The sequence below is a fragment of the Variovorax sp. 01N429 genome (assembly GCF_056399425.1).
Window position 1 is genome coordinate 336,640 of record NZ_JBFTRG010000001.1, and the last position, 56,168, is coordinate 392,807.

Annotated in this window: 52 protein-coding genes (2 of these 52 only partly in view); 32 read left to right on the top strand and 20 right to left on the bottom strand. The window is 63.3% G+C overall.

What is annotated here, in order from left to right:
• The 5 genes in view from AC1DSF_RS01620 to rfbB are tightly spaced (at most 26 nt apart) and all read right to left on the bottom strand, a layout consistent with a single transcriptional unit that may run on beyond the window.
• Positions 1-408 carry the 5' portion of a WbqC family protein gene (locus tag AC1DSF_RS01620; RefSeq protein WP_478124968.1) on the bottom strand. It extends 300 nt beyond the left edge of the window, so 408 of the gene's 708 nt are visible here — the first part of the coding sequence; the start codon lies at positions 406-408; the stop codon falls past the left edge of the window.
• Complete coding sequence (gene rfbC, locus AC1DSF_RS01625) at positions 405-953, bottom strand: dTDP-4-dehydrorhamnose 3,5-epimerase (RefSeq protein WP_478124969.1); 549 nt, start codon at positions 951-953, stop codon at positions 405-407. The genes AC1DSF_RS01620 and rfbC overlap by 4 nt, the downstream gene beginning before the upstream one ends.
• The gene (gene rfbA, locus AC1DSF_RS01630) at positions 950-1,837 is read right to left on the bottom strand and encodes a glucose-1-phosphate thymidylyltransferase RfbA (protein ID WP_478124970.1); all 888 of its coding nucleotides are present in this window, start codon (positions 1,835-1,837) and stop codon (positions 950-952) included. The genes rfbC and rfbA overlap by 4 nt, the downstream gene beginning before the upstream one ends.
• Before the next feature lie 26 nt (positions 1,838-1,863).
• Positions 1,864-2,754 (bottom strand): dTDP-4-dehydrorhamnose reductase, encoded by an 891-nt coding sequence (rfbD, locus tag AC1DSF_RS01635; protein WP_478124971.1) that lies wholly within the window; start codon positions 2,752-2,754, stop codon positions 1,864-1,866.
• The gene (rfbB, locus tag AC1DSF_RS01640; RefSeq protein ID WP_478124972.1) at positions 2,751-3,830 is read right to left on the bottom strand and encodes a dTDP-glucose 4,6-dehydratase; all 1,080 of its coding nucleotides are present in this window, start codon (positions 3,828-3,830) and stop codon (positions 2,751-2,753) included. The genes rfbD and rfbB overlap by 4 nt, the downstream gene beginning before the upstream one ends.
• 254 nt (positions 3,831-4,084) lie before the next feature.
• Here rfbB and AC1DSF_RS01645 point away from each other — a divergent pair, with 254 nt between their 5' ends.
• From AC1DSF_RS01645 to AC1DSF_RS01715, 15 genes are all read left to right on the top strand, one after another.
• Positions 4,085-5,038 (top strand): glycosyltransferase, encoded by a 954-nt coding sequence (locus tag AC1DSF_RS01645; RefSeq protein ID WP_478124973.1) that lies wholly within the window; start codon positions 4,085-4,087, stop codon positions 5,036-5,038.
• Positions 5,035-5,445: a GtrA family protein gene (locus AC1DSF_RS01650; protein ID WP_478124974.1), complete on the top strand. Its 411-nt coding sequence runs from the start codon at positions 5,035-5,037 to the stop codon at positions 5,443-5,445. Before AC1DSF_RS01645 ends, AC1DSF_RS01650 begins: the two co-directional genes overlap by 4 nt.
• Positions 5,442-6,038, top strand: coding sequence for a hypothetical protein (locus AC1DSF_RS01655; RefSeq protein WP_478124975.1), 597 nt, complete (start codon positions 5,442-5,444; stop codon positions 6,036-6,038). Before AC1DSF_RS01650 ends, AC1DSF_RS01655 begins: the two co-directional genes overlap by 4 nt.
• Before the next feature lie 437 nt (positions 6,039-6,475).
• Entirely contained in the window at positions 6,476-8,101 is a 1,626-nt protein-coding gene (locus AC1DSF_RS01660) for a hypothetical protein (RefSeq protein WP_478182227.1), read from the top strand.
• Positions 8,102-8,746: 645 nt separating this feature from the next.
• Positions 8,747-9,994 carry a hypothetical protein gene (locus AC1DSF_RS01665; RefSeq protein ID WP_478182228.1) on the top strand — a complete coding sequence of 416 codons (1,248 nt, stop codon included), beginning with the start codon at positions 8,747-8,749 and terminating at the stop codon, positions 9,992-9,994.
• Between the two features lie 75 nt (positions 9,995-10,069).
• Positions 10,070-10,570, top strand: a complete 501-nt coding sequence (locus AC1DSF_RS01670; RefSeq protein WP_478182229.1) for a phasin family protein — start codon at positions 10,070-10,072, stop codon at positions 10,568-10,570.
• Between the two features lie 100 nt (positions 10,571-10,670).
• Complete coding sequence (locus AC1DSF_RS01675; RefSeq protein ID WP_478124978.1) at positions 10,671-11,345, top strand: TetR/AcrR family transcriptional regulator; 675 nt, start codon at positions 10,671-10,673, stop codon at positions 11,343-11,345.
• 32 nt (positions 11,346-11,377) lie between these two features.
• Positions 11,378-12,205: a hypothetical protein gene (locus AC1DSF_RS01680; protein WP_478124979.1), complete on the top strand. Its 828-nt coding sequence runs from the start codon at positions 11,378-11,380 to the stop codon at positions 12,203-12,205.
• Positions 12,206-12,340: 135 nt separating this feature from the next.
• Entirely contained in the window at positions 12,341-14,074 is a 1,734-nt protein-coding gene (locus AC1DSF_RS01685) for a glycosyltransferase family 39 protein (protein ID WP_478182230.1), read from the top strand.
• The gene (locus tag AC1DSF_RS01690) at positions 14,075-14,464 is read left to right on the top strand and encodes an SMR family transporter (RefSeq protein WP_478124981.1); all 390 of its coding nucleotides are present in this window, start codon (positions 14,075-14,077) and stop codon (positions 14,462-14,464) included.
• The gene (locus AC1DSF_RS01695; protein WP_478124982.1) at positions 14,461-15,591 is read left to right on the top strand and encodes a DegT/DnrJ/EryC1/StrS family aminotransferase; all 1,131 of its coding nucleotides are present in this window, start codon (positions 14,461-14,463) and stop codon (positions 15,589-15,591) included. The genes AC1DSF_RS01690 and AC1DSF_RS01695 overlap by 4 nt, the downstream gene beginning before the upstream one ends.
• A 16-nt stretch (positions 15,592-15,607) precedes the next feature.
• Positions 15,608-16,591, top strand: coding sequence for a glycosyltransferase (locus AC1DSF_RS01700; RefSeq protein ID WP_478125281.1), 984 nt, complete (start codon positions 15,608-15,610; stop codon positions 16,589-16,591).
• Entirely contained in the window at positions 16,588-17,550 is a 963-nt protein-coding gene (locus AC1DSF_RS01705; protein WP_478124983.1) for a formyltransferase, read from the top strand. Before AC1DSF_RS01700 ends, AC1DSF_RS01705 begins: the two co-directional genes overlap by 4 nt.
• 33 nt (positions 17,551-17,583) lie before the next feature.
• On the top strand, positions 17,584-18,630 hold the full coding sequence (locus AC1DSF_RS01710; RefSeq protein WP_478124984.1) for a bifunctional UDP-4-keto-pentose/UDP-xylose synthase: 1,047 nt from the start codon (positions 17,584-17,586) through the stop codon (positions 18,628-18,630).
• 5 nt (positions 18,631-18,635) lie between these two features.
• The gene (locus tag AC1DSF_RS01715; RefSeq protein ID WP_478124985.1) at positions 18,636-19,547 is read left to right on the top strand and encodes a polysaccharide deacetylase family protein; all 912 of its coding nucleotides are present in this window, start codon (positions 18,636-18,638) and stop codon (positions 19,545-19,547) included.
• A gap of 4 nt (positions 19,548-19,551) precedes the next feature.
• Here AC1DSF_RS01715 and AC1DSF_RS01720 read toward each other — a convergent pair whose 3' ends face one another.
• Positions 19,552-20,847 (bottom strand): O-antigen ligase family protein, encoded by a 1,296-nt coding sequence (locus AC1DSF_RS01720; RefSeq protein WP_478124986.1) that lies wholly within the window; start codon positions 20,845-20,847, stop codon positions 19,552-19,554.
• A 72-nt stretch (positions 20,848-20,919) separates the two neighbouring features.
• Here AC1DSF_RS01720 and AC1DSF_RS01725 point away from each other — a divergent pair, with 72 nt between their 5' ends.
• Complete coding sequence (locus tag AC1DSF_RS01725) at positions 20,920-21,174, top strand: acyl-CoA-binding protein (RefSeq protein ID WP_478144128.1); 255 nt, start codon at positions 20,920-20,922, stop codon at positions 21,172-21,174.
• Positions 21,175-21,184: 10 nt separating this feature from the next.
• On the opposite strand, the gene AC1DSF_RS01730 is transcribed toward AC1DSF_RS01725, so the two are convergent.
• The 3 genes from AC1DSF_RS01730 to AC1DSF_RS01740 are packed head-to-tail and all read right to left on the bottom strand — an operon-like array spanning position 21,185 to position 24,733.
• Positions 21,185-21,517, bottom strand: coding sequence for a polyhydroxyalkanoic acid system family protein (locus tag AC1DSF_RS01730; protein ID WP_478124988.1), 333 nt, complete (start codon positions 21,515-21,517; stop codon positions 21,185-21,187).
• Complete coding sequence (locus tag AC1DSF_RS01735) at positions 21,510-22,664, bottom strand: aminopeptidase (protein ID WP_478124989.1); 1,155 nt, start codon at positions 22,662-22,664, stop codon at positions 21,510-21,512. The genes AC1DSF_RS01730 and AC1DSF_RS01735 overlap by 8 nt, the downstream gene beginning before the upstream one ends.
• Complete coding sequence (locus AC1DSF_RS01740; protein ID WP_478124990.1) at positions 22,661-24,733, bottom strand: molybdopterin-containing oxidoreductase family protein; 2,073 nt, start codon at positions 24,731-24,733, stop codon at positions 22,661-22,663. Before AC1DSF_RS01740 ends, AC1DSF_RS01735 begins: the two co-directional genes overlap by 4 nt.
• Before the next feature lie 71 nt (positions 24,734-24,804).
• Here AC1DSF_RS01740 and AC1DSF_RS01745 point away from each other — a divergent pair, with 71 nt between their 5' ends.
• Positions 24,805-25,926, top strand: a complete 1,122-nt coding sequence (locus AC1DSF_RS01745; protein WP_478124991.1) for an ABC transporter substrate-binding protein — start codon at positions 24,805-24,807, stop codon at positions 25,924-25,926.
• 22 nt (positions 25,927-25,948) lie between these two features.
• Here AC1DSF_RS01745 and AC1DSF_RS01750 read toward each other — a convergent pair whose 3' ends face one another.
• Complete coding sequence (locus AC1DSF_RS01750; RefSeq protein ID WP_478124992.1) at positions 25,949-27,172, bottom strand: DUF445 domain-containing protein; 1,224 nt, start codon at positions 27,170-27,172, stop codon at positions 25,949-25,951.
• 79 nt (positions 27,173-27,251) lie between these two features.
• Entirely contained in the window at positions 27,252-28,460 is a 1,209-nt protein-coding gene (argE, locus tag AC1DSF_RS01755; RefSeq protein WP_478125282.1) for an acetylornithine deacetylase, read from the bottom strand.
• A 92-nt stretch (positions 28,461-28,552) separates the two neighbouring features.
• On the opposite strand from argE, the gene AC1DSF_RS01760 reads away from it, so the two are divergent.
• Together AC1DSF_RS01760 and AC1DSF_RS01765 are read left to right on the top strand one after the other, a co-directional pair.
• On the top strand, positions 28,553-29,764 hold the full coding sequence (locus tag AC1DSF_RS01760; RefSeq protein ID WP_478124993.1) for a M20 aminoacylase family protein: 1,212 nt from the start codon (positions 28,553-28,555) through the stop codon (positions 29,762-29,764).
• Complete coding sequence (locus tag AC1DSF_RS01765) at positions 29,761-30,855, top strand: M14 family metallopeptidase (protein WP_478124994.1); 1,095 nt, start codon at positions 29,761-29,763, stop codon at positions 30,853-30,855. The genes AC1DSF_RS01760 and AC1DSF_RS01765 overlap by 4 nt, the downstream gene beginning before the upstream one ends.
• A gap of 32 nt (positions 30,856-30,887) precedes the next feature.
• Here the strand turns inward: AC1DSF_RS01765 and AC1DSF_RS01770 are convergent, their stop codons facing one another.
• Entirely contained in the window at positions 30,888-31,661 is a 774-nt protein-coding gene (locus AC1DSF_RS01770; RefSeq protein ID WP_478124995.1) for a type III pantothenate kinase, read from the bottom strand.
• Between the two features lie 121 nt (positions 31,662-31,782).
• Here AC1DSF_RS01770 and lysM point away from each other — a divergent pair, with 121 nt between their 5' ends.
• Positions 31,783-32,271 carry a peptidoglycan-binding protein LysM gene (lysM, locus tag AC1DSF_RS01775; protein WP_478124996.1) on the top strand — a complete coding sequence of 163 codons (489 nt, stop codon included), beginning with the start codon at positions 31,783-31,785 and terminating at the stop codon, positions 32,269-32,271.
• A 363-nt stretch (positions 32,272-32,634) separates the two neighbouring features.
• Here the strand turns inward: lysM and AC1DSF_RS01780 are convergent, their stop codons facing one another.
• The 4 genes from AC1DSF_RS01780 to AC1DSF_RS01795 form a co-directional block, all read right to left on the bottom strand.
• Positions 32,635-33,705 carry an alpha/beta hydrolase family protein gene (locus tag AC1DSF_RS01780; RefSeq protein WP_478124997.1) on the bottom strand — a complete coding sequence of 357 codons (1,071 nt, stop codon included), beginning with the start codon at positions 33,703-33,705 and terminating at the stop codon, positions 32,635-32,637.
• A gap of 88 nt (positions 33,706-33,793) precedes the next feature.
• On the bottom strand, positions 33,794-35,434 hold the full coding sequence (locus AC1DSF_RS01785; protein WP_478124998.1) for a Mur ligase: 1,641 nt from the start codon (positions 35,432-35,434) through the stop codon (positions 33,794-33,796).
• A 163-nt stretch (positions 35,435-35,597) separates the two neighbouring features.
• A complete protein-coding gene (locus AC1DSF_RS01790; RefSeq protein ID WP_478124999.1) occupies positions 35,598-37,052 on the bottom strand; it encodes a UDP-N-acetylmuramoyl-tripeptide--D-alanyl-D-alanine ligase in 1,455 nt (484 codons plus the stop codon).
• Between the two features lie 2 nt (positions 37,053-37,054).
• Positions 37,055-37,741 (bottom strand): aspartyl/asparaginyl beta-hydroxylase domain-containing protein, encoded by a 687-nt coding sequence (locus tag AC1DSF_RS01795; protein WP_478125000.1) that lies wholly within the window; start codon positions 37,739-37,741, stop codon positions 37,055-37,057.
• Between the two features lie 393 nt (positions 37,742-38,134).
• On the opposite strand from AC1DSF_RS01795, the gene AC1DSF_RS01800 reads away from it, so the two are divergent.
• Positions 38,135-39,160, top strand: coding sequence for a hypothetical protein (locus AC1DSF_RS01800; RefSeq protein ID WP_478182231.1), 1,026 nt, complete (start codon positions 38,135-38,137; stop codon positions 39,158-39,160).
• A gap of 382 nt (positions 39,161-39,542) precedes the next feature.
• On the opposite strand, the gene AC1DSF_RS01805 is transcribed toward AC1DSF_RS01800, so the two are convergent.
• Positions 39,543-40,004: a rhodanese-like domain-containing protein gene (locus AC1DSF_RS01805; RefSeq protein ID WP_478125002.1), complete on the bottom strand. Its 462-nt coding sequence runs from the start codon at positions 40,002-40,004 to the stop codon at positions 39,543-39,545.
• A 288-nt stretch (positions 40,005-40,292) separates the two neighbouring features.
• On the opposite strand from AC1DSF_RS01805, the gene AC1DSF_RS01810 reads away from it, so the two are divergent.
• Both AC1DSF_RS01810 and AC1DSF_RS01815 read left to right on the top strand, forming a co-directional pair.
• Positions 40,293-40,718, top strand: a complete 426-nt coding sequence (locus AC1DSF_RS01810; RefSeq protein WP_478125003.1) for a CopG family transcriptional regulator — start codon at positions 40,293-40,295, stop codon at positions 40,716-40,718.
• 8 nt (positions 40,719-40,726) lie between these two features.
• Positions 40,727-41,857: an extracellular catalytic domain type 1 short-chain-length polyhydroxyalkanoate depolymerase gene (locus AC1DSF_RS01815; protein ID WP_478125004.1), complete on the top strand. Its 1,131-nt coding sequence runs from the start codon at positions 40,727-40,729 to the stop codon at positions 41,855-41,857.
• A gap of 78 nt (positions 41,858-41,935) precedes the next feature.
• Here the strand turns inward: AC1DSF_RS01815 and AC1DSF_RS01820 are convergent, their stop codons facing one another.
• Positions 41,936-43,270 (bottom strand): Fic family protein, encoded by a 1,335-nt coding sequence (locus AC1DSF_RS01820; protein ID WP_478125005.1) that lies wholly within the window; start codon positions 43,268-43,270, stop codon positions 41,936-41,938.
• Positions 43,271-43,408: 138 nt separating this feature from the next.
• Between AC1DSF_RS01820 and AC1DSF_RS01825 the strand changes: the two genes are divergently transcribed.
• The 3 genes from AC1DSF_RS01825 (at position 43,409) to AC1DSF_RS01835 (ending at position 48,575) form a co-directional block, all read left to right on the top strand.
• Complete coding sequence (locus tag AC1DSF_RS01825) at positions 43,409-45,472, top strand: DUF6600 domain-containing protein (RefSeq protein WP_478125006.1); 2,064 nt, start codon at positions 43,409-43,411, stop codon at positions 45,470-45,472.
• Between the two features lie 61 nt (positions 45,473-45,533).
• Positions 45,534-46,886: a glutathione-disulfide reductase gene (gene gorA, locus AC1DSF_RS01830; RefSeq protein WP_478125007.1), complete on the top strand. Its 1,353-nt coding sequence runs from the start codon at positions 45,534-45,536 to the stop codon at positions 46,884-46,886.
• A gap of 171 nt (positions 46,887-47,057) precedes the next feature.
• On the top strand, positions 47,058-48,575 hold the full coding sequence (locus AC1DSF_RS01835; protein WP_478125008.1) for an AMP nucleosidase: 1,518 nt from the start codon (positions 47,058-47,060) through the stop codon (positions 48,573-48,575).
• On the opposite strand, the gene AC1DSF_RS01840 is transcribed toward AC1DSF_RS01835, so the two are convergent.
• Positions 48,569-49,285 (bottom strand): ArsR/SmtB family transcription factor, encoded by a 717-nt coding sequence (locus AC1DSF_RS01840; protein WP_478125009.1) that lies wholly within the window; start codon positions 49,283-49,285, stop codon positions 48,569-48,571. The two genes, AC1DSF_RS01835 and AC1DSF_RS01840, sit on opposite strands and share 7 nt — an antisense overlap.
• Positions 49,286-49,336: 51 nt before the next feature.
• Between AC1DSF_RS01840 and AC1DSF_RS01845 the strand changes: the two genes are divergently transcribed.
• Positions 49,337-50,488, top strand: coding sequence for a cytochrome P450 (locus AC1DSF_RS01845; protein WP_478125010.1), 1,152 nt, complete (start codon positions 49,337-49,339; stop codon positions 50,486-50,488).
• A gap of 9 nt (positions 50,489-50,497) precedes the next feature.
• Here AC1DSF_RS01845 and AC1DSF_RS01850 read toward each other — a convergent pair whose 3' ends face one another.
• On the bottom strand, positions 50,498-51,466 hold the full coding sequence (locus AC1DSF_RS01850) for a pyridoxamine 5'-phosphate oxidase family protein (protein ID WP_478125011.1): 969 nt from the start codon (positions 51,464-51,466) through the stop codon (positions 50,498-50,500).
• Positions 51,467-51,669: 203 nt separating this feature from the next.
• Here AC1DSF_RS01850 and AC1DSF_RS01855 point away from each other — a divergent pair, with 203 nt between their 5' ends.
• From AC1DSF_RS01855 to AC1DSF_RS01875, 5 genes are all read left to right on the top strand, one after another.
• Positions 51,670-52,560 carry a LysR family transcriptional regulator gene (locus tag AC1DSF_RS01855; RefSeq protein ID WP_478125012.1) on the top strand — a complete coding sequence of 297 codons (891 nt, stop codon included), beginning with the start codon at positions 51,670-51,672 and terminating at the stop codon, positions 52,558-52,560.
• A gap of 24 nt (positions 52,561-52,584) precedes the next feature.
• On the top strand, positions 52,585-53,538 hold the full coding sequence (locus AC1DSF_RS01860) for an ATP-binding cassette domain-containing protein (RefSeq protein ID WP_478125013.1): 954 nt from the start codon (positions 52,585-52,587) through the stop codon (positions 53,536-53,538).
• A gap of 29 nt (positions 53,539-53,567) precedes the next feature.
• A complete protein-coding gene (locus tag AC1DSF_RS01865; protein ID WP_478125283.1) occupies positions 53,568-54,401 on the top strand; it encodes an ABC transporter permease in 834 nt (277 codons plus the stop codon).
• A 9-nt stretch (positions 54,402-54,410) separates the two neighbouring features.
• The gene (locus AC1DSF_RS01870; RefSeq protein ID WP_478125014.1) at positions 54,411-56,087 is read left to right on the top strand and encodes a Vgb family protein; all 1,677 of its coding nucleotides are present in this window, start codon (positions 54,411-54,413) and stop codon (positions 56,085-56,087) included.
• 77 nt (positions 56,088-56,164) lie between these two features.
• On the top strand, positions 56,165-56,168 hold the 5' end (the start) of the coding sequence (locus AC1DSF_RS01875) for an acyl-CoA dehydrogenase family protein (protein WP_478125015.1). It continues 1,157 nt past the right edge of the window; the window shows 4 of its 1,161 coding nt (coding positions 1-4); its start codon is at positions 56,165-56,167; the stop codon falls past the right edge of the window.

Consider the following 56,168-nt stretch of genomic DNA (forward strand, 5'->3'; position numbering starts at 1 on the left):
ACCGAGATAAGCACACACGGCTTCGATCAATTTTCGATTCAAAACTGACAAGTGCGTTGGCACGTTTGAGAGATAGATCGGCGCGAGCCAATCGGACACCTCGTCGAAATATGGCGCGCGGCGGTAATTCTGTTCGAAGGCCTTCCAATGCAATGCAGCCCAATCAACACCATCGATCTGGGTGTCTCTGATCTTCTGCGTGTATTTGCCTTTGACAGCGACTGGCACCGTCAACCACTTCACACCCTGGGGGGTCTTGATCTGATTGCGATTTCGCCAATCCCTGCGCGTGTACTGCATATCGTCGAAAAGCACGAACTCATCAACAGATGCTATAAGGTCGAAATACCCCTTCCAGGGAATGTAGTTGGATTGGACAATAGCAATTTTCTTCACGCGGCTGCTCAATCAAACACTTCGGCGGCTGTGAATGCGACAGCTGCAGCATCCTTTGCCGAGAGTTGAGGTTGGCCGCCGATGTCAGGCCAGTCGATGTTCAGCACGGGATCGTTCCACGCGATTGCGCGCTCGTGGGCCGGTGCGTAGTAGCTCGTCGTCTTGTATAGAAAGTCCGTGGACTCGCTAAGTACAAGAAAGCCGTGTGCGAGTCCCGCCGGCACCCATACCTGCTTCTGATTTTCCTCGCTGAGCTCGACCCCCACCCAGGCCCCGAAAGTAGGCGAGGACTTGCGAATATCCACCGCGACATCGAACACCGCTCCGCGCGCAACCCGCACCAGCTTTCCCTGGGGCTGCTGAATCTGGTAGTGCAGTCCGCGCAACACGCCTTTCGTTGACCGCGAATGGTTGTCCTGCACAAACTCGACGTGCTCTCCAACGGCTTCATCAAAAGCCTTTTGATTGAAGCTTTCAAGGAAGAATCCGCGCGTGTCACCGAAGACCTTCGGCTCGATGATCAGTACATCCGGAATTGACGTTGCGGTCACTTTCATGAACGGACCTCTTCGGCCAGCAGGTGGCTGAGGTACTTGCCATAGCCACTCTTTTCCAGGGGTGCGGCCAACTTGGCAAGTTGATCCCGGTCGATGAACCCATGCCGCCAGGCCACCTCTTCCGGGCACGCAATCTTCAACCCCTGCCGATGCTCCAGTGTCGCAATGAACTGCCCGGCTTCCATCAAGCTGTCGTGAGTTCCCGTATCAAGCCACGCATACCCACGCTGCATGATCTGCACATTCAGAGTTCCACGGTCAAGATACGCCTGGTTCACAGCCGTAATCTCAAGCTCGCCCCGCGCGCTCGGCTTCACCGCCTTGGCGATTTCTACAACGTTGTTGTCGTAGAAATAGAGTCCGGTCACTGCATAGCTGCTCTTCGGCTTGACCGGCTTTTCCTCGATGCTGCTTGCCTTGCCGCTGCCATCGAACGCCACCACACCATAGCGCTCCGGGTCTTGCACGTGATAGGCGAACACGGTCGCACCCTCGTGCTTGGCATCGGCGTCGGCAAGAAGAGTTCCGAAGTCGTGGCCGTAGAAGATGTTGTCGCCCAACACCAGCGCGCTCGGCGAATTGCCGACGAACTTGTCGCCAATGATGAAGGCCTGGGCGAGTCCGTCCGGACTGGGCTGCACCGCGTACTGCAGATTGATGCCCCACTGGCTGCCGTCGCCCAGCAACTGCTGAAAGCGCGGCGTGTCCTGCGGCGTGCTGATGATAAGAATGTCGCGCATGCCGCCGAGCATCAACGTGCTCAGCGGGTAATAGATCATCGGCTTGTCATAGACCGGCAGCAGCTGCTTGCTGATGGCCAGCGTGGCGGGATGCAGCCGGGTGCCCGATCCGCCGGCGAGGATGATGCCTTTGCGTTGCGTCATGTGTGTTCGTTCTTCTCTGTTCGCGGTCAAAGCGTTTCGCGCAGCATGCGCGCAACGCCGGCTTGCCAATCTGGCAGCTTGAGACCAAAGGTCGACTGGAGCTTTCGCGTGTCCAGGCGTGAATTGTGCGGACGCCTCGCCGGTGTCGGAAATGCACTGGTGGGCACTGGGTCGACGGCGTCCGGCGAAGCCTTGAGTTCGACGCCTGCGGCCAATGCCTGCTCGAGCACAAAGCGCGCATAGCCGTGCCATGTCGTCTCGCCGCCAGCCACCAAGTGATAAAGCCCGGCCTTGCCAGGATCACGCAAGGTATCTCGGATCGCGTGGGCGGTCACGTCGGCGAGCAATTCGGCGCCGGTCGGGGCGCCGAACTGGTCGTCGATCAAGGTCAAACGATCGCGCTCCTTGGCCAAGCGCAGCATGGTTTTGGCAAAGTTGCCGCCGCGTGCCGCATAGACCCAGCTTGTCCGAAAGATCAGGTGACGCGCGCAATTGGCGGCCACCAGTTGCTCTCCCTCGAGCTTGGTGCGCCCATACACGCTGAGTGGGCCGGTCGCGTCAGTTTCCTTCCACGGGGTGCTTCCGCTCCCGTCGAAGACGTAGTCGGTGGAGTAGTGGACCATCAGCGCGCCGATCTGCTGCGCTGCTTCGGCGACGATCCCGGGCGAAGTCGCGTTGAGCTTGCGCGCGAATTCGACTTCGGTTTCCGCCTTGTCGACGGCCGTGTGAGCCGCCGCATTGACGATGACGTCCGGCCTCACGGTCAAGACTGTCTCGGCGAGCTCTTCGGGCCTGCTGAAATCCGCGCGCAATTCCGTGCTGTCGAAGTCGAGCGCCACCAGCTCACCGAGGGGCGCAAGGCTGCGCTGCAGCTCCCATCCGACCTGCCCGCCTTTGCCGAGCAGCAGCAGTTTCATGCTGCCGCCTTCGCAGGCGCGCCGGCATATTGCTTTTGCACCCACTCGCGGTATGCCCCGCTTTGCACGTTGCGCACCCACTCGCCGTTGTCCAGGTACCACTCGACGGTCTTGCGGATGCCGGTGTCGAAGGTTTCGGCGGGCTTCCAGCCCAATTCACGTTCGAGCTTGCGCGCATCGATGGCGTAGCGGCGGTCGTGACCCGGACGGTCGGTGACGTAGGTGATCTGCTCCCGATAGCTCCTGCCGTCGGCACGTGGACGCAGTTCGTCGAGTAACGCGCAGATGGTATTGACGATCTCGATGTTCGGCTTCTCGTTCCAGCCGCCGACGTTGTAGGTTTCAGCGAGCCTGCCGGCTTCGAGCACGCGCCGGATCGCGCTGCAATGATCCTTGACGTAAAGCCAGTCGCGCACCTGCATGCCGTCCCCATAGACAGGCAGCGGCTTGCCGGCCAACGCGTTCACGATCATCAGGGGGATGAGCTTCTCGGGGAAATGGAAAGGCCCGTAGTTGTTCGAGCAGTTGGTCGTCAACACCGGCAAGCCGTAAGTGTGATGCCAGGCCCGCACGAGATGATCGCTGGCCGCCTTGCTCGCCGAATAGGGGCTGTTGGGCTCGTACTTGTTCTCTTCGGTGAAGGCCGGGTCTGTCGCCGAAAGCGAGCCGTAGACCTCGTCAGTCGATACGTGCAGAAAGCGGAAAGCCGATTTCTGATCTGTAGGGAGCGCATTCCAATAGCCCCGAACCGATTCGAGCAACCGAAAAGTGCCGAGAACGTTGGTCTGCACGAAGTCTTCGGGGCCGTGGATCGAGCGGTCCACATGCGACTCCGCCGCGAAATTGATCACCGCGCGCGGCTTGTGTTCGGTCAGCAGCCGATCGACCAGCGCGCTATCGCCGATGTCGCCTTGCACGAAAACGTGGTTCGGATTGCCTTTTAGCGACGCCAGCGTCTCGAGATTGCCGGCATAGGTGAGCTTGTCGAGATTCAGGACCGCTTCGTTGCCCTGGGCAATCCAGTCGAGCACGAAATTGGCGCCAATGAAACCGGCGCCGCCGGTAACCAGGATCATGAGGTCCCCCGATAGTGACAAACTTGAAAAAAGGCCGCTGGGGCCGGCAACCGCGGATTATCCCATCGGGAAACGCCCCCGTCGCGGCTCCCTCTCCAGCCAAAGGCGTGTTGCCGTTGCGGCACAATGGCGACCTTCTTTCGCCAGTGTCGGCACGTGCCGATCGGCGGCCTTTCCGAGGGCATCGTCAGCGCCTCCCGAGCATCGGATCACGGGCAGCGGCTTTCGATCGATGTCTCTGTCTTCTAAAAACAATGAGCGCCATTCCTTCCGCATTTGCAGTGGTTACGCCTGTCTTCGAGGACGCCGAGGCTTCAACCCGCTTGTTCCAGGAGCTGTCTTCCATCTTCGGCAACAAGGTGCACGTCGTGGCCGTGGATGACGGATCAGTGCGCCAGCCGGTCGACATTGCTTGGATGAATGCGGCCGGCCTCCAGGGAACAGTGATTCGCCTGCGCCGCAACGTAGGGCACCAGCGCGCCATCGCAGTCGGACTGAGCTACGTCGCGGACCACATGGCCGCGGTCCCAGTGGTCGTCATGGACTCGGACGGTGAGGACGTCCCCGCCTCCATATCCGAACTGCTTCGGAATCTCGACGCATCCGAAGTGGACGTGGTCGTTGCCCAACGCAAGAACCGCGTCGAAAGCCTGCGGTTCAAGGCTTTTTATGTGGTCTACAAGGGGTTGTTCAAGCTGTTGACCGGGCGTCAGATCAGCTTCGGCAACTTCATGGCGCTCAAACCCGCCGCCGTCAAACGGCTCGCGGCAATGCAAGAGCTTTGGACCCATGTGGCGAGCTGCGTGCTGAGTTCACGCCTTCGGGTGGTTACCTGCGCGCTGGATCGCGGCGCGCGATACGCCGGCAAGAGCAAGATGAATTTCGTCGGACTGGCGTTGCATGGCTTTCGAGGCGTCATGGTGTTTGCCGAAGATGTGCTCGTGAGGGTCGGCATCGCTTCCGCGCTGATGGGCACGTTTGCGGTCATCGCCGGCGTGGCCTCGGTCGTGCTGAAACTGTCGGGTTTTGCGACGCCGGGCTGGTTTTCCGTTGCGCTGGGAATTTTGCTGTTGGTTTTTCTGCAGACCGGCTCTCTTGCACTGATCAGTCTGATGCTCACAGGCGTCAGCAAGTCGGGCGCACCAGCGCAAGCCGCGTATGAATTGTTCGTAGAGTCCGTCGAACATACGGATAGCGTGCCGGCATGATCCTGAGGCAAAAGCCCATCGCTCCCCAAGTCGCGGAACTCGGCCGCTTCGTGGTGAACGGCGTGCTCGCCACGGCCATTCACTATGGCGTCCTGACGTTCAATCTCAAGGTGCTCGGCGTTCCGTCGGCGGGCGTGGCGAACTTCATCGCCGCCTGGTTTGGCATCACAGCTTCTTTCATCGGAAGCCGCTTTTTTGTCTTTCGGCGAAAAGAGGCGCCGCTCCTGCAGCAGGCGGCGAAGTTCCTTGCGCTCTATGCGTCCATTGCATGCCTGCATGGATTGCTGCTTTTCGTTTGGACCGACACCTTCCACCTCGACTACACCGCAGGTTTCGCCATTGCGACAGTCCTGCAGACCGCATTGAGTTACCTCGGCAACAAGTTGCTGGTTTTTTCCGCTTCATGAAGACAATCAGATTTCTCGCGGCCTCCACGCTCTTCGTCGTGCTCGCATGCCTCATTTATTGGGCGCATATCGCATTCTTTCGCGTCAATGTGGTTTTCTATAGCGCCATCATGGATGGCGTTCTGGCGGCCTTCATCACGGCCGTTCTGGTCTGGCGGCTTCGCACTTTCGACATCTTCAATGGATTCGAAAAGGGTCAGATGCTGATCATCTGGCTGTTGACGGCGTATGCGCTCGCCATCTCAGTGCCCGCCGTGCTCGACCGTTCTTTGTCTTTCTACATTCTGGAAAAGCTTCAGCAGCGCGGCGGCGGCATTCAGCAAGCTCGGTTCGCAGAGGTGTTCACGCAGGAATACGTCAAGGAGCATCGTCTCGTCGATGTGCGCCTGACGGAGCAGATGGAGTCGGGCACCATCGAAATAGACAATGGATGCGTCCACCTTACGGCCAAAGGAAACCGGCTCGCGACATTCAGCCGGTTCTTCCGGACCCACCTGCTGCCCAAGCAACGGCTATTGATGGGTAAGTACAGCGATGACCTGACGGACCCGTTCCGTCATAGTGCGGCTCAGGTCGACTACCTGTGCAAATGAGTCGGCTGCACAAGGAGGCCCCGGCTGCGAGCACTCATCGGGCCTTCCCCTTTGTCTTGTTGCTTGTCGGCATCTTCTGCTACATCGTCCGCGCAACAGATTGGTTCAGGGCCGTACCGGGAGACTTGGGGGACGCGCGATTCAATAGCGTGATCCTCGAACACCTGTTCCAGTGGATTCGCGGCGACGCTCCATCGCTCTGGACGCCAAGCTTTTTCTTTCCGGCACGAGGCACGCTGGCCTTCAGCGACAACCATTTCGGATCGGGCCCGGTCTACGTTCTATTTCGCAGCATAGGCATGAGCAGAGAACTGGCGTTCGACGCCTGGTTCGCGACCGGATGCTTGCTGAATTTCGCCGCGATGTACGCTGCAATGAGGCGGCTGCAATTCAACGCCTTTGCGGCTTCGGTAGCGGCATTCATCTTCACGTTCTCGTTGCCTGCACTGGCGCAGGAGGGCCATGCGCAACTGACGTACCGCTTTGCGCTGCCGATGGCCTACGTGGCCTTTCTCCAGTTTGCCGAGACGCGGCGTCTGCAAGAACTAGCCCGAGTGGCAGCATGGGGCGCGCTTCAGTTTTTCTGTTCCATTTATCTCGGCGTATTCACGGTTTATCTTATCGCGGCCACTGCCGTGGCGATGACGGTGCCCGGCCTGCGTCCTGTTCGAACCACGACGGCGAACGAAACCACGGGCAAAAGGGGTTGGGTTGTCCCGACGTTCGTCATCCTTGCCTGCGGAGTCGCAACCGCCGCGCTCTTGCTCAAGTACCACTCGATCAGCCGCTCCTATGGATTTGCTCGAGCTGCTTCGGAAATTCTGGTGATGCTGCCGCGGCCGCAGAGCTACCTTCTTGCCGACGGTTCCACCGCATATCCTTGGCTGCGAGCGCTGGGATCGCAGATCCCGGTCAGACATGAGCACCAGATGTTCCCGGGCTTGGTTCCTGTCATCCTGAGTCTGTGTGCATTGCTGGCGGCAGGCTTTTCAAGCAATGCGCACAGGCGACAACTTCTCGGTCGCTCGTTGGTGGCCTTGGCTCTCTTGGTTGCAATGACGCTGTACGTGGGCGACAGGTCCATTTACCAGCTATTGATGAACCTGCCCGGCGTCTCTTCGATCCGGGCAGTCAGTCGCGTAATCCTCATCATGATGCTGCCGGTGGCGATCATGGCCGCCATAGGCGTCGAGAGTTTGCAGCGGGTTCGGCCCGCGAAGTGGATTGCACCCATTGCGATCGCTGTTGCGCTGGCGTTGGAGTTGCTGGCATATCAAACCGGCAGCACCCCTTTCGCGGCCTGGCGAAGCCGTCTTGAACCACTGTCAGCGGCCCTGGAGAGAGCGCCACGATCAGCTGACCCAGTCTTGTATGTCACGGGTCGCACGCAGGAGCCCTTTTTCCTGACCGAACTGGACGGCATGGTCTTCGCACAGGACCAGAAGCTTCCGACCCTGAACGGCTATTCCGGGAATGCGCCTCCAAACTACATTCCGCCCTTTCCATGCACGCCTCCTGCTGCTCGCATCTATGCATTGGCGGGATCCGTCCTTGCAAGAGCCGGGCACACACAGGAGGAAGTCCTTTCGCGTGCGCAATGGATTCAGCTCGAACCATGTCCAAGCCAGCACGTCGCGACCGATGCAGCGCCAGAGCCGCCCAGTGAAGATCAAGCGAAAAACATCAAGCTCGATGCAACGGTGACCAGGTCCGGCCCGAATGAACTGCGCGTCTTGCTCCGAATTCGCAACAACGGTTCGTCGACGCTGCACACCCTTTCTCGAGTGGGCCACCCGCTGCGCCTAAGTTGGCGTTTCGTGCGTGCGCCCGCCACGGCCACCCTTGCGGACCCGCCCTGGGATGGTCGTCACGATGCATATCTTTCGATCCCGCCGGGCGGTGAAGAAGAGATTCCAGTCCTGCTTCAGGAGCCCGCCAGTCCAGGCTCCTACGAACTCCAGTTTTCAATCGTCGCCGAAGGCTACGAGTGGCTGCACAACCTCAAGATGCCCATCGCACGCGTATCGAGTGAAAGTCTGGCGTCTCACGAGACGGCGAAGTGAAGTCCCGGTAAAGATCGAAACTCCCTGAACCCTTGCGGGTCCRATTCGCCAAAACAGGCATTCGGAGATCCAATGACGGGCGTCGCGCGCTTTGACGAGATCGTGTTCACGGACGATTTTTTTCGGTCCTCCGCCAACGCACTGCAATCCCATCCTTCAAATCGCCGGTTTTTGCTTCGCGCACTGAGCATCCCGGCTGCCCGTCTAGGCATGCGCTGCCGCGAGATGGCCGCACTGAGCGATGGCGGGACGCTCGATGTCGCGGCCATGATGAAAAAGCTGACGCTTCCGCAAGATCGGAACGGCTGGGCCAGGTCGGGAGTAGCGGATCTCGAAGTCCTCGGCCAGGCCAACCTGGGCCTGCGATTCGATCCAAGCATGCTCGTGATCGGTTGGGGCATGCCAGCCTCACTCAGTCGCGTCATCGACAAAAGCGGTGCATCTTTCATCGATTTCGAAGTCGCGCCCATCCGCTTTGGCTCACATCTGGCGTTCTGCGCGAGAACCAACGACCGCCAGATCGAACAAGCGCTGGAGGGCTGGCGCATCAGCGAAGAAGTCTTCTGGAATGACGCCGGCGTACTCAAAGGATTCTTCGCCCGCCGCGGCTCAGCGACCATCTTTAGCGCTTCCATGACTGTGGGCTTGTTCTGCGGCCAGACCCAAATCGATCTGGCGCTGGTGCAGGACGGCAAGATCATGCGACCCGTGGATGTGATCGAGCACGTCGAAAGCCTGACAGAGGCAGTGGATGTCCTGCTGATCAAGTCACACCCCTACGAAAAAGACGCAAGCCATCTCCAGCAGCTCGCCGCGCGCATACCGAAGGCCACTTGGACGAACGCGAACATTTATGGGCTTCTGTGCGCGGACAACCTCGCTTTCATTTCCGGGTTGTCGTCGGGCGCACTGCACGAGGCCGGCTACTTCATGAAGCGGTCAGTGCCGTTGATCACGGCCGACCGAAACAATCGAGAAAGGATTCCGTCTGGCTGCTCGGCTTGGATCCCCGTCGGCCCGGACTTCATGTCTCTCGAAGGCATGGCAAAGATCTGCTGCAGCTCCGGCCACATTGCGCCACCTTCCTCTCCCGTTGCCGCAGATGCGTTGGATCGCGCTTTGTCGCTTCGCTGGGGGTTTGACACGGACAACCCCGGCCTGAGCGCCTTTGCTGGACTGACGCTCGGCCGTGGCTATGAAACTCGCGCGGGCCAGGCCGAGACGACCTGGCTGAGCTTTGGCTGGAGTGCGCCGGAACATACCGGCGTCTGGACGGTCGGCGAGCGCGCCTGCCTCGTCATTCCCATGGAAGATGGCGCGCCTATCGAAGCATCGGCGGTTTTCATCCTGATGGAGGGCCATGTCTTCACGGGAGCCGCAGCGCGTGCTCCTACCATTCGCGCGCGCATCAATGGACAGCGAGCGAATATGAAGACAGTACGAGCGGGAATCGGAAAGCCCCAAGTCCGCTTTGAACTGTCCGCGATTGGCGAAGACATCAAGGGCGCCCGGGTGCTACTGGTCGAGCTGGACATTGCCAATTCACAGCGCCCCAGCGACGGGGGCATCAGCGCGGACGGCCGGCTTCTTGGTTTTCACCTCCGACGACTTACGGTCAATGCAGATGATGCCGTGCTCGAATCCCACGGCTCCGCCACTCAACCGCGTGGCACGCCAGCCCCCGGCCACGAGCAGACACCTGGCAAAGGACGTACTGCCGCCGTGGCAGTCCTCTGCCTGTTTGCTGCCGCGGTTCTTTACATAGGTCGCGACAACTCCCCTGAATCGGCGCCCAGCTCATTTCATTGGAGCGACATCAAGCACTCTGTTGCCGGCAGAATTGACACGCTTCGCGATGATCTCCACGCCATGTTCCGACCCCACCACGCCTAGCCCCATGGGCATCCGGCCCTAAAAACCCACCGCGGAGTGACCTACAGTCACCCCACCAACCCCGGAGATCAGCCCATGGACAAGCCACCGCCGCACAACGAAGAAGCAGCATCCGCAGCCACCGACCGCATCAAGGACTCCGCCCAGCAAATCTGGCTCGCCGGCCTCGGTGCCTTCGCCAAGATGCAGCAGGAAGGCAGCAAGGCCTTCGAGGCGCTGGTCAAGGACGGCGCCGGCGTGCAGAAGAAAACCCAGCAAGCCGCCGAAGAAACCCTCGCCCAGGCCCAAGCCCGAATGGCAGGTTTCGCCAGCGAGTTCGGCACGCGAGCCGCAGGCGGATGGGGCAAGCTCGAGAACATCTTCGAAGACCGCGTAGCGCGCGCCCTCGAGAAGCTCGGCGTTCCATCGGCCCAGCAAGTAGCAGCCCTCCAGGCCCGCATTGAAGCCCTCGAAGCCGAATTGCGTCGCAAGGAAAGCACCAGCGCCCCCGCGCATGCTGCACTGCGGAAAACCGCCGCACGCAGAACACCCGAAGCCACCAAGCCTTTGCATCGACGCAAGCCGAGCGGCGACTGACAAGCTTCCTTCCTGTCGCGCGTCAGACAGCACTCGAAGTCCTCCGCCGCCAAAACTTGCGCTAGAGTGTCCCCAAGAGACAAACCCCGGGGGCTACGACATGGCCAAGAAGGCGCCACGCCGCACTGCGCAACGCATCCTGGAAGCCGCACTTGACCTGTTCAATCGGTTCGGGGAGCCGAACGTCTCGACAACGCTCGTTGCCGGCGAGCTCAACATCAGCCCGGGCAATCTCTACTACCACTACCCCGCAAAGGATGAGCTGATCAACCGGCTCTACGAGGGCTACGAGACGGAGCTCACTGAGCTGCTGCACGCGAGCCAGGGCGTTCACGACGTCGAAGATGCGTGGTTCTTCATGCACAGCCTGTTCGAACTGATCTGGCGCTATCGCTTTCTCTACCGCGATCTGAACGACCTGCTGAGCAAGAACCGCCACTTGGAAACGCAGTTCCAGCTGGTGCTCAAGAACAAGGCGCGCGCCATTCGCAGCCTTCTCGCCGGGCTCAGCGATGCCGGGCATCTCGACATCGATCCGCGCGAGGTCGATACGCTCGCGCAGAGCATGGTGGTGGTGCTGACCTACTGGCTCAGCTATGAATACGTGCGCAATCCTCGCCAGGCGCTGGAGCCGGCTCATGCGCAGGGCGCGCTTCTGCGCGGCGCGCACCACACGCTGCACCTGCTGGCGCCCTATCTGGCCCCGGAGCAACGGAGGCATTTGCTGACACTTAGCAGTGCCTATTCGGGCGAAGATCAACCTGCAACGGTCTGAACCCCAACGGTCTGAACTCGATTTCTTTCCGAATGACCCAGCCAGACCTCCAACCCCTCCCGCGGCTGTCGACTGGCAACGCGCCGACCATAGGGCCATGGACGCGCATACCGTACGGGGACACGCCTCGCTTCGACGCGTCGAATCTGGCAGAGCACTGGGAGCGTCTGCATATCGGACAGGGTCTGCAGCCACCCACGGGGGCGCTGGCGGAGGCTTGGGCGCTCTATCACAGCGGGGAGTTCGAGCGGGCAGTCGAAGCGGCCCTGAAGCTCGGGCGCGAAGGTTCGTGCCTCGCCAATCAAGCCACGGCGGTCTATGCCAACTACCTGGAGCCGCGCGAAGCCGTTCGCCTGGCCTTGTTCAGGCAGGTTACGGAACGCGCCACCGCACAGGTTTCCACGGAGCCGAACAATTGCCAGGCACTCTTCTGGCAAGCCTATTCGCTGGGCCGCTACAGCCAGGGCATCAGCGTGGCGCGAGCCTTGGCGCAGGGTCTCGGGTCGAAGGTCAAAGGCGCTCTCGAGCGGGTGATCGAGCTGCAGCCGAGCTACCCGGAAGCCTATGTCGCGCTGGCCGCATTCCATGCCGAGGTCATCGACAAGGTCGGCGCGCTGGTCGGCCGGATGACCTATGGGGTGCGTGCGGAAACGGCGATCCAACTGTTCGAGCGCGGATTGCAGATCAACCCACATTCCGCCAGCGCGCTGATGGAATACGCGCGCGGACTGCTGATGCTGTACGGCGATACGCGCATGGCCGAAGCGACGCGGCTCTATGAAAAGGCCGCCGGCCTGGAGCCCGCGGACGCCCGCGAAAGACTTGATATCGAACTCGCGCGGGCGGGCCTTGCAGACTGACGGATAAGGTCAGACTGGGACGGCTGTTCACCTAGAATTCATCCCCCTGAGGCACCTTCGGGGGTTGACTTCGGCCGCCCCGTCGAGGACCGCCGCTACCCACTTGCTCCTGGACTTTTCCGCCCGCCAAGTTTGATGAAGATGACTGCCAATCAGCGTTACGGCGCGCCCGACGCCGACGCTGACGCCCGGCTCACCCCTTCCGCCAGCACGCCTTCCCGCAGCGCCACGTCATGGACCGTCATGAGCGTGATGTTGTTGCTTGCGGCGCTGTTTCTCATCTGGTTCATCAGCCTCGGAACACGTTCCCTCATCACCCCCGACGAAGGCCGCTACGCCACGCTGGCGCTCGAGATGGCGCGCACCGGCGACTGGGTGACGCCACGGCTGAACGGCCTTCTGTATTTCGAGAAGCCGGTATTTCAATACTGGGTGGGCGCGCTGGCGTTCCTGGCTTTGGGTGTCTCCGATTTCACAGCGCGCCTGTGGCCGGGGGTCGCCGGCTTCCTCACGGTGTCGGCCGTCGGCTTCACGGCCGGCCGGCTGTGGGGCCGCGAAACCGGCATCCGCACGCTCGCCATTGCCGCATCGATGACCTGGATCGCGGGTAACAGCCACTTCCTCACGCTGGACGCCGGACTGACGCTGTTTCTCACGCTGGCGCTCTGCGGCGTGCTGCTGGCCAACGACAGCGCCACTACGGATGCACGCGCACGCCGCGGCTGGATCTGGCTCGCATGGGCGGCGATGGCCGGGGCGGTGTTGAGCAAGGGCCTCGTGGGCATTGCCATCCCTGGGGCCGTGCTGGTCTTCGTCAGCATCTGGCGACGCACCACCCGCTTGTGGCGCGGCATGCATTGGGTGTCAGGGCTGTTGATCCTCTTCGCGCTTGCGGCGCCGTGGTTCGTGCTGGTGTCGGCGCGCAATCCTGTCTTCGCGCAGTTCTTCTTCATCCACGAACACTTGCAGCGCTATCTGTCCAACGTGCACCAACGGGAGGGTGCATGGTGGTATTACGTTCCGATCCTCCTGGGGGGAATGCTTCCCTGGACCGGGGCACTGCCGTGGCTGTTCCGCAAGGGCACTGCGGACGGCGGTCGGCCGCCGATTGCCGCCCGCGACATCCTGCTGGTCTGGTGCGTCTTCATCTTCCTGTTCTTCTCGGCTTCGGGCTCCAAGCTTCCGTCGTACATCCTTCCGATGTTCCCGGCGCTGGCGATGCTGGTCGCTTTGCAACTGCGCAATGCCTCGGCTTCCGTCCTGCGCTGGCATCTGCTCCTGCCGGTTCTTGCCTGGGTGCTGGTGTTCGTCCTTTCGACCCAGGTGGACCGCTTCGCCTCGCTCACCACGCCGGCCGAGATGCTCGCGCCGATCGCCGTGGCCATCCGGGTCGGCGGCGCCGTTTTCCTGGTGGGCGCCGCCTTCGCATGGTGGTTGCTGGGCCGGCGCAAGGTCACGGCGGCCGTGCTGAGCCTCGCGTTCTGCCATCTGATCGGGACCCTGGTGGTCCTGCAATCGCACAACACCTATGGGCAGCTCAAGAGCGCCGCGACATTCGCGCCCATCCTGCAGCGCGAGATCACGGCCGATACGCCGGTCTTCTCCGTTCGCACCTATGACCAGACGCTGCCCTTCTATCTCGGCCGCCCGGTAACCCTGGTCGAATACATTGACGAATTCGCGCTCGGCGAAATCGAAGAACCGAATCGCTGGATCAAGACCCTGGATGAATTCGTGACGCGCTGGCAATCGCTGCCCCAGGCGGCGGCCTACATGGGCCGCGATACGTGGATGGAACTCCAGCAGCGGGGGCTGCCAATGCGCATCGTGTATGAAGACCAGCGACGCGTGGTCGTTACCAGGAAGTAAATGAAAGCACTCGATTTCCTGTGGGTCCTGTCGGGCGTGCTGCTCAACGCTGTCGCGCAGCTTCTGCTCAAGGCCGGCGCCAACAGTGCAGGCGAGATATCGATGTCGGCCGGCGCACCCGCGCTTTTCCGCACGGCGCTCGGCCTGGCCCATCATCCCGGCATCCTCGGCGGTCTGGCCTGCTATGCCGTCAGCGTGGTCGTCTGGATCATCGCGCTGTCGCGCGTCGAGGTGAGCATCGCGTACCCTATGCTTTCCATCGGCTATGTCGTGAATGCCATGCTTGCCTGGTGGCTTTTCGGCGAAGACGTCAATCTGCAGCGCTGGCTGGGCATCGGTGTGATCATCGTTGGCGTGATCCTGGTGGCCCGCAGCGGGAGTACCGCATGAGTTCCCTACCGTTTCTCCCTTTCACGCGTCCGTCGATCGACGAACGCACTATCGCCGAAGTCGGCGACGTGCTGCGCTCGGGCTGGATCACGACCGGCCCCAAGTGCCAGGCGCTCGAAGCAGCGCTGTCGCAGCGCATGGGCGGCCGCCCCGTCCGGCTGGTCAGTTCGGCCACGGCCTCTCTGGAGCTCGGCCTGCGGCTGTGCGACATCGGCCCTGGCGACGAGGTCATCACCACACCGATGAGCTGGGTCGCGACGGCCAACGTGATCCTGGCCGTCGGTGCCACGCCGGTCTTCGTGGATGCCGATGCGAACACCCGCAACATCGATCTCGACCTGATGGAGCGCGCCATCACGCCGCGCACCCGGGCACTGATGCCGGTCGACCTCGCCGGCTTGCCGGTCGACCGCGACCGGCTCAACGCGATCGCGCAAAAGCACAAGCTGCGCGTGGTCGAAGACGCGGCGCAATCCTTCGGCTCGCACTGGGGCGACCGCGAAATCGGCAGCTTCGGCGATCTGGTGTCGTTCAGCTTTCACGCCAACAAGAACCTGACGACCACCGAAGGCGGCTGCCTGGTCGTCAACAACGAAGACGAGGCACGTCGCTTCGAAAAACTCCGCCTTCAGGGCGTGACGCGTCTCCCGGACGGCGGTATGGACGTCGAGGCCTGGGGCAGCAAGGCCAATCTCACTGACGTGGCCGCCGCCATCGGGCTCGGGCAGCTTCGACAGGTGGACGAATTCAACGTCCGCCGGCGGCAACTGGCCGAGCGCTATCTCGCGCGCTGGGACACCACGCTCGGCTTCGAACTGCCCCCCGCCGACCTGACGCGGCAAGGCAACTGGCACATGTTCCAGCCGCTGCTTCCGCGGGAGCTCGCGCCGCGCCGGGGCGATTTCATCGCCGCGATGCGGGAGCAAGGCATTGGTGTCGGCGTGCACTACCCTGCCATGCACCTCTTCACCATGTTCCGCAAGCGCGGCCATGCGCCGGGCGACTTCCCCGTGTCCGAGGACATCGGCGCGCGCACGATCACGCTCCCGTTGTTCCCGGCCATGGCCGACGCCGACGTGGACCGCGTCTGTGATGCCGTCGCCAGGGTGATGGCCAAGTTGCGCTGACATGGACGCCACGCAAATGAACGACGCCGCCACGTCCACCATCACGCAACCGCCGTTTCTGGCTGAGCGGCCGACGGTGAGCGTCGTGATCCCGGTCTACAACGAAGAGGCCGGCCTTGCCGCGCTGTTCGAGCGGCTCTATCCCGCGCTCGACGCACTGGCGATCGCCTATGAGATCGTTTTCATCGACGACGGCAGCCGCGATCGCTCGGCCTCCTTGCTTGCGGCGCAGTTCGAGTTGCGGCCGGACGTCACGCGTGTGATCCTGCTGAACGGCAACTTCGGGCAGCACCGCGCGATCCTCGCGGGCTTCGAGCATTGCCGCGGCGAGCGCATCGTCACGCTCGATGCCGACCTGCAGAACCCGCCCGAGGACATCCGGCTTCTGCTCGATGCGATGGATGAGGGCTCCGACTACGTTGGCTCGATCCGGCAAGACCGTCAGGACGTCGCATGGCGCCGCTGGGCCTCGCGCGCAATGAACCGGCTGCGCCACCGTCTCACCGGCATCGCGATGACCGACCACGGGTCGATGATGCGGTCGTACAGCCGCGACGTCGTCCAACTCATCAACCAGTGCAACGAGATGAACACCTTCATCCCGGCGCTGGCCTACCAGTTCGCCAAGAATCCAACCGAAGTAGTGGTCGGCCACGAAGCGCGGCATGCGGGCGAATCCAAGTATTCGCTGTACAGCCTCATCCGGTTGAACTTCGATCTGGTCACCGGCTTCTCGCTGGTGCCGCTGCAGGCCTTCTCGTTGCTGGGCCTTGCGGTCTCGCTGCTTTCGGGATTGCTGTTCGTGATCCTGGCGGCGCGGCGTCTCATCCTCGGCCCTGAAGTGGGCGGCGTGTTCACGCTGTTTGCGCTGGTGTTCCTCTTGATCGGGCTCGCGCTCTTCGGTATCGGGCTGCTTGGCGAATACATCGGGCGCATCTACCAGGAAGTCCGCGCACGGCCGCGCTACCTGGTCAGCGCAATCCTGGAGCGCAAGGAATGACGGCCGCCCTGCGCGCGCCGCGCGCGATCGTGTTCGCCTATCACGACGTCGGCGTGCGCTGCCTGCAGGTGCTGCTCGATGCAGGGGTCGACGTGGGGCTGGTCGTGACGCACACCGACTCGCCCAGCGAGACGATCTGGTTCGGCAGCGTGGCCTCTGTCGCCGCCGAACACGGCCTGCGAGTCGTCACACCCACCGATCCACACGATCCGGCGCTGCTTGAAAGCGCACGCGCGCTTGAACCCGATTTCCTGTTCTCGTTCTATTACCGGCAGATGCTCAAGCGCGAGTGGCTCGATATGCCGCGCCGCGGCGCCTTCAACATGCATGGTTCGCTGCTGCCGCAATACCGCGGACGCGCGCCTGTGAACTGGGCGGTGCTCCACGGCGCGCGCGAAACAGGCGCGACCTTGCATCGCATGAACGAAAAGCCGGACAACGGCGCCATCGTCGATCAGTTCGCGGTGCCCATCCTTTCAAACGACACGGCCCGCGACGTGTTCGGCAAAGTGACGCTCGCGGCGGAGATCGTGCTGGCGCGAAGCCTGCCGGCACTGCTCGATGGCACGGCAATCGAGCGTCCGCAGGATCTCTCGCAAGGCGGCTATTTCGGAGGGCGCCGTCCCGAAGACGGGCGCATTCCGAACGATGCGAATGCGCGCCAAGCCCATGATCTCGTACGCGCACTCGCCCCGCCTTATCCATGCGCATTCCTGACGGTCAACGGCCAGCGCATCCTCATCGAACGCACCTTGCATGCTGCGCCTGTTGAAACGCCTGTCGAAGCACGCGGCCAAGGCTTGCGTTTGGGCACCGATGGGCAGACGCTTTGGCTGGTCGCCGCCGACGGCAGTGCGCTGCGTGTGCTGTCCGCGCGCCGCGAAGGCGACGCCAAACCGTTCGGCGCGCAAGATTTCGAAACCCTCTTCTCCACCCGCTGGCTCGAAGCCGACGCCTGAGAAGCCCCCTTTCCTCCAGAAAAGCAGAACCACATGCTCAAAGTCCTGATCCTCGGCGTCAACGGTTTCATCGGTCACCACCTGACCCGCCACATCATGGAAACCACCGACTGGGAAGTCCACGGCATGGACATGATGTCCGACCGCGTCGCTCCCTGGCTCGACAACCCGCGCTTCCACTTCTTCGAAGGTGACATCACCATCAACAAGGAGTGGATCGAATACCACGTGAAGAAGTGCGACGTGGTGCTGCCGCTGGTGGCAATCGCCACGCCGGCGACCTACGTGCGCGAGCCGCTGCGCGTGTTCGAGCTCGACTTCGAGGCCAATCTGCCCATCATCCGGCAATGCGTGCGCTACGGAAAACGCGTGGTCTTCCCCTCGACCAGCGAGGTCTACGGCATGTCCACCGACGCAGCCTTCGATCCCGAAGCATCGAACCTCGTGTACGGCCCAATCAACAAGCCGCGCTGGATCTACGCCTGCGCCAAGCAGTTGATGGACCGGGTGATTCATGCCTACGGCCAGGAACAGGGCCTGCGCTACACCCTCTTCCGTCCGTTCAACTGGATCGGCCCCGGGCTCGACAGCCTGCATGCGCCGAAGGAAGGTTCGAGCCGCGTCATCACCCAGTTCCTTGGTCACATCGTGCGCGGCGAACCGATCCGCCTGGTCGATGGGGGCAGCCAGCAACGCGCGTTCACCTATGTGGACGACGGCATTTCAGCGCTCGTGAAGATCATCGCCAATGAAGGCGGCGTGGCCGACAGCAAGATCTACAACATCGGCAACCCGAACAACAACCACTCGATCCGCGCACTTGCCAACATGATGTTGAGCCTGGCGGCCACCTTGCCCGAGTACCGCGACGCCGCGGCGAAGGTCAAGCTGATCGACGTTGCCGCCGAAGACTATTACGGCAGCGGCTATCAGGACGTGCTGCAGCGCGTGCCCGACATCCGCCGGACCATTTCGGACCTCGACTGGAAGCCCACCGTCGGCATGGAAGACGCGCTGCGCGCCCTTTTCGCGTATTACAGCGACCACGCCGCTGCTGCCGCCGCCGATCTGGAAGCCTGAGCGCGATGGCGCGCATCGCACTCAAGATCGACGTCGATACCCTGCGAGGCACGCGCGAAGGGGTTCCGCCCCTGGTCAAGGTCCTGACGGATGCGGGCGCGGGCGCGAGCTTTCTTTTCAGTCTCGGCCCCGATCACACGGGCCGCGCGATTCTTCGAGTGTTTCGGCCCGGGTTTCTCAGCAAGGTATCTCGCACGTCGGTGGTCGAGCACTACGGTGTGAAGACCTTGCTCTACGGCGTCTTGCTGCCGGGCCCTGACATTGGCCGGAAAGAGGCGGCCACCTTGCGTGCCGTTCGCGATGCCGGATTCGAGGTCGGCGTGCATTGCTGGGACCACGTGCGCTGGCAGGACGGGCTCATGACGCACGACGCGGCCTGGGCAGAGCACCAGATGCGCCTCGCGACCGATCGCCACACTGAAGTGTTCGGCTCGCCGCCGGTGCTGCACGGCGCAGCGGGTTGGCAATTCAACCCGGCTGCGGCCAAGGCCGAGACCATGCTCGGCATCACCTTTGCCTCCGATTCGCGTGGCACCCATCCTTTTGTGCCCGTTGGCCAGGACGGCGCGGTGCTTGGGCCGCCGCAGTACCCGACCACGCTGCCGACGCTCGATGAACTCATCGGCGTGGGCGACATCACCGTCGACAACGTGCATGAGCAACTGCTCGCACTGACCGAGGGCACCACGCAAGACCAGGTCTACACGCTGCACGCCGAACTCGAAGGCATGAAGCTGCGGCCCGTGTTCGAGCGGCTGCTCGCCGGGTGGCGTGCGCAAGGTCACTCGCTGGTCGCGATGCGGGATCTGCACGACGAATCCGCCAGCGCCGCACTGCCCCGGCATCTGCTGGAACAGGGCACCGTGCAGGGCCGATCCGGCCTGCTTGCCGTGCAGGGCGCGGCCTGGGCGAATTGAAGATCTAGCCGCGCAGCACCGCGCCCCAGCGCCCCGGCACCACGCCGACCCATGGGTTGCCGGGCGCGCGAACGAGGTGCAGGTACAAGAAGGCGATCCACGGCAGGCTCAGTCCGATCGCGGCGTCGCGCATGGCCGAGTTGACGCAGGTCGCCACCAACAGGATCAGCATCGCCACAAAGGCCAGCCTTCCGGTGATGTCGCGGCGACGCCATGCGACGACGAGCCCCGTCACGAATATCGCGGCGAGCGCGAGCAGGCCCGGCACACCTGTTTCGGCACCCATCCAAAGAAAGTCGTTGTGCGGCATGCTGTAGTCGTACAGCAGCTTGGGGCCGCGCCGATGCCATTCCGGCGTCCAGCTGCCGAGCCCCAGGCCGGCCAGCGGGGCGTCGAGCATCATGCGCGTGGTCTCGCGGTACATGTGATAGCGCACGACCCAGCTTCCCTCCGAAACCGCACCGGCCTTGGCGGCTTCGAGTTCCTGGATGCCCAACGTGAACTTCTCCTGCACCGACGGCGCCTGCGAGACGAGACAGCCCGCCACCACGACRCCCACGGCCAACGACACGGCCAGCACGCGCAACCGGCCGCGCCATTGATGTACGCACGCGGCGAAGACGCCCAGGAGAAGTCCTAGCAGTGAGGTGCGCGAGGGCAGCGTCACAGTCACGATCACGGCCATCCCGATGGTCACTGCAAAGGCCGGACCGGCCCAATGCCAACGGTCGCGCGTGTCGTTGAGATGCGCCAGCCCCCACACCGCAGCCGACGCGCCAATCACCGTGAACAGCAGCGCATCGTTGATGGACTTGTTGCCCTTCATCACGACGACGTTGTGCCAGATCGGCAGCAAGGGCACGCCGACCGTGTGCGCGAGGATGATCACGATCAACGCGAATGCGGCCGCGGCGAGGAAGCCACGCAATGCCCACACCGTTTCCTCGACCGACAAGACGAGGGTGATTGCCAGCGTGGCCGCAATGCGCCCGTCGTGCCACAGGCTCAAGCCTGTCTCGGGATGATGCGGCCGGAACGCCAGCACGACCAGCGTCCAGACGACGAACGCCAGGATGGGCCAGCGCAGCGGGTCGCTGCGCAGTCGCGCAGCGCGCTCGCGCAGTCCGCCCGAAACCAGAACGGCGAGGATCAGCAGACCCGCACCAACGTAGTTGAGCCCGACCGGCATGAAAACCACGAAACCCCAAAGTAGCGCGGCCGCGCATACCAGTCGCGGGCTTCGGGCGACAGGAGCGAAAGTTGCGGCGATGTCGGGCGAGTCGGTGCTCAGCTTCGTCATGTCTTGGCGTTTGAAGTTATTGATGCGAAACCGTCACTTAAGATCGCGGGTCATTATTTGCCGAGTGCCGCAATGTCTGATCTCAACGCCCTGTTCGAAGCCGCCCAGGCCAACTCCAAACTGCTCGCCGAGCGCCCGGACAATCCGACGCTGCTCAAGATCTACGGCCTCTTCAAGCAGGCGACGGGGGGCGACAACACGGAGAAAAAGCCGAGCTTCAGCGACATCGTCGCGCGCGCCAAATGGGACGCCTGGACGTCGCGCAAGGGTTTGAGCGCAGACGAGGCCAAGCAGCAATACATCGACCTGATCGAATCATTGCGCTGAGCCGTTCGGCTCACAGCCAATCCTTTTCGTTGCGGGCACTGTCCCCCGCCGAAGGGGCGCCGAGCAACTCGTCGAGGTTCTCCCGCAGGCGCTGTTCGATCTGTTCGCTCAAGCTGTTGAACGGAAAAGCCAGCGTCGCGCGCAACTTGATGTTGTCGGCGCTGACCTCGACATTGCCATCGACGCCCGCGCGCCCGAACTGGGCCACGTCGCACGCTTCGCCTTCGGCATAGCTGCACTCCATGCCGTAGTCCTGTTCGGCGCGCTGCATCCACTGGCGGGCGACGGCGCGGGCGGCCGGCAGGCCCAGCGTGTGATTGCGTTCGATGTCGATGTCAGGCACCGTGGCCTCCGTTGTGTTCGGGCTTGCAGCAAGGGGAACGAGTCTGCATGAGCTGGTCGGGTGAAGCGGGGGCGGTTTTCAGGGCCAGGTCGCGTGCTGCCTTGGGCATCGCGGCGAGTTGCTTGACGGCTGCGTAGAAGCGCGGCCAATCTTCTCCCTCGCGCTCGAACAACGCCTCGAAGCCGGGCACGAGTTCGTCGTAGGCAGCCTGCGCGCCGAAAGCCGCATTGTTCGCGCGGGCCACCCAGGCGTCATAGGCGCCCTGCCGAGGGCCGGTCCATGTGGCCCGAAGTGCTGCGTAGCGCCTGCGGAAATCTTCCATGGCCGCCTGCTTTTTGGCGTCGACCGCGGCCCAGTCGTGGGCCTCGGCTTCTTTGGACGAATAGATGCCCTGCAGCACAAGGCGGGTTTCGGCGGTGAGCGCGCGAAACTCCTGGCGGCGTGCATCGAACTCGGCATATTCGATCCGAGCCGCTTCGCTCGCCTGTGTCTTGAGCCAGCGCGTGCTGCCGATGCGCTCCACCGCGGTCGCGAAGGATTCATTGAAGGTGGTGTCGCCCGACACGTACAGCACCTGGTGCGCCAGTTCGTGAAACACGATCCGGGCCAGTTCGCCTTCGGGATAGCCGATGAAAGTCGAGAGCAGTGGGTCACCGCCCGCCCAGTTCATCCAGCCGAGCGTCGAGTAGGCAGGCACGGGGTAGACCGCCGTCTCGAGGCCCTGCGAACGCAGCACTGCGGCCTCGGCGTTGGCTGCGGCTTCGTCGTAATAGCCGCGATACCCGACGCAACCGGCGACCGGGAAGCACCAGGTCTTCAGTTGAAGCGAATGTGCCGGCGCCGCGACGACGTTCCAGAGCGCAGCGGTGCGATGAAGGTCGGCGTAGGCCTTGTAGCTCGCGTTGTCGGGCAAATCGAGCTCGGTCACCGCATAGCGGCGAATGCGCTGCGCGAGTTCGAGCTTCGACTTGAGGGCTTTGGATGCGGACGGGTCCTCGATCCATTCGGGCACTGGGCGCGCTGCGCGCATCAGATCGATATGGCCGCTGGCCGATTGCCAGTAGTAGCCGACGTCGGCACATCCCGCCAGCGCTGCCGCGCCGATGATCGCGGCACCTCCAAGCAGTGCCCACCGAGTCCGCTTCATGGCGCGACCGCGGGTTCCGCAACCGACTCCACCTCGACGAGGCAGTCGTAGAAAGTCGGGCCGCGGCCGATGTCCGTGAGGCGCTGGCTGGTGAGCTGGTTGACGTTGGTGCCGTCCATGCCGAGCTTGCGCCACCAGATGCCCAGGCCGTGCACCACCCCCGGACGAGCCCTGCGCGAAACCTCGGCTTTGCAGCGGTACTCGCCCCGTTGGTTGAAGACACGCACGATGGCGCCATCGCTGATACCGCGCGGGCGGGCATCGGCCTCGTTGATTTCGAGCACAGGCTCGACTTCGATCGCACGCAGGCTGCGGACGTTGACGAAGCTTGAATTGAGGAAGTTGCGCGCCGGCGGCGAGATCATCGCGAGCGGGAATTCCTTGGAGCTTCCGGCTGGCTCGTAATTGGGAATGTGATCGGGCAAGCCGTCCTGCCCCATCGCGGCCAGCCGTTGGCTGAAGAATTCGCAGCGGCCCGATGGCGTTGGGAAGTTGCCTTCGGCGTAGGGCGCATCGGGCAGCTTCAGCGTTGCGAATCCGCGCGCCTGCAATTCGTCGAAATCCACCGCGTCAGCTGCGAATGCCGCACGGCAAAGCGTCTCGTCTTCATCGGAGAAACAGGGCTCGTCGAAGCCCATTCGCCGGGCGAGTTCACGAAACACCCAAGTGTTGCTACGCGCCAGTCCCCGTGGCGCAACAGCGGGGCGATTCAGCATCACGTCCGTGTGGCCATAGCTGTAATGGATGTCCCAGTGCTCGAGCTGCGTCGTGGCCGGCAGCACATAGTCGGCATAGTCGGCCGTGTCGGTCTGGAATTGTTCGAGCACGACGGTGAAGAGGTCTTCGCGCGCAAAACCCGCAACCACCTTGCCGGAGTCGGGGGCGACTGCGACCGGGTTGCTGTTGTAGACGATCAACGCCTCGATCGGATGCGCATCGTCCCGCAACGCGTCGCCGATGGCGGTCATGTTGATGGTGCGCGGCTGCCGTCCGGCGAGCAGGTCCGGTCGCTGCAGCGCTGCGCGGTCTACGGGAAAGAGCCCCGAACTGCTGAGCAGAAGACCTCCTGCGCGTTCGCGCCATGCGCCCACCAATGCGGGCAGGCAAGCCACGGCACGCGCCGCATTGCCACCGCCACGTACGCGCTGCATGCCGTAGTTCAAGCGGATGGCCGCCGGGCGGGTGGTTCCATAGGCGCGAGCCAATTCGACGATCTGCGCTTCGGGCACGCCGCACACTTCGGCTGCCCGGGCCGGAGGCCACTGCAATGCCCTCTCGCGAAGCTGCGACCAACCCACGGTGTAGCGTTCGATGTAGTCGTGATCGATCCAGTCGTTCACGATCAGCTCGTGCATCAGCGCAAATGCCAGGGCGGCATCGGTGCCCGGCAGCAGGGCCACGTGCTCGTCGCACTTGTCCGCGGTCTCTGTCTTGCGGGGATCGATGCACACCAGTCGCGCCCCTGCCCGCTTGGCAGCTTGCGCATGGCGCCAGAAATGCAGGTTGCTGGCGATCGAGTTGCTGCCCCAGATAAGGATCAGCTTCGCTTCGGCGAAAAATTCGACCCGCATGCCGACCTTGCCCCCCAAAGTAAAACCTAAGGCTTCACCACCGGCGGTGGAGCAGATCGTGCGGTCCAGAAGCGATGCGCCCAGCTTGTTAAAAAAACGACGATCCATCGATTCGCCCTGCACCAGACCCATGGTTCCGGCGTAACTGTAGGGCACAATCTTTTCCGGATTGTTACTTCTAATTGCATTCAGACGCAGGGCAATGTCGTCCAGCGCAGCGTCCCAGCTCACGGGCTCGAAGCGGCCGCTGCCCTTGGGCCCCGATCGCTTCAGCGGCTGGACCAGCCGTTCCGGGTGGTCATTGCGTTCGATGTAGCGCGAGACCTTGGTGCAAAGGACGCCTGCCGTGTGCCGGTGTTCAGGATTGCCCTGCAGCTTGACGGCGACACCGTCCTGCACGGTGGTGACGAGCGCGCAAGTGTCCGGGCAGTCATGTGGGCATGCGCCGAGCACTTGATGCACCGGGTGCGCCTCGCGCACTGGAGAGTGGGAAGTCATGAATCAGTGGGGGAAAGCAACCGGCCGAGTCTAAGTTGTGCGCCTGACAAAGCGGGCGTGGGGGTTATCAGATGTTGAATCGCAGACAGTTTTCCGTGGCCACTGGCGCAGCAGCGCTCGCCGGCTTCCAGTTCGCCAGGGCTCAGGGCGATGTTCCGATCGTTCTCGGCCAGTCCGCGCCCTTCACCGGGCCGGCTGCGCAGCTCGGCATTCAGTTCTATGAAGGCGCGAAGCTCTTCCTTGACCAGTACAACGCGCAGTCGAGCCGCAGCGTGCAGATCAAGTTCCTGGACGACGGCTATGAGCCGGACCGTTGCGCGGAAAACACCAAGAAGCTGATCGACGACGATGTCTTCGCGCTGTTCGGCTACATCGGGACCCCCACCAGCCTCGCCGCCCTGCCGCTGGCGGTGGACGCCAAGGTGCCTTTCATCGCGCCCTTCACGGGCGCCATGGCGCTGCGGGAGCCGTTCCGCAAGAACGTCTTTCACCTGCGCGCTTCCTACAACGACGAGACCGCGCTGATCGTCAAGCAGCTGACCAACCTGGGCCTGAAGAAGATCGCGGTCTTCTATCAGAACGACGCCTATGGCAAGGCAGGTCTCGACGGCGTCACCCTGGCGCTGTCGCAACTCGACCTCAAGCCGGCCGCGCTCGCGACGGTCGAGCGCAACTCGGTCAATGTCTCCGCGGCGGTCAAGACGATCATCGCGGCCCGGCCAGACGCCGTGGTCCAGGTCAGCGCCTACAAATCTTGCGCGGCCTTCATTCGGGAGGCGCGCAAATCGGGTTACGGCGGCACCTTCTTCAACGTCTCTTTCGTGGGCACGCAGGCGCTGGCGGACGAACTCGGCAAGGAAGGCGCAGGCGTCGTGGTCACACAGGTCGTGCCCTCGCCTTACAACGCAGCCAATGGCATCACGCGGGAATTCAGCGAAGCGGTGCGCAAGAGCAATTCGAAGGCGCAGGCGAACTTCTCGAGCCAGGAGGGCTTCCTGGCCGCCAAGGTGCTGGTCGAAGGGCTGCGTCGTGCGCCGGGCAAGCCCAGCCGAGAAGGACTGATCGCGGGTCTGGAAGGCATCGATCGCCAGCAGTTCGGCGGGTTCGAGGTGTCGTTCTCGCCGCGCAATCATGTGGCGTCGAAGTTCGTCGAGCTATCGATGATCACTGCCGACGGAAAAATACGGACTTAATACGGGCTAACCTGTTTCACCATCAACTCTTCCAGACTTGGGTAGCGGTGTGGATAGCCAGGCCTACCAGGCCGCCGACGAGGGTTCCGTTGACGCGGATGAACTGCAGGTCGCGGCCGATGTGGCGCTCGAGTTCATTGGTCATCTCGTCGACGTTCCAGTCGGCGACACGTTCGACGATGTAGCGGCGGATGTCCTCCCGATAGCGCTCGATGGCACGTGGGGCGGCATCCACAATCTGCTCGTTGATCCATACGCGCATTGCCTCGTCCGCCTTCAGGCGCGCGCCGAGCGTTCCGGCCATGGCGACGATGCGCAGGCGAATGCTTGAGTCGCTCTTGCCGAGATCCTCGTGCAGCCATGCGAGCAGTTCGCTCCACAGGCCGTGCAGGTAGTCGCCCAGCGCGGGGTGTGCCAGCAAGTCGGCACGCATGACTTCGCCGCGGCGCCGGAATTCAGGGTCTGATTTGAGCCGCTCGACGAAGCCGGCCATGAACTCATCGAAACGCACGCGCAGCGGATGCGCAGGGTCCGCCGCCATTTCGCCGATGGTGCGGGCGACGGCATTCACGATCTTGCGGGTGGCGAGCTTGGCGGCGACCTGGTCCAGGCCCACATAACGCAGCGCCTTGATTTCGCGAGCGATGGCTTCGGTGATGTGCTCCTGGACTTCATCGCCTTCGACCATGCCGGCAACTTGCACCAGCACATCGTCGAGCAGCGTCTGGTGCCGGCCGTCCGCAGTGAGTGCGTCGAGCGCCTGCCCGGCAAGGCGCGACAAATCTACCTGGGCGAGCCCCGCCGAAGCCATGCGCCCGAGGAAGTCGCGCACACGCGCATCATCGAAGGCGCTCAATCCATACCTGACGGCAGCGATCAGATGCTCCGCCAGCTTCTCCGCGCGGTCCGTGCGCGAAAGCCAATCGGCCAGCCGTGAGGCCGGATCGAACTGCGCCAGCTTGGTCAGCACCTGCTGCGTGCTCAGGAAGTTGTTGCAGATGAAGCCGGCCAGTTTGGCGCCGATGCGGTCCTTGTTGGCCGGGATGATCGCGGTGTGCGGAATGAGCAGGCCCATCGGGTGCCTGAACAGTGCAACCACGGCAAACCAGTCGGCAATGGCGCCGACCATCGCGGCTTCAGCGAAAGCGGCGACGTAGCTCCAGGCCACATGTCGCGATTCGAGCGCCGTCGCCGCCACGTACAGCAGCGCGGCCGCGCAGAGCAAGCCCAGCGCGATTCTTTTCATGACCCCCACGCTCCGCACTGCGTGTCATCGCTGCCCCGCCGCGGGGTGCAGTCCGCCTTGGGGCGGCCCGGCGGCGGACTCAGCGGATCTCCTTCGTCGCGGCGAGTCCCCGCAGGAAGTCTTCGCAGCGCGCGAGCTGCTCGAGCGTGACGTATTCGTCGGGCTGGTGCGCCTGGGTGATGCTCCCGGGGCCGCACACCACGGTGGGAATACCGGCATTCCTGAAGATGCCGGCCTCGGTGCCGAATGCGACCAGCGTCGTGCGCTGCTCCTTGGCAAGCCGTTGCGCGAGCCGTGTCACGGGCTCGCTCGCCGAGCTCAGGAAGCTCGGGATTTCGCAGATGGTCTCGAAGCTGAAGCCGGCTTCGGGCGCAACCTTCTTCATCGCCGTTTCGGTGCGGCTCGCGAAGGCGGTGATTTCCTTCTGCATCTGCACCACGTCGCTCGTGGGCAGGTTGCGGAATTCATAGCGAAACTCCGCATCGCGCGGCACCACGTTGTCGGCGATGCCGCCATGAAACTGCCCCACGCTGGCGGTGCTGAAGGGCACATCGAAGCCCTCGTAGCGCCGCTCTTCGCGCTCGAATCCCTCGGCCATGTCGCGCAACTTGCCGACCACGCGCGCGGCCATCTCGATCGCATTGACCGAGTGCGGCGTGAGGGACGAATGCGCCTCCTTGCCGCGCACGCAGCACTTGTAGCGGTAGACGCCCTTGTGCGCGATGGCCGGCACCATCAACGTCGGCTCTCCGATGATGCAGGCCAGCGGCTTGATCCCCTGGTCCTTCATGTCGGCGATCAGTTCCTTCACGCCGAAACAGCCGACTTCTTCGTCATAGCTGAAAGCAAAGTGGACCGCAAAGGGCGACTCGCTTTCGATGAAGCGCTCGGCGTTGGCAAGCGCCACCGCGATGAAGCTCTTCATGTCGGCCGAACCGCGTCCGTACAAACGCGGCTCGACCATGGCTGTCTCGGAATGCGCGTCGACACGGGGCCAGTCCTGTACGGTCCCCGAAAGCGGATCGACGGTCCATTCCTGGCCGTCCCAAGGCACGGTGTCGGTGTGGCCGGAGAGGATCACGCCGGCCTGCTTGCCGGCGCCCAACGTGGCGAACAGGTTTGCCTTGGTCTTGTCGGCGTTGTAGGTGAGGCGGCTGCGCACGCCCAGGCCGGCAAGATGGTCGCGCACGAAGTCGATCAACTCGAGGTTGCTGTTGGCGCTCACGGTGTTCATGCGCACGAGCGTCTGCGCGAGTTCGAGGCTGCGGGTGGAAAGCACATGGGGCATGCCGGCCATTGTCCCGGAAGTCCGGCCCGGCGCGCTGATCAGGGCAGGCACGGGCTTTGCGGGCATTCCCGCAAAGCCTAGACTGTTGCCCTATGAAACTCATCGATTCCCTCGTCACCCAGGCGGCCGGTATCGCCGCGGTCCGACGTGACCTGCACGCCCACCCAGAACTCTGCTACCAGGAAGTCCGCACCGCCGACGTGGTAGCGGCCAAGCTCACCGAATGGGGCATTCCCATCCACCGCGGCCTCGGCACCACGGGGGTCGTGGGCATCGTGAAGAACGGCACCAGCACCCGGGCCGTCGGCTTGCGCGCGGACATGGACGCCCTCCCCGTGACCGAACTCAACACCTTCGAACACGCCAGCAAATACCACGGCAAGATGCATGCTTGCGGCCACGACGGCCACACGGCGATGCTGCTGGCGGCCGCCCAGCATCTGGCCAGGAACCGGAACTTCGACGGCACCGTCTACCTCATCTTCCAGCCCGCCGAAGAAGGCGGCGGCGGCGCGCGAGAGATGATCAAGGACGGCCTCTTCGAGCAATTCCCCATGGATGCCGTTTTTGGCATGCACAACTGGCCGGGCATGAAGGCGGGGCAATTCGCCGTGAGCCCCGGGCCGGTGATGGCTTCGAGCAACCAGTTTCACATCGTCGTGCGCGGCAAGGGCGGCCATGCGGCGCTGCCGCACACGAGCATCGATCCAGTGCCGATCGCCTGCGAAATGGTTCAGGCTTTCCAGACGATCCTCACGCGCAACATGAAGCCGATCGATGCCGGCGTCATCTCGGTGACGATGTTCCATGCCGGCGAAGCGCCCACCGTGACGCCCAACGACGCAGAACTCCGCGGCACCGTTCGCACCTTCACGCACGAAGTGCTCGACCTGATCGAGTCGCGCATGAAGCAGATTGCCGAGCACATCTGCGCGGCGCATGGCGCAAGCTGCGACTTCGAATTCATCCGCACCTATCCGCCGACCATCAACACGCCGGCCGAAGCCGACTTCGCGCGCCGCGTGATGGGCGGCATCGTCGGCGCCGACAACGTGCTCCTGCAGGAGCCCGCCATGACGGCCGAGGATTTCTCCTTCATGCTGCAGGCCAAGCCGGGCGCCTATGCCTTCATCGGCAACGGCGACGGCACGCATCGCGACATGCACCACGGCGCCGGCCCCTGCACGCTGCACAACGCAAGCTACGACTTCAATGACAGCCTGATCCCCCTGGGCGCAACCTGCTGGGTGCAATTGGCGGAACAGTTTCTGAATGCGCCAACCACGCCGGGGGCCGCAGCATGATCGCTGTCGGCGAAGCCTTCGCGTCCCGCTACTTCATCGCGCGACAGAAATTCCTCCAGGCCTGTGCGAACGCAGGGCTTGCCGTGCGTTCGCATGTGCATCCGCTCAAGGGGCGCGACGGCGAAGAACTCGCGATGGACGTCGCGCTCGACGGCGATCCCGATGCCGAGCGCATGCTGCTCGTGACCAGCGCCTGCCATGGCGTCGAAGGCCATAGCGGCAGCGGCGTGCAGGTCTTTGCGCTGCACGACGACGAGTGGCGCGAAAAGGCTCGCGCGCAAGGCGTGGCGGTGCTTTATGTGCATGCGCTCAATCCGCATGGCTTTTCGTATGGCCGGCGCGTGACGCAGGAAAACGTCGACCTGAACCGCAACTTCTTCGATTTCGAGCAGCCGCTGCCGGTGAACGAGCCGTATGCGAGCCTGCATCCGCTGCTTCTGCCGGAGACATGGCCGCCGACCGAGGAAAACGTGGCCGCGATCGCTGCCTGGGTTTCGAAGAACGGCGCCAGTGCATTTCAGGCCGCGGTCACACGCGGGCAATATCAGTTCGAGGACGGCCTCTTCTTCGGCGGCCACGCGCCGACGTGGAGCAACAAGACCTTTCGGGATGTGCTGCGCACGCACGGCCAGCGCGCACGCCGGCTGGCGTGGGTCGATCTGCACACGGGCCTGGGGCCCAACGGCATTGGCGAGCGCATCTTTGCCTGCAGGGACGACCAGCAGGCCTACGACCGAGCGAATGCCTGGTGGGGCTCGCCGGCAACGCCGGTCACATCGATCTACGACGGCTCATCCGCTTCCGCGTTCTTGACCGGGCTCAACTGGAGTGCGATCTACGAAGAATGCCCAAAAGCCGAGTACACCGGCATGGCGCTCGAATACGGCACGCTGCCGCTGATCGAAGTGATGGCGGCGCTGCGCGCGGATCATTGGCTGCACAAGCATCCGGAGGCGCCGGCCGAGCTGGCCGATTCCATCCATGCGGGCATGCTCGAAGCCTTCTACACGGACTCCGATGCGTGGCGGGGGCAGGTCATCAGCCAGGCCCGGCAGGTCATGTTCCAGGCGGTGGATGGGTTGACTGCCTGACTGCTTGAGGGCTTGACCGTTTGACGGCTGGGTCAGTTCGGTAGCAGTCGCTCTTCGGCGATCACCAGCAGCCCGTCCATGATGAGGCTGTCGACCAGTTCGAACTCGCCGTTCATGCTTGGCGCCATCTTCCACCCTGCGCCGCCCGTCATGTAGCAGACGGGTTCCGCGCCGCAGTGCGCCCGCACGTGCTGGACCATGCGTTCGACCGCGCCTGCGATGGCGTAGGTGCCGCCGCTGGTCAGCGCGTCGCTGGTGTTGGTTGGAAACTCTCGCACTTCGCCGGTGGGCACGTGCAGGCCGGCGGTGCCGGATTCGAGCGCGCGCAGCATGATGCCGTGCCCTGGAAGAATCAGGCCGCCGAGAAAGCGGCCGTTGGCATCGACCGCCTCGACCGTCACTGCGGTGCCGATCATCACGACCACCATCGGGCGTGCCGGGCCTTGCGACAGCATGCGGTGGCGCGCGCCGATCATCGCAACCCAGCGATCGGCACCCAGGCGTGTCGGGTGGTCGTAGCCGTTCACGATACCCGCCTCGGCGACGCTGGAGACCACCCACCGCGGCGAGCAATCGAAGCGCTCGACGAGTTGCTCCTCCGCGCGGCGCCGGACCGCATCGCCGGCCACGACGCATCCCAGCATCGACGCTGGCGCCTGAAGCTCGGCCCAGGCCCCCTCTGCGAGGCGCTCGATGTGATCGAGAAACTCGGCGCCGTGCGCGAGCAGCGCTGCTCCGGGTCGCGCGGCATCGTAGAGGGACCACTTGAGGCGGGTGTTGCCGATGTCGATCGCGAGGAAGGCCATGCGCGGGATTATTTACGACTTTGCAACCGGCAAGGCTGCAGATGGGGTGGCGGACTACGCTTGCGGGCCATCTTCCGCACTTAAATCATTCCTTCGATCAACCAGCCGCAAGGAGAAGACGATGGGTTTGCTCAGTTTCATCAAGGAAGCGGGAGAAAAGCTGTTCGGTGGGTCCACCGCACATGCCGCGCCAGCCGGACAGCCCGCGCAGGCGCCGGAACCGGATGCCGAGAAGAAGGCCGCCGACGCGATCAAGACGTACATCGAGACGCAAAACCTCGGCCTGACCGGCCTTCAGGTGACTTACGCGGCGGCGAGCGGCACCGTGACGCTCTCGGGCAACGCGCCGTCGCAGGAAGCGAGTGAAAAAGCATCGCTGGCTGCCGGCAACGTGGCCAATGTGACGCAGGTCGACAACAAGCTCTCCGCGCCTGCAGCGGACCCGGCCCAGTACCACGACGTGGTTCGAGGCGACACGCTGTCTGCGATTTCGAAGAAGTACTACGGCGATCCCAACAAGTACAACGCCATCTTCGAGGCGAACAAGCCGATGCTGAGCAGTCCGGACAAGATTTATCCGGGGCAGAAGCTCAGGATCCCGAAACTTTAGCTCGCAAGCTTTAGCTCGCCCCCGGGCTTGCTCACTTCGCGTAGCCGCCTGCCCCCTGCCCGGGGCTGAGAACGGCCTAAGTTGCGTTTCGCTGAGAACGGATTTTCAGATTTCCCCAATGCAAAGAAAACCCAAACTTTCGTTCTCAACGAGGCGCAGCCGATTCCACATTTTTATTCTGCTTTACGGATACTGTTACGGATACCGGTCATTGAATTGATAGTTCACTGATTCACAAACGTCTAGGCTGGCGCGTTCCGACGGTGATCGTTCGAGAGCTTCGTGACGGTGGCGTGGTGCGGGACCGACAGCCTCAACGATTAGCCATGGTTTCGCCGTGTCCCTGGTCTGCCTGGCCGTGGCCTACGGCTTGACCTGCAGCAAGTCAAGTTCCTGAAGCGCTCGGCGCACCTCCTTCTCCGACTGCCCCCGGGCGAGCAGTGCGGCCGCGCGCTTGGCGTGATCGCCCAGCACATGTCGCTGAGGCGGCGCAGCATAGGCATAGACGTGGTGCGGATTGAACCCAATGGAGCGCAAGCGACGCACGTAGTACAGCTGACTGTAAAAAGGAACACTGCGATCCTCCGGATCGGAAATCACGTAGATGACCGGCATGGGGTCGCGGCGGATATGGTCGATTTCGTCGACCGGGTCATAAAAGGTCGTAGCATCGTCCAGAAGCTTGCCGGGAATCTCGCGCCGGTACTCCCAAAAAGCGGTGACCTGTTTCACCGAAAGGAGACCGGAAGAGAATACGGCCGCCTCGATGTCCGATCGCTGGTTGAGCAAGGCGGCCGCGATCTGTCCGCCTCCGGACTGGCCAGCCAAGATGAGCGAGGAGATCTTGAAGCGCGCCTTGAGGATGTCCAGCGCACGGCTCATGAGCTCGATCTCGCGCGGCCTGCGCCTGAGATTGTGATCGCCCGAAGAGCCGTAGATGCCCGGACGGGCCAGGAAGATTGTGGGACGCTGCGCCTCGGCTGACCACTCAGCCATGTCTTTTTCTATCTTCATCGGCGAGGCCTTCGCGTAGCTCTTGCTGATGTGCCTGGCACCGCGCGCGGTCCTGAGGATCACGTCACCACTGAAATAGACCAGCGCGACGGGATTTTCGCCGTCGCCGAATCCGTGAGCGTAGTACCTGATGCACTCGCCGCCGTCCTTCACGTCGATCCATATCCCATTGGGCACGTGGGCACATTGTTCCGGGGAGCTTAAGGCACCGTTGAGGGCTTGCGCGACATCAAAGAGATCGCTGCCACGGGAGATGAGCAATTCCTTGGGACGAGGCTTCTCGAAGGGGCCGAGCAGCTTGTCATCGCCGTGACTGCCTGCAGAAAGTGACCCGATGCCAAAGGCAACGAAGACGAACTTCGAAAATTTCCAGCGCGCGACGCGCCACGAGCGTTGCATGTGGATTTTGATTGAATGCATGTTGTTGATTCTGGCCCGACGCGCTTGCCTGCTCGCCCTCACTTGGCGCGCCGTTTCTTCTTGGCTACCCCCTGGGGGGCTCGCATCTTCAAGCTTCGACAGGCACCACTGGGGTCTCGCGAGTGCCTTGCCTCGCCTTCAGAACTTCACCCGTGTGCTGCTCGTTGAGATACTTCAGGTAGGCGACGAATCCCGACAGGTAGTGCTCGACATCGTCGATTCGCACCCTGAAGGCGTGGTGGCGGATGAAGAAGCTGCCCACAATGCGGGCGGGGTTCTTGAAGAACATGGCCAGCTCGGGGAAGAAATGACCGGTCATCAGGTACCTGGCGCGTTGCTCCAGTGCCCGGTAGAACTTGTCAAGGTCAAACCCCTCCAGGAGCTGCGAGAGCTCCGGTATGGAGTGCGAGGACGTGTCCTGCAAGCGCCCAATCATCCTCTCGGCCGCCATCATTAACTCCAGCAAGGTCGGAAACGTGGTGATGCGATCGAGCACGAAGTCAAGGTGGTCTCGCACGTTGTCCAGCCCGAAGCGGAAGTAGCGGGCCTCAGGCTTGTAGCGGGTGAGCTCATTCACGCAATAGCTCAGCCAATGGTCATGCGCCTGCCAGTGCTTGGCTTCAATGAAATAGTCAAAGGCCCGCTCCACCGCTTCGAGCCACCTAGCATCCTTGGTCAGACCGTACAGCCGCATTAGACCGAAGGCGGCCTCGCCGTCATAGTAGATTATCCGGTTCTCTTGCTTGACGCTCAGATCGGGAAAGCGAAGCACATGCACGAATCGGCCTGTGGTCGAATCTTGCATGTGAAGGATGCCGAGCGCGAGTTGCTCGAGCAATGGCAGGTACTGAGTGTCGCCGGTGAGCTCGGTGTACTTCGAGAATGCGAGCAGGCACACCGCGTTGCCGCCGAGCTTGATTTCGTCGCCAGTATCCACAAGGAACGCGGCCGGCGCACCCGAAGCGAGCGTCACATGGTGGATCAGGTGCTCGGAGAGGCGAGCCAGCGCCTTGTCGATTGCCACCTTGTGTTGCGGCTCGCGCGTTACCTCCCATCCTTCGAGCAGGGCATAGGTGGAGCTGGCATGCCGCAGGGTGTTATACGAGGGAACGGGGCGATCGAAACAAGGAAACCACCCGTAGTGGTATTTGCCCGATGCGGTGACCTGTCGTGCAAGGTAGGCCGTGCTGGCGGTGATCGCCTCTTGCACGCACGTGGCATCCAACGCGGGCAACAGGCGGTGACCGCGGTTGCGCCCCTGGTGCTCCACGCGATGCAGCGCCTTGCCATCGGTAAAGACGGCGCGGGTTTCAAACAGCCAAACGCGATCACATGGCTGGCTGGGCCACTTCAGTTCCTGTCCGAATCGACGCTGACCGTAGAGCTTGAGGAGGGCCTCATTGGGCGTTGCTTCCTTCTTGGACTTGTCGTAGAGCACCGCATTTGCACCGATCTCCGGCTCAAGCATGGCCACCCGGAATTCCTCGTCGAAGGCGATCCCGAAGCGAAAATAGTTGCGCTTAGTGCTGGCAAGGCCTTTGGTCAAGGTCTCCCAGTCCATCGGGTACACCGTGTGCACCACATCGATGCGCAGCCAGAGAATTGGCATCGTTGCGGTGTGACGTTGCCATTTGCTCAACAGTTGCGCGCCGCGCTGCCAGGCATAGTCGAACTGCTTGCTGCGCGCGACAACGACATGGGCGCGCTCATGGGCAGTGCAGGCGGACATGAAGAGCACGCCGGAGTCGCTTTCGCCATTCGAAGACGCGGGGCGACATTCTTCCCAGATCCTGGCGGTCGTCGGACGCGCCGTGATCAACAATTCACTCAGGTTCATGAGCCTTGCCTCCCTGCTACCCTGCCGCCCGCGCGGCGGACGTTCGAGAGCGCGCTCATGCCTTTTCCTCGACTATTGGCTCTGCGGCTGCGATCGGGGACGGTCGTAGCAGGCGAGTGACGACGCGCGTGAGACCCACGCCGTTGGAACTCTTCACCAGCACCACGTCTGCGTCCTTGATCCATGCGTCCAATGCCGCAAGTAGGGCGTCCACATTCTCGAACCACTGCCCCTTGATGTCCCCATGCAGCCGCTTGGACAGAGCATGCATCAGCTCTCCGCACAGCAAGACTCGGTCAGGGCGCGCCGCGCGCACGTCAGCCTCCAGCGCCAGATGATGCGCCCGCGCATCGTCGCCCAGTTCCAGCATGTCGCCCAGCACCAGAACGCGCGAACCGAAAGGCACGGTCTTGGGATCGGTGTCAACGACCACTTGCAGCGCTGCGCGCATCGACGCAGGATTGGCGTTGTAAGCCTCGTCCCAAACCTCTATTTTTCGATTCGCGTAGACCGCCTGGCTGCGTCGTCCGCGTCCACGCAGCGGCTCGAAACTCGCGAGCTCTTGCGCTGCCGACGACATTGGTCGGCCCAAGGCGGCGACGGCAGCCAGCACGGCGGTTGCATTCATCGCCATGTGGCGGCCTGCTGCGCCGAGCTCGAATACTTGCGTTACGCCGAAGACTTCCACATGAACGGTTGCTCCCACCATTTTGATCAGCCGCGCATGGCAGTCCGTTGCACTGCCGAAACGCACTACCTGCAACTGCGCTTCCAAGGCGGCCGACTCAAAAATCGGAAATTCCGGCATGTCAGCGTTGATGATGGCAATGCCTCCGGGCGCCATGCCCTTATAGATCAAGGCCTTCTGTCGTGCGATCTGTTCGTTGCTGCCAAAGCGGGCGGCATGGGCGGGCGCTATGGCCGTGACGATCGCGGCATGGGGCTTGGTCAATCTGCTGCAGGTATCCATGCGCGTTGCTGCCACCTCCTGTACCCAGAACTTCGCGTGCTGGTCCATTGAGGCGAGGTTCCACCCGATCCCATAGGGAGAGTTCGCACTGGTGCGGCTGCGATCGCTGGCTCCCGCGCTGGACAGCGCGTGGGCTGCCATCGCGACAGTGGAGGTCTTTCCCACGCTGCCTGTCACCGCAAGGACCGTTCCTTCGAAACGATTCCGGGCGTCGGTGCCGAGCGCCGCTACAGCATCTTGCAAGTCTGCCACCTCGAGCAGAGGCTGATCCCCATGCGCGTTCGCTTCGCCGACTTGGGCAATGATGCCGGCCGCTCTGGGCGCGAGGCGCTTTATCGCCGGGAGCCGCAAGCCCGCAGCGCCGGCTGGTGCGAGGAGCATCTGCTCTTCGCGGAACTGGCTCGGTTCCGCGCATATGCCCTCGCATCGCCAGTCGTTCTTACGCGGAGGATTTAACCAGCTTCCGCCCGTCACTTGTGCGAGTTCGGCCGCCGACCAACCGGTCATGGTCCCCCGGGCAGAATTGTCATGCAGCCCCATGGTTAGCCCTCCATCGAATGGGTGAAAAGACTCATGTCTACTGCACGCGCCTCTTCGGCGCTCGAAGGAGATTGGTGCACAGGCAGCCAAGGCTTGGTGAGCATTTCGAATTCTGGATTGACGCCCAAGCCCGTCAGAAGATGCACTCGGTGCGAAGGCTCATTGCTGCGATTGACCGCACGGTGGTTCACGTCGACGCGCACCAGCCAAGCCGAGCCATCGGCTGGCAGATGCACGCTCTCGATGCTGCCGTCGGCGCGCTGCCATTCGAAGAAACAGTTGACGTTGGTGATGATGGGAATGTGCAGGCGCCATGTCTCCTTGTTGGCATCGGTATGCAAGGGCATCTCAGCGCCTTCACTTTCCAGTTGCATGATCCGGGCTCGATAGGGCTTGAGACCACTTCGGCTTAACGCATCCATGGTCCGCTCCAAGTAGCCGCTGCAGGCCCGAGTGGACTTGACGCCGCGCGCGCCGGAGCCGCCTGCCGACGGCGCGAGACGTCGAACGCCGTCGTCCAGGGTCCCGTCGCGGCTGGTCACCGCCCAACCGACGTAGTCGACTCGATTGTCGCGATACGGCGTCGAAGGCATGTTCTGGATGTGCTCCAGAAAGTGTGAGCGCAGCGCTTCGGCATCGACATCAAAGTTCTTGAGTCGTGCGAACAGTACATCTTGTGATTGCTTCACCAAGGGAATTCCTTTGAGCAGCAGGCGTACGGCCTCGATACGAGATCAGCCTGCAGTTGGTTTCTAAAAAACTTGGGTGGATTTTTATGAGAGACGCATTATCACCATTTTGGTTTTGGTTGAAACGCATACCCGCATCACCCAAAAATCAAATGAAAACCCTCATTTTTTCGGAATATCAATGAGACTAGTCTGATAATACAAACGCCAATGTTTTTACAACAAAGCGCTATCCAACGGACGATGAGCCTGAAGCGGCGTCTCAGAAACCAGCTTCAATTGCCTATCGCTTGTTACACTTTGCGCGCCAAGCGGAAGTCACGCATCGGCTGGCTGGCTACTTGGCCACATCACAAACCGCGCCAATACTCAAGAAAAAGAGAGAATCGTTTAATGATATTTAGAAGAATATCCAAGGTCGTTTTTTCGTTACTTGTTGGAAGCTTGGCTTGCGTTCAAGGCGCGAATGCACAACCTGTCATCACATGCCCAGTCAATCAAAATACTGTTGGCCTCATTCCATCCCTCACAGAAAAATACGAGGTGCCGGGAAGCAATATCAGAGTGTTTTATGCGCTCCACGGCGAGCACGCGGTGCCCGATAAAACCGACGTAAATTCCAACGGGGTCCCGGACTACGTCGAAAACGTGGCAAGACAGGCGGACGCGGCGCGAAGAGCGTATAACCTTCTTGGGTTTCGCGATCCGCTTCAGAGCGCACGCTATAGGGGCGCCACGTACATCGATCTGAACGTCGGGGCGCTTGCCACCTACGGGCGAGCATATAGTGAACCATCAAGCTATTCAGCCCTACCGCAAAGGGACGGGGCGTGTTCGCTCAGAATCGACGTAGCCAACAATCTCGATAAGTTCCCCGGAACATGGAGCACTCTTGGTCACGAACTATTCCACCTCTACCAGTACGGAACCATGATGTTCAGGCGACCATGGCTTATCGAGCCGACCGCCAATTGGGCAGAGCGGGTCATTCGAACGGGCTCTTTAAACCCGGCCATACCAACAACGCCGCTTCCCAGTTCCATGGCAGAGATGCAGTCGATAGTGTTTTCGCAGAGCTTTCCCTACGGTTTTTGGGGTCGACTCGCAAGCCTCATGGATCCAGGCGACGAGGTCATGCGGCTACCAAACGAGCTCCAATACGCGGTCTACACCGATGGCAGCCCAATTTTCAAAGATGACCGAATTCGGGGATTTGCTTTTTTAAGCACACTTCTCCAGTACCTTGACGCAGAAAGCCAAGTCGTTGCATACGAAAATGGCTGGCCCGCGTACACTTGGAGTGGCACCGATCAGAATAGCGCATCGCACGACACTCGGATACTCAAATCGATCCAAAAGGCAGTGAGGCGAACCGGCGTGAGGAACTATGAAATCGATGCGTTTCTAGCCATTGAGTAAGCAATAAAAGACGAAGCCCCGAATTGCTCTACGCATCGGGCCCTTCGTCCTTCGTGACCTACAACCCTGACCTCAGTCGACGCACGATAGGTTCGGGCACTCGATACCATTCGCAGCTTCCGTAAATAGCGCATTGGCATCGATATAGCGCTTGGCATTCGAGATGCGCCTATTTCGACATAGTAGTAACGGTTGCCGTTTGGGGCTTCTACCTCGCAAAGTAAGCTGCATCCCGAAGCGAGAGTGGTGCCGGTTTTCCGCCACACTGCAGTGCAATTTCCAGTTCTTATAAGAATTGCGGAATGCGTGATAGCAGTCCTTCTTGGCGACACCGGCAGCCTCAGCGGTGTCCAGCGACCGGGTTGCGCAACGCTGGGGAGGGCTAGTTTTGCTTCCAGGGGAGGCCGCGGAGGCGCCAGCCGCCTTTTTGGCCGCGGTGGCCCTCTGGGTCGGGGTCGCCTTCGAAGCCTTCGAGGATGTTGTATGCCTCGATGCCGAGTTCGGTGGCACGCTTGGCGGCGGCGATGGAGCGGACGCCGCTTCGGCATAGCAGGACCGCTTTTTTGCCGGGGGGGACGGCGGCGCGCACAGCTTCGTCGTAGGCGCCGTTCAGGGCCATGCCGGGCCACTGCTTCCAGGCGATGCCGACTGCGCCAGGGACGTAACCGACCCACTCGCGTTCGGCGTCGGTGCGCACGTCGACAAGCACCGCGGTGCCGTCGGCCATCCATTGCGCAGCCTGTTCGGGGGTGACGTCGCCGGCATAGCCTGTGGCCGGCGAGACGCCAGTTCGCCCGGGGGGAATGGCGGCTGATGTTGGCGGGGTCGCATCCGGCTTGGTCATTGCTTGCTGTCCTTCGTGATCCAACTTGGGGAAACACACATTCTTCACCAGTTCGAGAAGCGGTGCCCCCGGGGCCTGTTCAACATACTGCCGACGAGATTTCTATTCAAGAACGATCCAAGACCCATCTGCGGGACCATCCGGGGGCCATCCGGGGGCCATCCGGGGGCCATCCGGGGGCCATCCGGGGGCCATCCGGGGGCCATCCGGGGGCCATCCGGGGGCCATCCGGGGGCCATCCGGGGGCCATCCTAACACCATCCGGCTGGATGGTGTTAGGATGGCGCCATGCAAAATCAACTCGTTCCCTTGGCACCGCGCACCAAGCTGCCCGACGCCGAGAAGATCACGATCAACCTGGGCTATGTGGACCTCGGGCACATCGACCTGATGGTGGCCGAAGGCTTCTATTCCAACCGGACGGACTTCATACGAACGGCGATCCGCAACCAGCTTTCCGCCCATGGCGACGCGCTCAAGCAGGTGGTTGCGCGAAAGATGCTGGTGCTGGGGCTGCAACAGTTCGGCGCGGCCGATCTGCAAGCCGTCCGCGACGCCGGCGAAAAGCTCGAAATCCGGGTGCTCGGCCTCGCGAGCATTTCGGCCGATGTGACGCCCGAACTCGCGCGGGACGCCATCGGCTCCATCACCGTTCTTGGCGCACTGCATGCGCCGCCCGCCGTCAAGGCTGCATTGGCCGATCGCATTCGCTGAGGTATTCGATGAATCAACTTTTTGAACGCCTGATGCATCAGGCCGCGCGTCTGACACAGGGCGGCAATCTTCAGGAGGCGACCCGCGCCATCCAGCGCGCATTGAAGGGCGACTCTCCGCCGGAAGCGCCAGGCGCACGCCCTGCCGAGGCCGAGCACACCCCTGCTCACCCTACCCATGCTGCGAACGATGACAGGCTGGTGGTCGACGTCGAGGCGCGATTTGTCGAAGCGCCTCCCGTGGCACGCGATGCACCGAGCGAGCCTGAGGTCGTACCGGAGCTCGGCGAAGACCAGTGGACGGACGGCCTCTTTGCCCATCGCAACCGCAGCATCGCCTACAAGCTCTTCGTTCCCGCGAAAGGCACCGGAACGGCCCGCCCGTTGGTGCTGATGCTGCATGGCTGCACGCAGCATCCGGACGACTTCGCCGCCGGCACGCAGATGAATCGACTGGCGCAGGAGCACGGCTTTCTGGTGCTCTATCCGGCGCAGACGCAGCACGCCAATTCATCGAAATGCTGGAACTGGTTCAAGCCGCAGCACCAGCAGCGCGATCGCGGCGAACCGGCGCTGCTCGCAGCGCTCACGCGGTCGGTGATGTCGGAGCAAGCGGTCGACCCGGGGCGCGTGTATGTGGCCGGCCTGTCGGCGGGCGGCGCAATGGCGGACATCCTCGGCCGGACGCATCCCGATCTGTTCGCCGCCGTCGGGGTGCATTCGGGGATCCCTGCTGGCGCCGCGCATGACCTGATGTCGGCGCTTTCGGTGATGAAGAATGGACAGGCGGCCGCACCGACCCTTCGGCCATCGATACCGATCATCGTCTTCCACGGCGACGCCGATGGCACGGTGCACGCACGAAACGGCGAGCAATTGGTGGCCGCAGCGCTCGCGAGCCAGAACGCCGCAGCGCCCACGGACGAGTCCAGAGGCCAGGCCAGCAAGGGCCGCAGGTACACCCGCCGCGTCTATGAGCAAGGCGGCGAGACCATCGAACACTGGCTGCTGCATGGCGCCGGGCACGCCTGGGCGGGCGGCAGCCCGAGGGGCTCTTTCACCGATCCGACCGGGCCTGACGCCAGCGCTGAAATGCTGCGTTTCTTCCTGGCCCATCCGAGGCCAAGGCCGGCGGGCTAGCTAGTAACAGACAGAAGGCGAACCGCTCATTCAGCGGGGGAGCCCGCGTGCCTGTCCAGTCCGCTCGTGGGTGTGCAGCTACTCGAGCGCTGCCGCGGACGCTTCTGGGTACAGGTTGGGAAACAGGATGTTGAGCGACGCCATGGGGAACCCAATGCATAGGTCTGAGCGGTGACCATCGCTTTTGAGCAGCCCGTCGGCCAGGAAACGCGACACGACCTTCCGGCCCGTGCGCTCTTCCAGGCCCGTCATCCTGATGAAGTCGCCCCGCGAGATCGAACCCGCCGTGGCGACCGTCTGAAGCGGAAAGATGGCCTCCTCACGGTACTCGGAGATTCCATCCGTGATCCCGCGCACGAGAACATAGGCGCGAATGCGGTCCTTGAGCTTGCGAAGATCGAGCATCGTGGTCATGAACGTGACCTGATCCTCGCACAGCTCGATGAAGTAGCGGCACCACGCCAAGAGCATCTTCTGGCTGAGGTTTCCGCGACCATCGAGGTCGCCTTGCCGCGCACTGTCCGCGTTGTCGAGCATCTCGTAGTAGACCTTGCGCTGGCGCGCGAGCGCGCGATTTGGCGACCAGAGGCCTCCGCTCACAGGGAACAGTGAGCAGTGGGTCTGCAGGCGAACAGCTCGCCCGTTTCCGTCCTCGAACGGGTGAGTCCACGCCACGCGATGGTGGGCAGACGCGATGGTGTAGAGCACAGCATCGACGCCTTTGAGGCGACCATATCTCTCATCCATCCTTGCCAAGAACTGGGGCACCGACTGCCAGGTCGGAGGTTGATGCCGGCCTACCGCAACGTCGTGCTTGCGAATCTCTCCTGGCACAACGATGCGCCCGTCTTCCGTTCGCCGGTCGCCTTCTGAAAGCCTGCCGTAAAGAGCCGCGTGCGCCTTCAAAAGAAATTCGCTGCTGAGGGCGGCCGCCTCTGTCGTCACGAGGCGTTCAAGTTCCAGTTCCGCTTCGATGTGAGCGACGGCTATCCGCTGTCGCATGGCCACGTCCGGCTTCTCGGAAAAGTCGTGTCTGAGCGCGCGCTCGATGTTCGCCGGATGCGTGCCCTGGCCCTCGATGCTGTTCGAGTAGTAGGAGTTCATCGACCGCACAATCGCACGCAGGGCCTCCCTTGCTTCGGGACTTGCCGAGGCTCGCAACTGCGCAGACTTTTCGAAGATCCGACGCGTGGCTTCAACCAGCCCATCGAGGTCCTGAGCCGGAAGAAGGGGCTCAAACTGATGGGGTTGATCATAGACGGCGATTGCCTTGGGTTTTACCGACATGAATTCCGGTTCCTTTTCCTTAAGAATACGTGAATAACGTTTATTTATCAACGGGTTAGGTCGGACGACAGATCCTGCAGTTTCCGGTTCTATTGCCGATTGGATTTCCACGGCCGCCAAGCGCATGGTGGTGCGCCCATAGCGACAGGGGCGCTCGGCTTACACCTGGTTTCCTCCCGTGCGGGATATTCGTATTGCTTTGCAATGCGGATGCCAGCGCCAAGGCGCCGTCGCGCGTTGAGTGGTCAGTACCGAGGACCTTTCATGAACCAACGCACCACCCCGTTTCCGCGCCGCGCGACCGGCTGGCTGCTGGGACTGGCGCTGCTCCTGACCAGCGTGCTTGCGGCAGCGCAGCAAGACCCCCCGGCTCGCGTCGGACGACTCAATTTCCAGCAAGGTTCGGTGAGCTTCTCGCCGGCCGGCGATGACAACTGGTACGAGGCGGTCCCCAATCGGCCGCTCACCACCGGCGACCGCCTTTGGGCGGATCGAAGCGCACGCGCAGAGGTCTACGTCGGCTCGACCGCGGTGCGGCTCGACGAGCAGACCGGCATCACGATGTCCGAGGTCGACGACAACACGGCCCGCATCACAGCCACTCAGGGAAGCCTTCAGGTTCGTGTGCGCGACGATCTCGCCGGCGGACGTTTCGAGGTCGACACCGCCAACATGGCCATGATCGTGGACACCCCCGGGGACTTCCGCATCAACGTCGACCCGGGCTCGGGCACGACCCAGGTCTCGGTCGCGGCGGGCAACGTCACGCTCTTCGGCGAGAACGGCGAAAGCACGCCGCTGGGGCCGCATCAGCAACTGACGGTCTCCGGCAGGAACCTCGCAGCCGCGAACGGCGCACCGGTCCGCGCGGCGAGCGACTTCGACCGCTGGGTGGCGGAACGCGATCGCATCGACGACCAGTCGGTCTCCGCGCGTTATGTGTCGCGCGACACCGTCGGCTACCAGCAACTCGACGCCTATGGCGATTGGCAGAACGATCCGAACTATGGCGAGGTCTGGTATCCGCGCAATGTCGACGCCGACTGGGCGCCCTATCAGAACGGCCAATGGGCCGAGGTAGCGCCTTGGGGATGGACGTGGATCGACGCCGCGCCTTGGGGCTTTGCACCGACACACTACGGCCGATGGGCGCGCGTCGGGTCGCGCTGGTGCTGGGTTCCGGGACGTCAGCACGCGCGCCCTGTCTATGCGCCTGCGCTTGTGGGCTTCGTGGGCGGCACGGCCGCCGGCGCGAGTGCCAACCTGGCGATCGGCGGAGGGCGCCACGGTGTGGGGTGGTTCCCATTGGCTCCCGGCGAGGCATGGCGGCCCGGCTACCGAGCCAGCCAGCGCTATATCGACGAAGCCAATCGCGCTGCGCTTGGCCGCCAAATCGCCGCGCAGAACGCCGCACGCAATGCCGAGTTTGCCAATCGGCTGATGCCCGGGGCGGTCACGGTCGTGCCGGCGGATCATTTCGCTCGCGGGCCGATCGGGCGGCGAGAGGTCGTCCGTGTGCCCACCGAGCGGCTTGCCAGCGTGCCTGTGGGGATGGGCGCGCCGATCCCGTTGCACGGTGGGCCGTCACCCGCGGCCTTCAGCAGGGCCGCGGCGGTGCCTCCGCCCGGTGCGGTGCAGCCGAGACAGCAGCAACGACAGATGCAGCAGTTCCAGCAGGCCCAGCAAGTTCAACAGGCTCAGCAAGCGCTCCAGGCACAGCAGATCCAGCGCCAGCAGCAAGAAATCCAGCAACGCGCGGCAGGGCAAGCCGTTCAGGCACAGCAGGCTCAGCAGGCACAACAACTGCAGCAGCGAGCGGCCGCTCAAGCCATGCAGGCGCAACAGGCACAGCAACTCCAACAAGCGCAGCGGCAGCAGCAAGAAGTGCAGCAACGCGCCGCAGCGCAAGCCATGCAGGCGCAGCAAGCGCAGCAACTGCAGCAGGCCCAAAGGCAGCAGCAGGAAGCACAGCAACGTGCCGCGACGCAGCAGGCTTTGCAGGCCCAACAAGCGCAACAACTGCAACACGCCCAGCGCCAGCAGCAGGAAATCCAGCAACGCGCAGCGGCCCAAGCCATGCAGGCGCAACAAGCACAACAGGCGCAGCAATTGCAGCAGATGCAGCGACAGCAGGCCGAGGCCCAGCAACGTGCAGCGCAGGCGCAAGCCATGCAGATGCAGCAACAACAGGCCATGCGGGCGCAACAGCAGCAAGCGCAGCAGATGATCCAGCAACGGCAACAGGCGGCGCGCCAGGCGCAGGAACTTCGGCCCCGCGCCCCGGGCCGCCCGGATCAACCGCAACAGGGCCTGGTCGACCGGCCGTAATCCGCCACAGTGCGCAGCGGCTTCTCCTTGCGCCGGCTACAGTCGGCGCCAAGGAGCTTCCATGCGCACATTCGACTTCGACTTCTTTGTGATCGGCGGCGGCAGCGGTGGCGTGCGCGCTGCCCGTATGGCGGCGCAGCGCGGCGCGCGAGTGGCCCTGGCCGAATGCGCGGAACTCGGCGGCACCTGCGTCAACGTCGGCTGCATCCCCAAGAAGCTCTACAGCTATGCGGCCGGCTATGCAGACGCTTTCGAGGAAGCGGCAGGCTACGGCTGGCATGTCGGCGAAACGCGTTTTGACTGGGCGCGCCTCAAGGCGAATCGGGCACGTGAAATCACGCGGCTCAATGGTGTCTATCGCAACCTGCTCGAAGGCGCGGGCGTGACGCTCATCCAGGGCTGGGCGCAGTTCGCGGACGCCCAAACGGTGCAGGTCGGTGAACGCCGGTTCACGGCCCAGCATGTGTTGATCGCCACCGGCGGCATGCCCTTCGTGCCCGACGTAACGGGCCGTGAGCACATCGTCGTGTCCGACGCGATGTTCGATCTGGACCCGTTTCCGAAGCGGTTGCTGGTGGTGGGCGGCGGCTACATCGCCTGCGAATTCGCCTCGATCTTCAACGGCCTGGGCGCCAAGGTCACGCAGGTGCAGCGCAATGCGCATCTGCTCAATGATTTTGACGAGGATCTTCGGCAGTTCCTTGCCAAGGAGATGACCCGGACCGGCATCGACATCCGGCTGAACAACGAAATCAACATGATCACGCGACTGGAGAGCGGCCTGTGCGCCATGCTCTCTCGCGGCCAGCGGGTGGAGGCCGACGTCATCCTTTTTGCGACAGGCCGGGTGCCCAACACCGAGGGCATGGGGCTCGACGCGGCGGGTGTGGCACTCGACGAGCGCGGGGGCGTGATCGTCGACGCGCACTATCGCAGCTCCGTGCCTTCGATCTATGCGGTCGGCGACGTGTCGACTCGCCAGCAGCTGACGCCGGTCGCTCTGGCGGAGGCAATGGTGGTGGTGGACTCGCTTTTTGGCAAAGGCAAGCGGCAGCTCGACTACGAATACACGCCGACCGCCGTGTTCACGCACCCCAATGTCGGCACCTGCGGCTACACCGAAGCCGCGGCGCGGATGAAGTTCGGCAAGGTCACGATTTTTTCGAGCGAGTTCCGGGCGCTGCGCCACACGCTGTCGGGGAGCGAGGAGCGTACGTTCATGAAGCTGGTCGTCGAGACGGCCAGCGACAAGGTGGTTGGCTTGCACATGGTCGGGCCGGATGCCGGGGAGATCGTTCAGGGGTTTGCGGTGGCGATGCGGGCCGGTGCGACGAAGGCGCTGTTCGACAGCACGATCGGGATTCATCCCACGGTGGCCGAGGAGTTCGTGACCATGCGCGAACCTATGCCCTGACTGTTGCTCGCCCCCAGGCTGCGCGCACTTCGTGTCGCTTCGCCAACCCCCTACCGGGGGCAACACCAGCGGCCTGGCGAAGCCAGTTCCGCGGTGTTCGCGAATTTGGCCGGGCTGCGCCGGCCATTTTTGCTGGTGGCTGCGTGACTTGATGGTGGGCCACAATGTTGCATGCCTTATATGCCTGCGTTTATTGCTCCTGCGCGTTTTACCGATGCTGATGCTGCCCTGGAGCAGGTTCGGCTGATTTATGACGGGGGGTTGCAGCACCTTCGGGATGCGATGCAGCGGTTTGTGGCTGGGGAAAGCCTGCCGGGGCGGGTTCGTGCTTGTTATCCGTTTGTGCGGATCCATACGCACACGGTGTCGCGGCGCACGCCGGTCGCCAATGCGGGGTTGAGCTACGGGTTTGTGTCGGGGCCGGGGCGCTACGAGACGACGCTGACGCGGCCGGATCTGTTTTTGCGGTATTACCGGGAGCAGTTCAGGCTGCTGCTGGAGAACCATCAGGTGGAGCTCGAGATCGGCACGAGCACGCAGCCGATTCCGATTCACTTTTCGTTTGCTGAGAACGATCACATCGAAGGCACGATGAGCGCGGAGCGTCGTGCGCTGATGCGCGATGTCTTCGACCTGCCGGACCTGGGCGCAATGGACGACGGCATCGCGAACGGCACCTTCGAGGCCAAGCCTGGAGAGGCTCAGCCGCTGTCGCTCTTCACGGCGGCGCGGGTCGACTATTCGCTGCATCGCCTGCGCCACTACAGCGGCACGGCGCCGGAATGGTTCCAGAACTTCGTGCTGTTCACCAACTACCAGTTCTACATCGACGAATTCGTGCGGCTCGGACATGAGGCGATGACTGATGAGAAGAGCGAGTACGTCGCCTTCATCGAGCCGGGCAACGTGGTCACGCGCCGCCGCGGGATGGCGGCTGGGTCAAGCCGTGTGTACGGCGAACTGCTCGACGGGACGCAGGGCACGTCGCCGGCCCGCCTGCCGCAGATGCCTGCCTACCACTTGGTGCGTGAGGACTGCACCGGCATCACGATGGTCAACATCGGCGTCGGGCCGGCCAACGCCAAGACCATCACCGATCACGTCGCGGTGCTGCGTCCGCACGCATGGGTGATGCTCGGCCACTGCGCGGGGCTGCGTCAGGGGCAGCGGCTTGGCGACTACGTGCTCGCGCATGCGTACGTTCGCGAAGACCATGTGCTGGACGAGGAGCTTCCACTGTGGGTGCCCATCCCGGCGCTGTCGGAAATCCAGCTCGCTCTCGAAAAGGCGGTGGCCGAGGTCACAGGCACGCAAGGCACCGAGCTCAAGAAGATCATGCGCACGGGGACCGTCGCAAGCACCGACAACCGAAACTGGGAGTTGCTGCCGGGCAACCAGCCCCAGCGCCGCTTCAGCCAGAGCCGCGCGGTCGCGCTCGACATGGAAAGCGCAACCATCGCGGCCAACGGCTTCCGCTTTCGTGTGCCCTACGGCACGCTGCTGTGCGTGAGCGACAAGCCCCTGCATGGCGAGATCAAGCTGCCTGGAATGGCAAACCAGTTCTATCGCGAGCGCGTGGAGCAACACCTGCGCATCGGCATGGCGGCCATCGACGTCCTGCGCAAGGAAGGATCGAGCCGGCTGCACAGCCGCAAGCTGCGCAGCTTTGCGGAAGTGGCGTTTCAGTAGCCGGCCGGCGCGGCGCCCGCTTGGCCGAACAGTGCCGGCGCTTCCCGGCGCGCACGCGGCGTGACCGCCAGCGCGCGGCTGTCCAGATCCTGGCGGACCCAGCCGCGCTCCAATGAAAGCTGCAGCAAGGACGCTGCCAACGCGCCACCAAGATGCGGGCGGCGTTCGCTCCAGTCGAGGCACGCGCAAGCAAACCGCCTGCGCCTGGCGCGCGCCGCTTCGACGTCGACCCCGAGCGCCTCGAGTGCGGCCATGCCTTTCTGCGTGAGGTCATACGACCGGCCCGCACCGTCCGACGAAGCCTTCAGCCAGCCTTGGCTGTGCAAGTGATCGTGCAGTGCCACGCCCACGGCACCGGCCATGTGGTCGTAGCAAGTGCGCGCCGAGCGAAGCCGGCTCGGCGTTGTCGGCCTGAACTCGCTGCGCGTGACGCCGGCAACCACCAGCAGGCTTTCGAGCACGGCAGCCACCTCGCTGCCGGCCAGCCGGAAATACCGGTGCTTGCCTTGCGCAACCGATTCGACAAGCCGCTGCTCCTTGAGGCGCGCCAGATGGGCGCTGGCGGTCGATGCCGCAACTTCGGCGACGGCGGCGAGTTCGGTCGCGGTGCGCGCGTGGCCATCCATCAGGCAGCACAGCATGCGGGAGCGGGCCGGCTCGGCGATGGCGCCTGCGAGCCGGGCGAGATGGGAGTCGGCGGTTGCGTCCATACTTCGATCGTAAGCGAAGTGTGATCGCTTGAAAAGCACCACACTTGCCGCATGAACCATCTCGCCTCACCCACAGACGCCATCGCGGCCGTCACGCACCCCAATCCGTATCCGTGGTACGCCACGCTTCGCAGCGGCCCCGCGCTGGTCCGCGACGAAGGCCTGCGACTGTGGGTTGCGAGCCGTGCCGACGTCGTGCGCGAACTGCTGTCGAGCGATGCCTTGCGTGTGCGGCCCATCGGTGAACCCGTGCCCAATGCGATCGCCGGAACGCCGGCGGGCGAGGTGTTCGGCCAGCTCGTCCGTATGAATGACGGCGAGTTGCACGCGGCTCACAAGCCGGTGCTGCAACGTGCGTTGGCTCGGCTCGATCTCGCCGCGGCGCATGCCGATGCATTGCGGGTCGCTGAAAAGCTGGCGGATGAAACGCTCGGCGATTTCTGCTTCGCGTTCCCGGTCAGCGCCGTGGCGCATCTTCTGGGTTTCGCTGACGAAGCTTTGCCGGCAATATCGCGTTGGATGCGGGACTTCGTAGCCTGCCTGTCGCCGCTGTCGACGCAGGCTCGACTCGACGCCGCCAGCGATGCGGCGGTGGCTTTGATGGCGCGATTCGAGCAGCACGCTGCGGCCGCCCCGGCGCGCGGCGGCAGCCTGCTCGCGGCTGTGCAGACCGAGGCACCGGAGCGCTGCACGAAAGTGCTTCGCGCCAATCTCATCGGCCTGCTGTCGCAAACCTGCGAAGCGACGGCGGGCTTGCTGGGCAACAGCCTGGCCGCGCTGGCACGCGAGCCGAACCTGCGCCGCACGCTCGGTTCACGCTGGGAATTGCTGCCTGCGTTGGTCGAAGAAGTTGCGCGCCACGATCCGTCCGTTCAGAACACGCGCCGCTTCGTCGCGCAAGACGCCGTGATTGCAGGCACCGAACTCGCAGCGGGCGATGCGGTTCTGCTGGTGCTGGGGGCGGCGAATCGGGATCCCGCGCTCAATCCCGCGCCAGCGACTTTCGAACTGATGCGGGCCCGTCGGCAGACGCTGGGCTTTGGTTATGGCAAGCACGCGTGTCCCGGCCAATCGCTCGCCTGCACTGCCGCAGCGGCGGGCCTTCAGGCGCTGCTGTCACGTGGCCTCGCGACCAATGGGCTGCACGAGCGCGGCTGGGACTACCAGCCCTCCGTGAACGCGCGCATTCCTTGCTTCCACTGACCGGACGGCTCACGACGCCTGCGGCCAATTTCCGGTGCCGGCGAGAAAGGGCGACAACTGCGCCGGCCCCCAACGCAGCGGCAAGGCGGCCGGCCGATGGATCGCAGCGACCACTCGCATGCGCAAAAGGCGTTCGGCACCTTCGAAAGCGGCAAGCTCAGGACCGTCCCAGATCACCTCGGCCGTCACCGCCAGCTGAAGCAGATCGCCAGTGTCGAAGTCGATGAACAACAAGCCCGCGCGCGGGTTCACCGCGATATTGCCGAGCGTGTTGAAGAACGAATTGCCGATGAAGTCCGGCACCGTCAGCGCGCCATCGTCAGACACGCGCACGAACCCCGGCCGTCCGCCGCGATGCGATACATCGACGCCGTGCGATGTCGCGCCGTCACCGGCTGAGGGATGCGCTGTCGCGATGAAGAACGTGTCGGCATTCGCCATCATGCGGCGGGCGGCGGCGTCCAGGACATCGATGCGCCGTACAGGCAACCCCGTGCGCGACTCACCGACGAGCAAAGGCTCGCGCGCCTGGATGTACTTCGGGCAGTTGCCGAAGCTCTGCAGCACGGCAACAGTGAAGCCACTTGCATCCATCTCCTCCACCACCCCATTCATCCGATTGCGTCGCCCGGTGTGCGGCTCAATGCCCAAGAGCGCAATCTGAGCGCCACGCACCAGCCCATCCGAGAACGGATCGCCCGCATCCGCATGCGCGTCGATTCGCAAGTGATGCTCATCCGGCGAATGCGCAAACCCCGCTGGCGCAGCCAGCACGCTGGCCCACGGCTGCTTGGTGCCGTCGAGGCTGCCTGCAATCAGGAAGGGCAGTTGCGCAAAGAAAGTCCGATGCTGGTCGGGCATGTAGTCGCGAAGAACGCGCGTGCCGAACATGGCCATGCGCTCCAGCGCGCCCGCGCGCGCCTGCATCGCCTGTTCGCCTTCATGCCAAGCCGACGCAGCAGCCGATGCGGCGGTCATGACGCGAGTCCTCTCCGATGGCTTTAGAGCTTGATCTGCTGGGCGGGTCGGGGTTGAAGACATGCGCTTTCTCCTTGCGAATCCTTGCGGACCTGTTGCAACGCCTTCATTCTGATTTGCTCCTGGCGCAGGAGTAATGGCGCGCAACGCAGTTAACTGCTGCGAATTTCGGATCAATCGAACCCATGGGATCTAATCGCCCCATGGACCGACTCAAAGCCATGCAGACCTTCGTGCAGATCGCCGACCAGGGCAGTCTCACGAAGGCCGCCGAATCGCTGGGCACTTCGCTGCCGGCGGTGGTGCGTTCGCTTGCAGCGCTGGAAGCTCATCTTGGCGTACGGCTCTTCCACCGCACCACGCGACGCATCTCGCTCACCGAAGAAGGCCGCAGCTATCTGCAAAGCGTCCGAGAGGTGCTCGCCGCAGCCGATGCGGCCGATCGTTCACTCACGCTGGATGCGACGGAGCCGGCAGGGCTGCTCACGATCACCGCGCCCGTGATGTTCGGGCACATGTACGTTTCGCCGGCCGTGGTGCGCTTTCTCCAGCGCTACGACAAGATGCGCTGCAGCGTACTGCTCCAGGATCGGTCCGTGAACCTGCTCGAAGAAGGCGTCGACGTCGGCATACGCATCAGCAAGCTCGAGGATTCGTCGCTCGTGGCGCAGCAACTCGGCAGCATTCGCCGCGTGGTGGTTGCAAGCCCGGACTTCTTGCGTCGTCACGGCACACCGATGCATCCGCGCGAACTGCGAGATGCGAATTGCGTGCGCATCCATCCGTCCACGGTCGGCCCATGGATGTTTCGCGAAGACGGGCGGCCGCTGTCGATCGCGACCCGTGGAAACCTGGAGTTCAATCACATCGCGCCGGCTGTGGAAGCCTGCGCAGCAGGGGTGGGCTTCGGCAACTTTTTCTCCTATCAGGTGCTGCCGATGGTGGCGCAGGGCCGCCTGGAGTTGGTCTTGACGGCGTTCGAGCCGCCGCCCCGGCCAGTGAGCGTGATCTATCCGAATGCGCGGCTGCTGCCCGCCCGGACGCGCGCCTTCATCGACTGGATGAAGGCCGAGTTCGACGGTCTTCGCCTCTGAAGCCGGGCGCCATGCCAGCCTCCGATGCGCCACAATGCCCCGGTGCCGACCCCGCCCGCCCCCCTCTTTCAGGCCCGCAACCTCCATAAACGCTACGGAACGACGACCGTGGTGGACGACCTCTCCTTCGAGATCGCGCCCGGAGAGTGCCTCGGCGTGATCGGCCCGAACGGCGCGGGCAAGACGACCACGATCCGCATGTGCCTCGGTCTCACCGCGCCGGACCACGGAACGATCGAAGGGTTGGGCGGGCTTTCGATGCCGCGCGACGGGCGGGCCATCAAGGCTCAGTTGGGCGTGGTGAGCCAGTTCGATACGCTCGACCCCGATTTCAGCTGCGCCGAAAACCTGATGGTCTACGCGCGCTATTTCGGCATGCGGCGCGCGGAGATCACGCCGCGCATCCCGCAGCTGCTGGAGTTCGCGGCGCTCTCGCACAAGGCAGACGCCAAGCCCGGCGAACTGTCCGGCGGGATGCGGCGCCGCCTCTCCCTGGCCCGTGCGCTGGTCAACGATCCGAAGCTGTTGATGCTCGACGAGCCGACGACGGGGCTCGATCCGCAGGCGCGCCACCTGATGTGGGAAAGGCTCCAGGTCCTGCTTCAGCAGGGCAAGTCGATCCTGCTGACCACGCACTTCATGGATGAGGCCGAGCGGCTGTGTTCGCGCTTGCTCGTGCTGGACCATGGCCGCAAGATCGCGGAAGGCCGTCCGCGCGACCTGATCGCTCAATACCTCGAGCCGGACGTTGTCGAGTTGTACGGCAACGGCGCGCTCGAACTGGCGCGGTCGCCGCTCAAGGACTATGCCGCGCGCGTGGAAGTCAGCGGCGAGACGGTGTTCTTCTATACGCAGGATGCGCGCGGGCTGATGGCTGCGCTCGGCGATCGCAGCGGCTTGCGAACCTTTCATCGGCCTGCCAATCTGGAAGACTTGTTCCTCAAACTGACCGGCCGCCAAATACGCGAAGACGGCTGAAGAGCCTGCAAGAAGGGGCAACGATGAGCATGCAGATGGATACGACTTCGCCAATCGCCGAGGCGCCGGCGGTGTCGGTGTGGCGCCCGCCCGAACTCTCGATGCGCTGGTGGCCAGTGTTTCTGCGCAACCTGCTGGTGTGGCGCAAGCTCGCGATCCCGAGCCTGATCGGCAACATCGCCGAACCGCTGATCTGGCTGGTGGCTTTCGGGTACGGCATGGGGGCGCTGGTCGGCAAGGTCGAGGTCGACGGCACGCGCATCCCCTACATCCTGTTTCTGGCGAGCGGCTCCATCTGCATGAGTGCGATGAACGCGGCCTCGTTCGAGGCGCTCTACTCCGCGTTTTCGCGCATGCACGTCCAGAAGACGTGGGACGGCATCATGAACGCGCCGGTGGGGCTCGATGACGTGGTGCTGGCCGAGATGCTCTGGGCTGCCTTCAAGGCGATCTTCACGACCACGGCGATCATGTTTGTGATGCTGGCCCTGGGCATCAGCCACAGCCCCAAGCTGATCATCGCGTGGTTCGTGCTGGCGGGTGCGGGCATCACCTTTTCGTGCATTGCGCTGATCTTCAATGCGCTGGCGAAGGGGTACGACTTCTTCACCTACTACTTCACGCTCTTCATGACGCCGATGATGTTCCTGTCGGGCGTGTTCTTTCCGCTGGACCAACTGCCCGATGCCGTGCGCGCGGTTGCCGCGTGGCTGCCCCTGACGAATGCGGTGATGCTGGTGCGGCCGCTTTTCATGGACCAGTGGCCGCCGGACTGGTGGCGGCACGCGCTCGTGCTGATGGCGTACACCGTGGCCGCCTTCTGGATCGCACTGGGTTTGACACGCAAGCGGTTCCAAGCCTGAGGAGACGACATGAAACAAGACATCGGCAGCGCGGTCCTGGCGTCGGCCTTCCTTCTCGTTCTCAGTGCCTGCACCACGGCACCGCCTGCATCGCCGCCCGCCAATGCCTCCGCCGCATTGACAACGAAGCCCGCCGCGTGGGCCGCGCCCGAGGCGATCGTGGCGCCTTCAGCGTTTTCGGGCGTGCACGGGCTCGCCATCGACAAGCAGGGCCGCTTGCTTGCCGGCTCCGTCGTCGGCAACACGATGTGGGAAGTCGACCGGAAGACCGGCACCGCGAGCGTCTTCATCAAGAGCGTCGAAGGGCAGGCCGACGACATCGCGGTCGGCCCCAACGGCGAACTCGCCTGGACCAACTACCTGATGGGCATGTTGCGCATGCGCGAGAACGACAACGCGCCGATGCGGGTGGTCGCGAAGGACCTGCCCGGACTCAACTCGCTCGACTTCGACCGGCGTAACGGCAAGCTCTATGCCTCGCAGGTCTTCCTGGGCGACGCCCTATGGGAGATCGACCGGACGGGTCAGAAGCCGCCCCGCCTCATCAAGAAGGACATGGGCGGCTTCAACGGCTTCGAGGTGGGGCCGGACGGCATGCTCTACGGCCCGCTGTGGTTCAAGGGCCAGGTCGTGAGGATCGATCCGGCCAATGGCGCGATGACGGTGATCGCCGACGGATTCAAGATCCCCGCCGCCGCCAATCTCGACGGCAAGGGCAACCTGTGGGTGGTCGATGCGCGCAGCGGCGAACTGGTGCGCGTGGATCTGGCCACTGGACGCAAGACCGTCGCCAAGCAGCTCAAGCCGTCGCTTGACAACTTGGCGATCGCGCCGGACGGGACCATCTATGTCTCGAACATGGCGGACAACTCGGTCCAGGCTTTCAATCCCGACACGGGCGAACTGCGGCTGCTGACTGGCGGCAGGCTCGCGGTGCCGGCCGGCATGAAGATCGACGGCAACGATCTCTGGGTGGCCGATGTCTTCGGTTTCCGCCAAGTGGATGCCAGCACCGGCGCTGTGCGCGACGTCTTCCGCATGCAGCGCGATCCGGATCTGGAGTATCCGTTTGCGGTGGGCCTTTCGGCGACGCACTTCGCACTCGCGTCATGGTTCACGGGCACGGTGCAGTTGGTGGATCGGAAGACACTGAAGACCACCGCCGTCGTGCACGCACTGAAAGCACCTTACGACGCCATACCGATGCCCGACGGCAGCGTGATCTACGCCGAACTTGCCACCGGCAGCGTGACGCGCGCGAGCGGCCCGAAGTTCGAGAACAAGGAAGTCATCGCCAGCGGCCTTGGCGGGCCGGTCCAGATGATCGTCGGCAAGGACGGTGCGCTCTACGTCACGGAGGCCGCGGGCAAGCTGACGCGCATTCCCCTGGACGCGAGCGCGCCGCTGCGCACCATCGCCGAAGGCTTGGCCATGCCCGAAGGCGTGGCGCAGACGCCGTGGGGCAGCTTCATCGTGGCGGAAAGCGCGGCGCGGCGGCTCGTCGAGATCGACCCTGTGAGCGGCACGCGCCGCACGGTCGCCGAAGGACTGCCGATCGGCCTCGAAGGCGGCCCGGGCATGCCGCCGCCCTATGTGCCGACCGGCGTCGCAGTCGGCAGCGACGGCACCATCTACGTGAGCGCGGACCGCAACAACGCGCTCTACCGGATCCGGCCGCAGCGCTGAGCCTGCCGCGGCCCCGGGCTCATCCGGTAGCCACTTCCCGCAAGCAGCCTTTCCGGTCGCCGCCTACAGTCTGCGCCATGC

What these genes read in the sequence shown, in the direction of transcription:
- rfbC (WP_478124969.1), bottom strand. Translation starts at nt 953, where the DNA reads ATGAAAGTGACCGCAACGTCAATTCCGGATGTACTGATCATCGAGCCG.
- rfbA (WP_478124970.1), bottom strand. Translation starts at nt 1,837, where the DNA reads ATGACGCAACGCAAAGGCATCATCCTCGCCGGCGGATCGGGCACCCGG.
- rfbD (WP_478124971.1), bottom strand. Translation starts at nt 2,754, where the DNA reads ATGAAACTGCTGCTGCTCGGCAAAGGCGGGCAGGTCGGATGGGAGCTG.
- rfbB (WP_478124972.1), bottom strand. Translation starts at nt 3,830, where the DNA reads ATGATCCTGGTTACCGGCGGCGCCGGTTTCATTGGCGCCAATTTCGTG.
- AC1DSF_RS01645 (WP_478124973.1), top strand. Translation starts at nt 4,085, where the DNA reads ATGAGCGCCATTCCTTCCGCATTTGCAGTGGTTACGCCTGTCTTCGAG.
- AC1DSF_RS01650 (WP_478124974.1), top strand. Translation starts at nt 5,035, where the DNA reads ATGATCCTGAGGCAAAAGCCCATCGCTCCCCAAGTCGCGGAACTCGGC.
- AC1DSF_RS01655 (WP_478124975.1), top strand. Translation starts at nt 5,442, where the DNA reads ATGAAGACAATCAGATTTCTCGCGGCCTCCACGCTCTTCGTCGTGCTC.
- AC1DSF_RS01670 (WP_478182229.1), top strand. Translation starts at nt 10,070, where the DNA reads ATGGACAAGCCACCGCCGCACAACGAAGAAGCAGCATCCGCAGCCACC.
- AC1DSF_RS01675 (WP_478124978.1), top strand. Translation starts at nt 10,671, where the DNA reads ATGGCCAAGAAGGCGCCACGCCGCACTGCGCAACGCATCCTGGAAGCC.
- AC1DSF_RS01680 (WP_478124979.1), top strand. Translation starts at nt 11,378, where the DNA reads ATGACCCAGCCAGACCTCCAACCCCTCCCGCGGCTGTCGACTGGCAAC.
- AC1DSF_RS01685 (WP_478182230.1), top strand. Translation starts at nt 12,341, where the DNA reads ATGAAGATGACTGCCAATCAGCGTTACGGCGCGCCCGACGCCGACGCT.
- AC1DSF_RS01690 (WP_478124981.1), top strand. Translation starts at nt 14,075, where the DNA reads ATGAAAGCACTCGATTTCCTGTGGGTCCTGTCGGGCGTGCTGCTCAAC.
- AC1DSF_RS01695 (WP_478124982.1), top strand. Translation starts at nt 14,461, where the DNA reads ATGAGTTCCCTACCGTTTCTCCCTTTCACGCGTCCGTCGATCGACGAA.
- AC1DSF_RS01700 (WP_478125281.1), top strand. Translation starts at nt 15,608, where the DNA reads ATGAACGACGCCGCCACGTCCACCATCACGCAACCGCCGTTTCTGGCT.
- AC1DSF_RS01705 (WP_478124983.1), top strand. Translation starts at nt 16,588, where the DNA reads ATGACGGCCGCCCTGCGCGCGCCGCGCGCGATCGTGTTCGCCTATCAC.
- AC1DSF_RS01710 (WP_478124984.1), top strand. Translation starts at nt 17,584, where the DNA reads ATGCTCAAAGTCCTGATCCTCGGCGTCAACGGTTTCATCGGTCACCAC.
- AC1DSF_RS01715 (WP_478124985.1), top strand. Translation starts at nt 18,636, where the DNA reads ATGGCGCGCATCGCACTCAAGATCGACGTCGATACCCTGCGAGGCACG.
- AC1DSF_RS01725 (WP_478144128.1), top strand. Translation starts at nt 20,920, where the DNA reads ATGTCTGATCTCAACGCCCTGTTCGAAGCCGCCCAGGCCAACTCCAAA.
- AC1DSF_RS01735 (WP_478124989.1), bottom strand. Translation starts at nt 22,664, where the DNA reads ATGAAGCGGACTCGGTGGGCACTGCTTGGAGGTGCCGCGATCATCGGC.
- AC1DSF_RS01740 (WP_478124990.1), bottom strand. Translation starts at nt 24,733, where the DNA reads ATGACTTCCCACTCTCCAGTGCGCGAGGCGCACCCGGTGCATCAAGTG.
- AC1DSF_RS01745 (WP_478124991.1), top strand. Translation starts at nt 24,805, where the DNA reads ATGTTGAATCGCAGACAGTTTTCCGTGGCCACTGGCGCAGCAGCGCTC.
- AC1DSF_RS01750 (WP_478124992.1), bottom strand. Translation starts at nt 27,172, where the DNA reads ATGAAAAGAATCGCGCTGGGCTTGCTCTGCGCGGCCGCGCTGCTGTAC.
- argE (WP_478125282.1), bottom strand. Translation starts at nt 28,460, where the DNA reads ATGCCCCATGTGCTTTCCACCCGCAGCCTCGAACTCGCGCAGACGCTC.
- AC1DSF_RS01760 (WP_478124993.1), top strand. Translation starts at nt 28,553, where the DNA reads ATGAAACTCATCGATTCCCTCGTCACCCAGGCGGCCGGTATCGCCGCG.
- AC1DSF_RS01765 (WP_478124994.1), top strand. Translation starts at nt 29,761, where the DNA reads ATGATCGCTGTCGGCGAAGCCTTCGCGTCCCGCTACTTCATCGCGCGA.
- AC1DSF_RS01770 (WP_478124995.1), bottom strand. Translation starts at nt 31,661, where the DNA reads ATGGCCTTCCTCGCGATCGACATCGGCAACACCCGCCTCAAGTGGTCC.
- lysM (WP_478124996.1), top strand. Translation starts at nt 31,783, where the DNA reads ATGGGTTTGCTCAGTTTCATCAAGGAAGCGGGAGAAAAGCTGTTCGGT.
- AC1DSF_RS01780 (WP_478124997.1), bottom strand. Translation starts at nt 33,705, where the DNA reads ATGCATTCAATCAAAATCCACATGCAACGCTCGTGGCGCGTCGCGCGC.
- AC1DSF_RS01785 (WP_478124998.1), bottom strand. Translation starts at nt 35,434, where the DNA reads ATGTCCGCCTGCACTGCCCATGAGCGCGCCCATGTCGTTGTCGCGCGC.
- AC1DSF_RS01790 (WP_478124999.1), bottom strand. Translation starts at nt 37,052, where the DNA reads ATGGGGCTGCATGACAATTCTGCCCGGGGGACCATGACCGGTTGGTCG.
- AC1DSF_RS01800 (WP_478182231.1), top strand. Translation starts at nt 38,135, where the DNA reads ATGATATTTAGAAGAATATCCAAGGTCGTTTTTTCGTTACTTGTTGGA.
- AC1DSF_RS01805 (WP_478125002.1), bottom strand. Translation starts at nt 40,004, where the DNA reads ATGACCAAGCCGGATGCGACCCCGCCAACATCAGCCGCCATTCCCCCC.
- AC1DSF_RS01810 (WP_478125003.1), top strand. Translation starts at nt 40,293, where the DNA reads ATGCAAAATCAACTCGTTCCCTTGGCACCGCGCACCAAGCTGCCCGAC.
- AC1DSF_RS01815 (WP_478125004.1), top strand. Translation starts at nt 40,727, where the DNA reads ATGAATCAACTTTTTGAACGCCTGATGCATCAGGCCGCGCGTCTGACA.
- AC1DSF_RS01820 (WP_478125005.1), bottom strand. Translation starts at nt 43,270, where the DNA reads ATGCGCTTGGCGGCCGTGGAAATCCAATCGGCAATAGAACCGGAAACT.
- AC1DSF_RS01825 (WP_478125006.1), top strand. Translation starts at nt 43,409, where the DNA reads ATGAACCAACGCACCACCCCGTTTCCGCGCCGCGCGACCGGCTGGCTG.
- gorA (WP_478125007.1), top strand. Translation starts at nt 45,534, where the DNA reads ATGCGCACATTCGACTTCGACTTCTTTGTGATCGGCGGCGGCAGCGGT.
- AC1DSF_RS01835 (WP_478125008.1), top strand. Translation starts at nt 47,058, where the DNA reads ATGCCTTATATGCCTGCGTTTATTGCTCCTGCGCGTTTTACCGATGCT.
- AC1DSF_RS01840 (WP_478125009.1), bottom strand. Translation starts at nt 49,285, where the DNA reads ATGGACGCAACCGCCGACTCCCATCTCGCCCGGCTCGCAGGCGCCATC.
- AC1DSF_RS01845 (WP_478125010.1), top strand. Translation starts at nt 49,337, where the DNA reads ATGAACCATCTCGCCTCACCCACAGACGCCATCGCGGCCGTCACGCAC.
- AC1DSF_RS01850 (WP_478125011.1), bottom strand. Translation starts at nt 51,466, where the DNA reads ATGACCGCCGCATCGGCTGCTGCGTCGGCTTGGCATGAAGGCGAACAG.
- AC1DSF_RS01855 (WP_478125012.1), top strand. Translation starts at nt 51,670, where the DNA reads ATGGACCGACTCAAAGCCATGCAGACCTTCGTGCAGATCGCCGACCAG.
- AC1DSF_RS01860 (WP_478125013.1), top strand. Translation starts at nt 52,585, where the DNA reads ATGCGCCACAATGCCCCGGTGCCGACCCCGCCCGCCCCCCTCTTTCAG.
- AC1DSF_RS01865 (WP_478125283.1), top strand. Translation starts at nt 53,568, where the DNA reads ATGCAGATGGATACGACTTCGCCAATCGCCGAGGCGCCGGCGGTGTCG.
- AC1DSF_RS01870 (WP_478125014.1), top strand. Translation starts at nt 54,411, where the DNA reads ATGAAACAAGACATCGGCAGCGCGGTCCTGGCGTCGGCCTTCCTTCTC.